Source organism: Streptomyces sp. NPDC058796, from assembly GCF_042745235.1.
Classification (GTDB): Bacteria; Actinomycetota; Actinomycetes; order Streptomycetales; family Streptomycetaceae; genus Streptomyces.
Genome location: NZ_JBHYOP010000019.1, coordinates 1 through 52,840, shown reverse-complemented (window position 1 = coordinate 52,840; position 52,840 = coordinate 1). Strand labels below are relative to the sequence as shown.

At 70.5% G+C, this 52,840-nt stretch carries 65 protein-coding genes; 23 read left to right on the top strand and 42 right to left on the bottom strand.

The annotated features are described in order from the left end of the window. Positions 1–7: 7 nt before the first annotated feature. The 29 genes from ACFW47_RS33155 to ACFW47_RS33015 form a co-directional block, all read right to left on the bottom strand. Complete coding sequence (locus tag ACFW47_RS33155) at positions 8–499, bottom strand: hypothetical protein (RefSeq protein ID WP_386308068.1); 492 nt, start codon at positions 497–499, stop codon at positions 8–10. 1 nt (position 500) lies between these two features. Then, positions 501–1,349, bottom strand: a complete 849-nt coding sequence (locus tag ACFW47_RS33150; RefSeq protein ID WP_386308067.1) for a histone-like nucleoid-structuring protein Lsr2 — start codon at positions 1,347–1,349, stop codon at positions 501–503. A gap of 9 nt (positions 1,350–1,358) precedes the next feature. Next, complete coding sequence (locus ACFW47_RS33145; RefSeq protein ID WP_386308066.1) at positions 1,359–1,892, bottom strand: WhiB family transcriptional regulator; 534 nt, start codon at positions 1,890–1,892, stop codon at positions 1,359–1,361. After that, entirely contained in the window at positions 1,889–2,347 is a 459-nt protein-coding gene (locus ACFW47_RS33140) for a hypothetical protein (protein ID WP_386308065.1), read from the bottom strand. The genes ACFW47_RS33145 and ACFW47_RS33140 overlap by 4 nt, the downstream gene beginning before the upstream one ends. Continuing rightward, a complete protein-coding gene (locus tag ACFW47_RS33135) occupies positions 2,344–3,024 on the bottom strand; it encodes a GGDEF domain-containing protein (RefSeq protein WP_386308064.1) in 681 nt (226 codons plus the stop codon). The genes ACFW47_RS33140 and ACFW47_RS33135 overlap by 4 nt, the downstream gene beginning before the upstream one ends. A gap of 89 nt (positions 3,025–3,113) precedes the next feature. Further along, complete coding sequence (locus ACFW47_RS33130; RefSeq protein ID WP_176156480.1) at positions 3,114–3,416, bottom strand: hypothetical protein; 303 nt, start codon at positions 3,414–3,416, stop codon at positions 3,114–3,116. A gap of 40 nt (positions 3,417–3,456) precedes the next feature. Beyond that, positions 3,457–3,837, bottom strand: coding sequence for a hypothetical protein (locus tag ACFW47_RS33125; RefSeq protein ID WP_386308063.1), 381 nt, complete (start codon positions 3,835–3,837; stop codon positions 3,457–3,459). A 115-nt stretch (positions 3,838–3,952) separates the two neighbouring features. Further along, complete coding sequence (locus tag ACFW47_RS33120; RefSeq protein WP_386308062.1) at positions 3,953–4,525, bottom strand: hypothetical protein; 573 nt, start codon at positions 4,523–4,525, stop codon at positions 3,953–3,955. 4 nt (positions 4,526–4,529) lie between these two features. Beyond that, complete coding sequence (locus tag ACFW47_RS33115) at positions 4,530–4,661, bottom strand: hypothetical protein (protein ID WP_386308061.1); 132 nt, start codon at positions 4,659–4,661, stop codon at positions 4,530–4,532. Beyond that, positions 4,658–4,915, bottom strand: a complete 258-nt coding sequence (locus ACFW47_RS33110) for a hypothetical protein (RefSeq protein ID WP_386308060.1) — start codon at positions 4,913–4,915, stop codon at positions 4,658–4,660. Before ACFW47_RS33110 ends, ACFW47_RS33115 begins: the two co-directional genes overlap by 4 nt. Next, positions 4,912–5,529, bottom strand: coding sequence for a hypothetical protein (locus tag ACFW47_RS33105; RefSeq protein ID WP_386308059.1), 618 nt, complete (start codon positions 5,527–5,529; stop codon positions 4,912–4,914). Before ACFW47_RS33105 ends, ACFW47_RS33110 begins: the two co-directional genes overlap by 4 nt. 121 nt (positions 5,530–5,650) lie before the next feature. After that, a complete protein-coding gene (locus ACFW47_RS33100; RefSeq protein ID WP_386308058.1) occupies positions 5,651–5,941 on the bottom strand; it encodes a hypothetical protein in 291 nt (96 codons plus the stop codon). Next, the gene (locus tag ACFW47_RS33095; RefSeq protein ID WP_386308057.1) at positions 5,938–6,183 is read right to left on the bottom strand and encodes a hypothetical protein; all 246 of its coding nucleotides are present in this window, start codon (positions 6,181–6,183) and stop codon (positions 5,938–5,940) included. Before ACFW47_RS33095 ends, ACFW47_RS33100 begins: the two co-directional genes overlap by 4 nt. 19 nt (positions 6,184–6,202) lie before the next feature. Continuing rightward, on the bottom strand, positions 6,203–6,631 hold the full coding sequence (locus ACFW47_RS33090; protein WP_307018457.1) for an RRQRL motif-containing zinc-binding protein: 429 nt from the start codon (positions 6,629–6,631) through the stop codon (positions 6,203–6,205). A gap of 292 nt (positions 6,632–6,923) precedes the next feature. Then, on the bottom strand, positions 6,924–7,733 hold the full coding sequence (locus tag ACFW47_RS33085) for a hypothetical protein (RefSeq protein ID WP_386308056.1): 810 nt from the start codon (positions 7,731–7,733) through the stop codon (positions 6,924–6,926). 117 nt (positions 7,734–7,850) lie between these two features. Beyond that, positions 7,851–8,396, bottom strand: a complete 546-nt coding sequence (locus tag ACFW47_RS33080) for a hypothetical protein (RefSeq protein WP_386308055.1) — start codon at positions 8,394–8,396, stop codon at positions 7,851–7,853. A 68-nt stretch (positions 8,397–8,464) separates the two neighbouring features. Beyond that, positions 8,465–8,653: a hypothetical protein gene (locus ACFW47_RS33075; protein WP_199579408.1), complete on the bottom strand. Its 189-nt coding sequence runs from the start codon at positions 8,651–8,653 to the stop codon at positions 8,465–8,467. A 76-nt stretch (positions 8,654–8,729) separates the two neighbouring features. After that, positions 8,730–10,847: a chromosome segregation protein ParM gene (locus ACFW47_RS33070; protein ID WP_386308054.1), complete on the bottom strand. Its 2,118-nt coding sequence runs from the start codon at positions 10,845–10,847 to the stop codon at positions 8,730–8,732. Positions 10,848–10,927: 80 nt separating this feature from the next. Further along, complete coding sequence (locus ACFW47_RS33065; protein WP_386308053.1) at positions 10,928–11,341, bottom strand: conjugal transfer protein TraB; 414 nt, start codon at positions 11,339–11,341, stop codon at positions 10,928–10,930. A gap of 15 nt (positions 11,342–11,356) precedes the next feature. Then, entirely contained in the window at positions 11,357–13,576 is a 2,220-nt protein-coding gene (locus ACFW47_RS33060; RefSeq protein WP_386308052.1) for an ATP/GTP-binding protein, read from the bottom strand. A 150-nt stretch (positions 13,577–13,726) separates the two neighbouring features. After that, positions 13,727–13,963 (bottom strand): hypothetical protein, encoded by a 237-nt coding sequence (locus ACFW47_RS33055; protein WP_386308051.1) that lies wholly within the window; start codon positions 13,961–13,963, stop codon positions 13,727–13,729. Next, complete coding sequence (locus tag ACFW47_RS33050) at positions 13,960–14,451, bottom strand: hypothetical protein (protein ID WP_386308050.1); 492 nt, start codon at positions 14,449–14,451, stop codon at positions 13,960–13,962. Before ACFW47_RS33050 ends, ACFW47_RS33055 begins: the two co-directional genes overlap by 4 nt. 123 nt (positions 14,452–14,574) lie before the next feature. Beyond that, positions 14,575–16,290 carry a DUF2637 domain-containing protein gene (locus tag ACFW47_RS33045; protein WP_386308049.1) on the bottom strand — a complete coding sequence of 572 codons (1,716 nt, stop codon included), beginning with the start codon at positions 16,288–16,290 and terminating at the stop codon, positions 14,575–14,577. Positions 16,291–16,531: 241 nt separating this feature from the next. After that, on the bottom strand, positions 16,532–16,891 hold the full coding sequence (locus tag ACFW47_RS33040) for a hypothetical protein (protein ID WP_386308048.1): 360 nt from the start codon (positions 16,889–16,891) through the stop codon (positions 16,532–16,534). A gap of 113 nt (positions 16,892–17,004) precedes the next feature. Then, positions 17,005–17,391, bottom strand: a complete 387-nt coding sequence (locus ACFW47_RS33035) for a hypothetical protein (protein ID WP_386308047.1) — start codon at positions 17,389–17,391, stop codon at positions 17,005–17,007. Between the two features lie 120 nt (positions 17,392–17,511). Continuing rightward, positions 17,512–17,826: a WhiB family transcriptional regulator gene (locus tag ACFW47_RS33030; RefSeq protein WP_386308046.1), complete on the bottom strand. Its 315-nt coding sequence runs from the start codon at positions 17,824–17,826 to the stop codon at positions 17,512–17,514. A gap of 160 nt (positions 17,827–17,986) precedes the next feature. Further along, positions 17,987–18,172: a hypothetical protein gene (locus tag ACFW47_RS33025; RefSeq protein WP_386308045.1), complete on the bottom strand. Its 186-nt coding sequence runs from the start codon at positions 18,170–18,172 to the stop codon at positions 17,987–17,989. Between the two features lie 82 nt (positions 18,173–18,254). Continuing rightward, positions 18,255–18,419, bottom strand: coding sequence for a hypothetical protein (locus ACFW47_RS33020; RefSeq protein WP_386308044.1), 165 nt, complete (start codon positions 18,417–18,419; stop codon positions 18,255–18,257). 733 nt (positions 18,420–19,152) lie between these two features. After that, the gene (locus ACFW47_RS33015) at positions 19,153–19,533 is read right to left on the bottom strand and encodes a hypothetical protein (protein WP_386308043.1); all 381 of its coding nucleotides are present in this window, start codon (positions 19,531–19,533) and stop codon (positions 19,153–19,155) included. A 188-nt stretch (positions 19,534–19,721) separates the two neighbouring features. Here ACFW47_RS33015 and ACFW47_RS33010 point away from each other — a divergent pair, with 188 nt between their 5' ends. The 9 genes from ACFW47_RS33010 to ACFW47_RS32970 all read left to right on the top strand — a co-directional run bounded on the left by ACFW47_RS33010 (position 19,722) and on the right by ACFW47_RS32970 (position 31,064). Further along, the gene (locus tag ACFW47_RS33010) at positions 19,722–20,054 is read left to right on the top strand and encodes a GntR family transcriptional regulator (protein ID WP_386308042.1); all 333 of its coding nucleotides are present in this window, start codon (positions 19,722–19,724) and stop codon (positions 20,052–20,054) included. 153 nt (positions 20,055–20,207) lie between these two features. Next, positions 20,208–21,641, top strand: a complete 1,434-nt coding sequence (locus tag ACFW47_RS33005; protein ID WP_386308041.1) for a helix-turn-helix domain-containing protein — start codon at positions 20,208–20,210, stop codon at positions 21,639–21,641. A 21-nt stretch (positions 21,642–21,662) separates the two neighbouring features. After that, positions 21,663–22,346 carry a RibD family protein gene (locus ACFW47_RS33000; protein ID WP_386308040.1) on the top strand — a complete coding sequence of 228 codons (684 nt, stop codon included), beginning with the start codon at positions 21,663–21,665 and terminating at the stop codon, positions 22,344–22,346. Then, positions 22,346–22,813 (top strand): deaminase, encoded by a 468-nt coding sequence (locus ACFW47_RS32995; protein WP_386308039.1) that lies wholly within the window; start codon positions 22,346–22,348, stop codon positions 22,811–22,813. Before ACFW47_RS33000 ends, ACFW47_RS32995 begins: the two co-directional genes overlap by 1 nt. 77 nt (positions 22,814–22,890) lie before the next feature. After that, complete coding sequence (locus tag ACFW47_RS32990) at positions 22,891–23,199, top strand: helix-turn-helix transcriptional regulator (protein WP_386308038.1); 309 nt, start codon at positions 22,891–22,893, stop codon at positions 23,197–23,199. Positions 23,200–24,146: 947 nt separating this feature from the next. After that, on the top strand, positions 24,147–26,786 hold the full coding sequence (locus tag ACFW47_RS32985) for a hypothetical protein (RefSeq protein ID WP_386308037.1): 2,640 nt from the start codon (positions 24,147–24,149) through the stop codon (positions 26,784–26,786). Continuing rightward, positions 26,783–27,619, top strand: coding sequence for a DciA family protein (locus tag ACFW47_RS32980; protein WP_386308036.1), 837 nt, complete (start codon positions 26,783–26,785; stop codon positions 27,617–27,619). Before ACFW47_RS32985 ends, ACFW47_RS32980 begins: the two co-directional genes overlap by 4 nt. 112 nt (positions 27,620–27,731) lie before the next feature. Further along, complete coding sequence (locus ACFW47_RS32975; protein ID WP_386308035.1) at positions 27,732–28,892, top strand: protein kinase; 1,161 nt, start codon at positions 27,732–27,734, stop codon at positions 28,890–28,892. A 345-nt stretch (positions 28,893–29,237) separates the two neighbouring features. Continuing rightward, positions 29,238–31,064, top strand: coding sequence for a hypothetical protein (locus ACFW47_RS32970; protein ID WP_386308034.1), 1,827 nt, complete (start codon positions 29,238–29,240; stop codon positions 31,062–31,064). Positions 31,065–31,145: 81 nt separating this feature from the next. On the opposite strand, the gene ACFW47_RS32965 is transcribed toward ACFW47_RS32970, so the two are convergent. The 4 genes from ACFW47_RS32965 to ACFW47_RS32950 all read right to left on the bottom strand — a co-directional run bounded on the left by ACFW47_RS32965 (position 31,146) and on the right by ACFW47_RS32950 (position 34,028). Beyond that, entirely contained in the window at positions 31,146–32,048 is a 903-nt protein-coding gene (locus tag ACFW47_RS32965; RefSeq protein ID WP_386308033.1) for a DUF4231 domain-containing protein, read from the bottom strand. A gap of 18 nt (positions 32,049–32,066) precedes the next feature. After that, positions 32,067–32,627 (bottom strand): hypothetical protein, encoded by a 561-nt coding sequence (locus ACFW47_RS32960; RefSeq protein ID WP_386308088.1) that lies wholly within the window; start codon positions 32,625–32,627, stop codon positions 32,067–32,069. Between the two features lie 116 nt (positions 32,628–32,743). Then, on the bottom strand, positions 32,744–33,184 hold the full coding sequence (locus ACFW47_RS32955; RefSeq protein ID WP_386308032.1) for a hypothetical protein: 441 nt from the start codon (positions 33,182–33,184) through the stop codon (positions 32,744–32,746). A 247-nt stretch (positions 33,185–33,431) separates the two neighbouring features. Continuing rightward, a complete protein-coding gene (locus ACFW47_RS32950) occupies positions 33,432–34,028 on the bottom strand; it encodes a CGNR zinc finger domain-containing protein (RefSeq protein WP_382024828.1) in 597 nt (198 codons plus the stop codon). Between the two features lie 38 nt (positions 34,029–34,066). On the opposite strand from ACFW47_RS32950, the gene ACFW47_RS32945 reads away from it, so the two are divergent. The 4 genes from ACFW47_RS32945 (at position 34,067) to ACFW47_RS32930 (ending at position 39,636) form a co-directional block, all read left to right on the top strand. After that, a complete protein-coding gene (locus tag ACFW47_RS32945) occupies positions 34,067–35,269 on the top strand; it encodes an MFS transporter (RefSeq protein WP_382024831.1) in 1,203 nt (400 codons plus the stop codon). A gap of 730 nt (positions 35,270–35,999) precedes the next feature. Next, entirely contained in the window at positions 36,000–38,213 is a 2,214-nt protein-coding gene (gene tap, locus ACFW47_RS32940) for a telomere-associated protein Tap (protein ID WP_386308031.1), read from the top strand. 3 nt (positions 38,214–38,216) lie between these two features. Next, positions 38,217–38,774: a telomere-protecting terminal protein Tpg gene (tpg, locus tag ACFW47_RS32935; RefSeq protein ID WP_386308030.1), complete on the top strand. Its 558-nt coding sequence runs from the start codon at positions 38,217–38,219 to the stop codon at positions 38,772–38,774. Positions 38,775–38,991: 217 nt separating this feature from the next. Further along, positions 38,992–39,636, top strand: a complete 645-nt coding sequence (locus ACFW47_RS32930) for a hypothetical protein (protein ID WP_386308029.1) — start codon at positions 38,992–38,994, stop codon at positions 39,634–39,636. 237 nt (positions 39,637–39,873) lie between these two features. Here ACFW47_RS32930 and ACFW47_RS32925 read toward each other — a convergent pair whose 3' ends face one another. Together ACFW47_RS32925 and ACFW47_RS32920 are read right to left on the bottom strand one after the other, a co-directional pair. Further along, on the bottom strand, positions 39,874–40,473 hold the full coding sequence (locus ACFW47_RS32925; RefSeq protein ID WP_386308028.1) for a hypothetical protein: 600 nt from the start codon (positions 40,471–40,473) through the stop codon (positions 39,874–39,876). 239 nt (positions 40,474–40,712) lie between these two features. After that, positions 40,713–41,537, bottom strand: coding sequence for a hypothetical protein (locus tag ACFW47_RS32920; protein ID WP_386308027.1), 825 nt, complete (start codon positions 41,535–41,537; stop codon positions 40,713–40,715). 563 nt (positions 41,538–42,100) lie between these two features. Here ACFW47_RS32920 and ACFW47_RS32915 point away from each other — a divergent pair. After that, entirely contained in the window at positions 42,101–42,304 is a 204-nt protein-coding gene (locus tag ACFW47_RS32915; protein ID WP_386308026.1) for a cold-shock protein, read from the top strand. Between the two features lie 251 nt (positions 42,305–42,555). Then, positions 42,556–42,798 (top strand): ANTAR domain-containing protein, encoded by a 243-nt coding sequence (locus tag ACFW47_RS32910; RefSeq protein WP_386308025.1) that lies wholly within the window; start codon positions 42,556–42,558, stop codon positions 42,796–42,798. A 26-nt stretch (positions 42,799–42,824) separates the two neighbouring features. On the opposite strand, the gene ACFW47_RS32905 is transcribed toward ACFW47_RS32910, so the two are convergent. Together ACFW47_RS32905 and ACFW47_RS32900 are read right to left on the bottom strand one after the other, a co-directional pair. After that, entirely contained in the window at positions 42,825–43,031 is a 207-nt protein-coding gene (locus tag ACFW47_RS32905) for a hypothetical protein (RefSeq protein ID WP_386308024.1), read from the bottom strand. A 24-nt stretch (positions 43,032–43,055) separates the two neighbouring features. After that, a complete protein-coding gene (locus ACFW47_RS32900; protein WP_386308023.1) occupies positions 43,056–43,289 on the bottom strand; it encodes a DUF5133 domain-containing protein in 234 nt (77 codons plus the stop codon). A 178-nt stretch (positions 43,290–43,467) separates the two neighbouring features. Between ACFW47_RS32900 and ACFW47_RS32895 the strand changes: the two genes are divergently transcribed. Continuing rightward, positions 43,468–44,028 carry a hypothetical protein gene (locus ACFW47_RS32895; RefSeq protein ID WP_386308022.1) on the top strand — a complete coding sequence of 187 codons (561 nt, stop codon included), beginning with the start codon at positions 43,468–43,470 and terminating at the stop codon, positions 44,026–44,028. Between the two features lie 8 nt (positions 44,029–44,036). Here the strand turns inward: ACFW47_RS32895 and ACFW47_RS32890 are convergent, their stop codons facing one another. Continuing rightward, positions 44,037–44,561 carry a DUF6233 domain-containing protein gene (locus ACFW47_RS32890; protein WP_386308087.1) on the bottom strand — a complete coding sequence of 175 codons (525 nt, stop codon included), beginning with the start codon at positions 44,559–44,561 and terminating at the stop codon, positions 44,037–44,039. A 109-nt stretch (positions 44,562–44,670) separates the two neighbouring features. Here ACFW47_RS32890 and ACFW47_RS32885 point away from each other — a divergent pair, with 109 nt between their 5' ends. Further along, entirely contained in the window at positions 44,671–45,579 is a 909-nt protein-coding gene (locus ACFW47_RS32885; protein WP_386308021.1) for a hypothetical protein, read from the top strand. A 47-nt stretch (positions 45,580–45,626) separates the two neighbouring features. Here ACFW47_RS32885 and ACFW47_RS32880 read toward each other — a convergent pair whose 3' ends face one another. Beyond that, positions 45,627–45,935, bottom strand: coding sequence for a DUF6300 family protein (locus ACFW47_RS32880; protein ID WP_205034070.1), 309 nt, complete (start codon positions 45,933–45,935; stop codon positions 45,627–45,629). Between the two features lie 133 nt (positions 45,936–46,068). Here ACFW47_RS32880 and tpg (ACFW47_RS32875) point away from each other — a divergent pair, with 133 nt between their 5' ends. The 3 genes from tpg (ACFW47_RS32875) (at position 46,069) to ACFW47_RS32865 (ending at position 47,826) form a co-directional block, all read left to right on the top strand. Next, the gene (gene tpg / locus ACFW47_RS32875; protein ID WP_386308020.1) at positions 46,069–46,662 is read left to right on the top strand and encodes a telomere-protecting terminal protein Tpg; all 594 of its coding nucleotides are present in this window, start codon (positions 46,069–46,071) and stop codon (positions 46,660–46,662) included. Between the two features lie 229 nt (positions 46,663–46,891). Beyond that, positions 46,892–47,563 carry a hypothetical protein gene (locus ACFW47_RS32870; protein ID WP_386308019.1) on the top strand — a complete coding sequence of 224 codons (672 nt, stop codon included), beginning with the start codon at positions 46,892–46,894 and terminating at the stop codon, positions 47,561–47,563. Beyond that, the gene (locus ACFW47_RS32865; RefSeq protein WP_386308018.1) at positions 47,560–47,826 is read left to right on the top strand and encodes a hypothetical protein; all 267 of its coding nucleotides are present in this window, start codon (positions 47,560–47,562) and stop codon (positions 47,824–47,826) included. Before ACFW47_RS32870 ends, ACFW47_RS32865 begins: the two co-directional genes overlap by 4 nt. Before the next feature lie 331 nt (positions 47,827–48,157). Here the strand turns inward: ACFW47_RS32865 and ACFW47_RS32860 are convergent, their stop codons facing one another. Further along, entirely contained in the window at positions 48,158–48,598 is a 441-nt protein-coding gene (locus tag ACFW47_RS32860) for a hypothetical protein (RefSeq protein ID WP_386308017.1), read from the bottom strand. A 351-nt stretch (positions 48,599–48,949) separates the two neighbouring features. Here ACFW47_RS32860 and ACFW47_RS32855 point away from each other — a divergent pair, with 351 nt between their 5' ends. The 3 genes from ACFW47_RS32855 (at position 48,950) to ACFW47_RS32845 (ending at position 50,559) form a co-directional block, all read left to right on the top strand. After that, complete coding sequence (locus ACFW47_RS32855; RefSeq protein ID WP_386308016.1) at positions 48,950–49,186, top strand: hypothetical protein; 237 nt, start codon at positions 48,950–48,952, stop codon at positions 49,184–49,186. Further along, positions 49,176–49,433 carry a hypothetical protein gene (locus ACFW47_RS32850; RefSeq protein WP_386308015.1) on the top strand — a complete coding sequence of 86 codons (258 nt, stop codon included), beginning with the start codon at positions 49,176–49,178 and terminating at the stop codon, positions 49,431–49,433. The genes ACFW47_RS32855 and ACFW47_RS32850 overlap by 11 nt, the downstream gene beginning before the upstream one ends. Positions 49,434–49,563: 130 nt before the next feature. After that, positions 49,564–50,559, top strand: coding sequence for an endonuclease domain-containing protein (locus ACFW47_RS32845; protein ID WP_386308014.1), 996 nt, complete (start codon positions 49,564–49,566; stop codon positions 50,557–50,559). A gap of 72 nt (positions 50,560–50,631) precedes the next feature. On the opposite strand, the gene ACFW47_RS32840 is transcribed toward ACFW47_RS32845, so the two are convergent. Beyond that, on the bottom strand, positions 50,632–51,027 hold the full coding sequence (locus ACFW47_RS32840; RefSeq protein WP_386308013.1) for a hypothetical protein: 396 nt from the start codon (positions 51,025–51,027) through the stop codon (positions 50,632–50,634). Next, positions 51,021–51,638 (bottom strand): replication/maintenance protein RepL, encoded by a 618-nt coding sequence (locus tag ACFW47_RS32835; protein WP_386308012.1) that lies wholly within the window; start codon positions 51,636–51,638, stop codon positions 51,021–51,023. The genes ACFW47_RS32840 and ACFW47_RS32835 overlap by 7 nt, the downstream gene beginning before the upstream one ends. Positions 51,639–52,840: the final 1,202 nt, after the last annotated feature.

The following is a 52,840-nucleotide window of genomic DNA, read 5'->3' as shown; positions in this document are numbered from 1 at the left end:
GGCTCCGCTACTGCTCGCCGCCGGCGGCCTGGCGCTGCTCGAAGGCTTCGAGCAGCTCGCCCAGGTCGTTCGGCTCGGGCGCGGCGCCGACCCACGTGCCGCCCTCGGTGAACACCTCCACGTCGGTGGTGTCGGCGTCGAACCAGCAGACGTACGGTCCGTAGCGCTCGATGACTGCCGTGGCGACGGCGGCCGGGTCGGACAGCTCCGGCGCGGTCTCCAGCACGGCGAGCGTGGTGACGACCAGCCACATCGGCTCGTCCGGCGTGCAGGGCAGCCGGAGGTGGCCGGTGACGCGGAGCTTGTCGCCGGGGACCAGGTCGTGGATGACCGCGTGCGCCAGCGCCGGGTCGGCGACGCTGCAGGGCAGAATCATCTCGTCCGTCCGCTCGTCCGTCGGAGAGACGGTGAGGCGGAAGCGGGCGGTCGACCCGTGCAGGTCGCCGGGCACGGTCTCTTCGTCCAGGAAGCCGTCCAGGACGATGGCGTCGGTGCCCATGTCAGCTGGCCTTCGCGGCCGGGGTCTGGTGGGCGGCGTCGTACGCCTCGAGTACGGCTTTGCGGATCATGCCCGCGTCGGCGACCTGGTGGCCGTTGGCGCGCGCCCAGGTGCGGATCGCGGCCAGCTCCTCCCGGGTGCGTCCGCTGCCGAGGCCGGGCCGGATGGGCGTCGGCGCGGTCGCCGCGGCGGGGGCGGGGTGAGCGCCGGCCTTCACGGCGCGCAGGTTCTCCTTCGCCTTCTCCAGCTCGGCCGTGAGCTGGGCGACGCGCTCTTCAGCCTCGCGCTGCGCGTCGTCGACGGCGCGCCGGGCGGTCAGCTCCGCCACATCGGTGCGGACCCGGGCGGCCTTGTTGCGGATGCTGGCGGTGGGGTGCGTCTCGGCCCACGCGAGCAGTTGCTCCACCGAGTCGTCGACCGCCGGGGCGGCGGCGTCGGTGGCGGCCGGGGTGGTGTCGTCGGTCTCGCCCGCGTCGGCCTTGCGCTGCTGGTCGGTCACGAGGGCGGTGATCTCGTCCTCGGACAGGCCGGTCGCCTCGGTGATCTCCGCCATGGAGTGGTCGGCGTAGAACATGGACAGCGCCGTCGCCTCGAACGCGTTGGGGCCCGTGGCCGCCGGGGTCTGCTGCATGTCGGGAGCTCCTTCGTGGCTGTTCAGGAGGGGGAGGAGGGCGGTGAGGGTGCCGTCGTCGCCGGGCAGGCCGACCGCGTCCAGGAGGAGGACCAGGTCCTCCTTGCTGGCGGCGTTGCGGGCCAGGGTGCGGGCCGCGGCGGCTTCCTGCTCGGTGCTGGTGGGGTGAAGGGGCAGGCCGTCGGAGGCTTCGAGAGCCTCCTTCCAGTCGGTGAACATCCCAAGCCTCTACGCGGCTTTGAGGCCGGCCATGAGCCGCGCCATGTTGCGCTGCTGCTGAGTGGGGGTGAGCGGTTTGGACATCGGCCCGTTGACCTCGCGGTCCAGGCGGACGATGCGGGCCTGGCTGATGGTCAGCGGCATGTGTCGGGCGGCGGCGGCCCGCTCGCGGCGGGCTTGGTCCTGGTCGGCGAGGACGTCGATCCAGTCGGGTCCGAGCCGGTCGACCATGCGCTTACGCAGGGCGGTTCGCTGGGCGGGGGTGGTGGCCGCGAAGATGCCGACCTTGGTGAGGTCCTTGTTGACCAGCGCCCACCGCAGGCAGTCCTTGACGATGGGGCAGCCGGAGCAGGCCCGGCGTGCCCTGGCCAGCCGCCGCTCCGTCGCTGCCCGGCTCTCGCCGCTGCGGTCACCGTTGGCGAAGTCGAACGTGGCCGGCTCCGTTTGGCAGCGGGTCGGGACGGGGCTGTGGGGGAAGGGAAAGCGCGGGTCAGGGCTGGCGAAGTGGCTGGGGTTGGGAGAGCCGGTACGCAGTCCGCTCATGACGTGCCCTCCGGGAGCAGTGCGTGCAGGTGCGGGGGGAGTTGGAGAAGGACGCGCTCGTAGACGGCGAGCGGGACGCGCCACGGGCCGAGCTGTCCGTCGCACGGGACGGGCAGGGCCAGCGGGTGGACGTCGTGCAGGTCCAGGTGGAAGCGGTCGGGCTGCGCCCACGGACTGCACGACTCGCCGGTGTCGGTGTGGGAGCCGGTGATGCGGACGATGCCGAGGACGGCGCGGGTGGGGAGCTCCAGGCCGCGGACGGTGCGGGCCACGAGCGGGTCGCGCAGCGCGGCCCGGTCGGTCTCGGCTCCGGCGTGCAGCAGGCGCCAGCCCGGCGCCCAGGCCCGGGGCCTGTTCTCCACGCGCTTGTCGCCGTGCAGGATGCAGGCCGCCCAGGGTTGCTTGATGGTGATGCCTCGGATGGAGTCCGGGGCGTAGAGCATTGGCCTTTTCACGCGGCGGCTCCCAGGGTGTGGGTGCCGGGCCGCCCGGTGCGCCGGCCGTTGATGGACGGCACGGTGGCGTGGGAGCGGTCGGCAAGGACGGCGCGGCCGGTGTGCTTGCCCGCGTACATCGCGGCGTCAGCGGCCCGCTGGAGCACGGACAGGTCCGTCGTGCCGAGGACGTCGGGGGAGGCGGCGCCGATCGAGGCGGCTACGTCGACCAGGGCGCCGCCGTCGACCTCAACGGGCTGCGCGAGCAGCTGCGTGAGCTGGGCGAGACGGAGCTCGCGGCGGGCGGGTCCGATCCGGACCGCGAAGGCGAACTCGTCCCCTCCGAGCCTGCCGACCGCCCCGCGGCTTCCTGCCCAGGCGGTGAGCCGCTGCGCGGTGGCGGCCAGGACGCGGTCGCCGGCGGCGTGCCCGCCGGGTCCGTCATTGATCTGCTTGAAGTGGTCCAGGTCCACGATCCCGACCAGGGCGTGGTCGCCGTACCGGTCGGTGATCTGCCGGGCCTTGGCGGTGAAGCCGTCGCGTCCGAGCAGACCCGTCAGCGGGTCCTTGCGGGCGGCGGACAGCTTGCGGTGCAGGCTGACCGCGTGGACGGTCCAGCCGGTCAGCGGCACGGCGAGCGTGGTGATGAACAGGGCGCGTTGCCCGATCGGGGCCTGTACGCGCACGGTGGAGGCCATACTGGTTGCTCCCTCTCGTCTTGTACGGGATGGGTGGCCCGGGGCGGCCGACTGGTTTTGCGGCCTTTGGCGGCCGTCCCGGGGCGGACCTACAGTTCGAAGGGCTCGTGGCTGAGCCAGCTGTAGGGGTCGTTCCAAGGGCCGGCCTTTGCGGCCTGCCAGTCGAGCGCCCAGTCGGGCCGAAGCCCCCGCGCTCCCCAGCCGCCGGCCTGCCTGCCGGGAACCTCGTGTCCGGCCTGCTGCGCGGCGAGCGCTGCGTCGTACACCTCGTGCGCGATGCGCAGGGCCTCGTTCTTGGACGACGCCTCGCCGGTGAAGACGTGTACGCCCTTCAGCTGGCGGTTGGTGGTGTGGTGTATCGGGACGTCAACCTCGAAGTACCGAAGCGGCATGACGGCCCATCTCCCTCCATTGCTGGTCGTGACCCGGCGCTCAGTGGCCGGTCGCGTGGGCGGCGGTGATGCGGACGGTGTCCGCGAGCAGCACGGTCAGCTCGTGGCCGTGGCCGACGGCGTCCTCCAGGCGCTCGATGAGCTCCGGGGGCAGGCCGCGGTTGCGGGCGCCGGTCAGGACGCCCTCCAGGTAGAGGACGTCGGCCAGGACGCGGCTGCGGACGTCCAGGACGCAGGGCTGCACGGTGAGGACGTCGTCGTTCTTCGCGGTCGCCAGGGCCGCGTGGTCGGCGGCCTCGGTGTACGCGGTCTCGGTCTGCTCGGTGAGCAGCGCGTCGACCTGTGTGGTGTCGCCGTAGGCGCGGCGCCAGCCGAAGCGGGCGGCGGCGGCTTCCATGAGGGAGCGGCGGGCGAGGGGCACGGTGACCTCCGGGGAGGGCCGGTCGTCCGGTCTCGGCTGACCGGACGGACACCGCACTGCCCCGCCGTCGCCCGCCCGGGGGGCGGTGCGGCGGGGCCGTACGGAGAGCGTCCGGTCAGCGCTGGGGACGGCGCAGGATCGTGAACTCGGTGCCGGTGCCGTAGGTGCGCGGCTTAGCGGTCAGGAACTCCGGCTGCTCGTCCGCGAGGCGCTGCAGTTCCTCCTCGATCCACTCGGTGGAGCGCTGGAGGGCGAGGCGGTCCAGGTGGAAGCTGGTGAGGTAGACCGTGGAGTCGTAGTCGGAGCGGCGCTCCGAGTCCAGCCTGCGCCGCACGATCTGGCGGGCGGTGTCGTCGTCGGGGCGGGTGGGCAGGTCGCGGGGCAGCGCCCGGCACTGGGCGGCGTGGGCGTTGGCGATCTCCCCGCCCGCCTGCTCGGAGTAGATGGGGTTGTCGCGGTCCTTGTAGCGGGCGCGGTACGAGCAGCCCAGGCAGGCGACCGCGTAGTAGGTGCCGTTGACCCCGGCGTCGGCGGTGTAGACGAGGACGACGGCACCGGCCAGTCCGAGGAAGCGCTGGGTGACGATCACGCCCTCGGGCTTCCAGGTCTCGCCGATCTCCGGCCACGGCTCGGGGGTGTGCTCCGGTTCGGTGGCGGTGCGGGTGCGGGAGAAGAGGGTGAGTGCCATGGGGTTACTGCTCCTTCTGGTCGGCCTGGGCGTGGATGCGGGCGATGGTTCGGCGGGCGGCGGCGATCACGAACGGGGCGGCGAGCGCGCCGGCGAGGCTGGCGTAGGTGGCGAAGAAGATGGCGGGGGTGCTCACCGGCTGTCGCCTCCCGTCGCCTGCCGGTCGGCGAGGGCCAAGAACTCCACGGCCAGGTCCGGCGCGGACAGGATGGTGCGCAGGATCGAGGCGAAGCCGTCGCGCTCGATGGGGTTGAGGTGGTCCCACACGGCGTGGGCGTCACTGTGAGCACCGACGGCCTTGAGGTACTCGTCCTCGGTGGTGGCGGTGTGCTCGATGCCGCACCGCCCGCACCGGAAGACGGCCTGGTCCCAGCCGCACGCGGGCGTCACCGGCGGTCGCCCTTGCGCAAGGTGATCCAGGTGGTGACCAGGGCGGCGGCCACGCCGATGGCGCGGTGCGCCGCCTGGTCCAGCTCCATCAGCGCGGTACCGGGACCGGAGACGTCCTGGACGGCCTCGGGGTACTCGGTGCCCTCACCGCCGGCCTTGCGGACGACCGTGGCGTGCTTGATGTAGCCGGCCTTCCCGGCCTTCTCCGCGAGCCAGAGCAGCGGTTCGCGCCTGTCCAGGATTCCGTGGGTGATCGCGTTGATCGCGGCGCCGGTGAGCAGGGCGCTGGCGGGGACGCGGTAGCCGAGGGTGCGGGTGACGGCGAGGGTGGAGGCGAGCTGCACGGCCGAATAGGAGGCGACGTGTCGGCTCACCGAGCGGCGGCCGTACCCGCTGGCGGTGCAGGTGCGGCCCTCCTTGCCGTGCCGCCAGGGGTTCTCTTCCACCGGGCTGCCGTCGTTCTTGTAGACCAGGTGGGAGCCGTGCATGCCCTTGGTCGAAGCGTCGTGCGAGTTCTGCACGAACTGGTCCCCCAGTGCGTGGACTCCGTCGAAGACGGCGGTCAGGGCGGCGACCAGGGCCAGGCCCTCGATGGCGCGGAGGCGATCGGTCATGCTGGGTGTGCTCCTCATCTCGGATTCGGGGTGGGGTGCGGGGCGGCCGGCCTCTGCCGATGCTGCGGACGCCCCGTGGTGCCTTCGCCCCCGGCCGGTCTCCGGCCGGGGGCGTGGTGCTTTAGAACGGCGGCTCGTTCCAGGCCGGGATGGGCAGGAGCCGGATGCGCAGCTCGCGCCGGTCGGACCAGCAGCCGCACGCCTCCATCTCGGGGAAGGCGCCGCCGGTCCACCAGCCGCCCTCGCCGTGGCAGCGCGGGCAGCCCGGCCGGGGCCGGGCGGTGATCTCGATGTGGTGCCGGTCGGCATGGAGCTTGAGGTGGCCGGCCCTGAGCGCGGCGGCGGCCGTCGCCGCGGCGAGCGGGACGGCGGCGGCCAGCAGCAGGGCGCCGCGCAGGTGGCGGGCGGTCACTTCAGCGGGATGGCGCGGCAGGTGGCGGCGTGGGTGTTGGCGTCCGGCCGGATGCAGAACAGGAAGTCCCCCTGGACCAACTGCGAGGAGTCTCCGCAGCCGTGGCAGTTCCAGCGGTTCTTGTCGGAGTGCTCGCCGGGGCCGGTGACGTCCACGTAGCTGCCGCCGACCGTGATGAACCGGATCAGCAGGTCCTTGGGGCGGTCCGGCTCGGTGAAGGCGGCGAGAGTGGCGGTGCTCATGGGCTGGTGTCCTCTCGGATCAGGCGGCCAGCAGGTGCTTGGCCGGGGGAGCGACGTAGGAGGCGGGGTCGGCGGGCGTGCCGTCGAAGCACTCCAAGCAGGACCCCAAGGTCTTCAGAGGGAGACAGTGGAAATAGCGCCGGCCACAGGGGCCGGGACACGTCTGGCGAGCAGCCATCGCCTTGTCGAGCGCGGCTTCCTTCGCGAGCGTCATCGCGAGCTTCGGCTTCGCCAGGTCGATCCGGTACAGCCACGCCCACCGCTTCCCGCCGCGGCATTCGATCCGTGCGACGGGTTCGTGTCCGCCGGGGCGCAGTCCCATCTCCCGCAACTGGCGGCGGGTTGCGAGGTTTTCGCGTCCGGCCTGCTTCCAGCGGAAGACCGGTAAGGAGCCGTCGCCGGGGTCGTACGGGTCGACGTCGACCAGGTCCTCGTCCTGGTCGGCCATCACCTGCTCCAGGTACCGGGAAGTCGACGCTGGGGGAGCGGGTAGCGGGGGCCGGGACGCTGCGGGCGGGGCCGTCCGATCCGGCGGCGCGGGCGGGGGATGAGCACGAGTGATCTCCTCCAGCGGTTGGGTGGGTATCACCGCGCCCCGCTGACGTCGGTGCGTCGGCGGGGCGCGGGAGTTGGTGGCCGGGCGGCCTGTCCAGCCCTCGCCCGCCCGGGGTACGGGCGGGCGAGGGCCAGGCAGGGCGTCAGGTCTCAGCGGGGTGCTGCGGGTGCGGAGCAGTGCCGTGTCAGCGCTGGAGGGGGTGGACGTTGTCGGGTTCGTCGTCCAGGTCGTCGTGGACGGGGACGGGCTGCGGCGGGACGTGGACCTCGGGGCGGATGTCGATGTGGGGCTGGAAGGCGGTGTGGATGACCGGTCGCAGGCTCAGGCCGCGCAGGGCGAAGACGGAGGCGATGGTCCAGGCGAGGACGGCGATCCCGGTGGCGACGGTGCGGCCGTCGGCGGGGGAGGCGGACCACACCATGCCGACGCTTGCCGCTCCCCAGAGGCTGTAGGTGATGCGGGCGCCGGTGCTGTGGAAGAAGCCGCCGACCAGGCCGAACAGGCCGACCGCCTGCCAGAAGGCGTAGACGGCGGATCCGCTGACGGCGAGACCGCCGGTGTGCTGGGCGATGTAGGAGCGGATCGGGGTGTCGATCACTGCCCAGAAGCTGTTGGAGGTCTCGGTCGCCAACTGCGTCTCCGGGGTCGCGGTGGCGATCCGGTGGGCCACGGCGGAGACGATGTCGCCGGCGGCGTCCAGCACGATGATGAACGCGCAGACGCTGGCCAGGCTGAGCACCGCCTTGATCCAGTTGGCCATCCCGTGCCAGCCCGCGAACCGCGCGTGCCGGACGTCCTCCCACCGCTCGTACAGGAAGCCGCCCTGCTTCCAGGACGCGTCCCACGCTTCGCGCAGCCCGGCGAAACGCTTCGGAGGGCGGGGCCAGTCCTTCTCGTCGGGCGGCGGGGGCGTCTGGCTGAACAGGTCGAGGAAGCTCGGGTTGTCCTGACCGTTGATGGGCTGGCCGTTGACGGGCTTGTCGTCGGACTGCATGGCGGGGCGACTCCCTGGCTCGGGTTGGTGTGATGGGCGGTGGTGCGCAGGCCGGGCGGCCTGGCCCGCACCCGACCGCGAGGGTTCGGGTGCGAGGCAGGTGGTCCGGAGCAGGGGTTAGAGGCCGCGGGCGTCGGCGAGGCCGGCGGCCTGGTCGACCATGCGGAGCGGGGTGCGGGCCGATCCGTGCGCGTCGTTGAAGGACGGCACGGAGTCGACGTCGTCGCCGAACTTGCGGCGGATCGCGTCCAGGAGCACGGCGGCCGCGTCGGCTTCCAGGCCGCTGTCGCCGCGGGCCTCGGCTCGGATGGCCCCGAGCATGCAGCGGGCGCCGTCCTCGTCGACCAGGGCGTCCTTGCACCAGCCGCCGGTGAGCAACCGATGATGGGCGCGCTGCAGAAGGGCCGCGACCGGGGTCGGGTAGGACTCCGGGGGCGGCTGGAGCGTCGGGGTCAGCGGAACGGTGACGACGTCGGCCAGGTCCACGGGGTCGGTCTCGATGTGCGCCGTGTTGACCTCGTAGGCGACCTTCGCTTCGTCCAGCCTCACGCTCATCGCCGCTTTGATGAACGTCAGGCGTTCCTCGAGGGACAGCGCCGTCGGCGGCGCAGGCGGCGCGGTGGTCATGGTGGCCTGGTCTATGGCGGGGTGGGTCTGAGGCATCGGTGCTCCCTGGAGGCGTCGAAGGCGCGGGCGGGGTGGCGCCTTCGACGCCGGCGGCCGGGGCGGTTTCAGATGCTGGAGATCCAGCCGGTGACGGTGCCGATCGCGTCGGTGATGAGCGGTGCGGCGCCGGTGGAGGCGAGGAAGAAGCCGAACAGGCCGCAGGCCAGGGCCGGTCCGAGGCGTACGGAGCCGCCCCGGATGAGGACGAAGACGACGATGCCGAGCAGGACGACGGCGGAGATCGATACGGCCACGGGCGGTGTGTCCTTCCAGGTGTGAGCAGGGCCCGGCCGGTGCGGCCGGGCCCTGCGGGTTGGGGTGCGGGGTGGGTCAGACGCCGGAGAGGTTCTTGATGGCCTCCAGCGCCTGGCGGGGAGAGGTGACGGCTTCGCGGCGCGTGGCGGACTTTCCGCCGCCGCGGCGCGGGCCGCCACCGCCGCCCTTCTTGGGAGCGCCGTCGTCCTCGCCGTCCTCGCCGTCGCCCGGCTCGTCACCGAACTCGCCGGGCCGGGGCGGCTCGGTCCAGTCGAACCACAGGCCCCGCGCTTCGAGCTCGCGGATCTCGTAGTCGGTCAGGGTGGCGACGGTGTCGGGGAAGAACTCGTCGATACCGGCCTTGAAGTCCATGAACAGCGTGCGCAGGACGTCCGGCTGCGTTCCTTCCACGATCCAGCCCGCGCCGCCGGTGTTGGAGTCGGCCGGCGGCTCGGGCTCGCCGCGCATCACGCGCTCGATCCGGCCGGCCTCGGCCGGGGAGAAGGAGCGGGGGAGCGGGTCGGGGATGTGCTCGGGCGGGATGCCCAGGGCCTTGAACATGTCGCCGACCTTCTTCGGCGCGACCTTGAGGACGACCGGGATGCAGTTCTCGCGCAGGTTCTCGCACAGCAGCTGCGTGAACCCGTCCTGGACGTAGATGGACTGGCCGGCCACCTTGATGCCGACCGCGTACTTGCGGCCCTTGACCGAGACCAGCTCCGCGAGGTCCATGATCTCCGCGCCGTAGTCGCCGTTGCGGGCGGCGGAGAGGAACTCATCGAGGTAGGCGGAGAGCATCCGGTAGGGGCAGCCCGGCCGGGTGGGGTCCCATTCGTGGACCTGGCCGTCTTCCCACGGCATCTCGCCGCGGATCTCCATGAGCGCGTTCAGGACCCGCAGGAGGCGGATCATGTAGAGCGCGCCGACGCCGTAGCGGGCGGTGTGCTTGCCCAGCGCGGCGGTCTTCTCGTCCGGGGCTTCGGTGGCCAGCATGACCACGGCGCCGAACAGGGCGTCGGCCGCGACGTGCAGGCCCATCAGCTGGGTCTTGCCGCCGCCGGAGGGGGCGACGAACAGGCCGTGGGCTGCGCCCCGGTCGGTGTAGACGCGGTTGCGGGCGGGCTGGCCGTTGCCGAGGTAGCCGGTCACCCACCGGCCGTCCTTGTCGGGGGTGAGCAGCTCCCTCGTGGCGGGGAAGACCTGTGCGAGCGGCGAGCTGTCCCACAGGGAGACCAGGACCTGGCTGCCGTCGACGGTGACGAACAGCCGGCCTTCGTCGTACTTGGTCTTCAGCGCGGCCGCCAGGGCGTGCTGGTTGACGCGCGGCTCGCCCATCTCGTCGGGGACCTGGGCGATGTAGTGGGTGACCTTGCGCTCCTTGTCGCGGACCTTCTTGACGAACTCCGAGCCGGGGACCGGGCCGCTCGCGATGCGGTCGGCCCACCACTCGTGGGTGGTGGGGGTCTTGCGGCGCCGGTCGTTCGCGTCGGGGGTGACGTGGACCTCCCGCCAGGCGGGGCCGCCCTCGCGCCCGTACTGCCGGACGACCTCCTTGATGGTCACGTCGGTGACGTCGACGCTGAACGCGGCGGCGACGTCGTCCTCCCTGAGACCGGAGATGGCCCGGCCGGCCTCGGAGGCGCGCAGCAGCAGCGTGAGGTCGTTGGGCATGCCGTCGTGCGGGGTGGCCTTGACGACGATGGTGCGGCCGGGCATGCCGCGGTTCTCCCACAGCCAGCGGACCTGCCGGGTGAAGGCGTCGGCGCCGTCGTCCGGCTGCGCCGGGGACGGCTCGGGGGCGGGCTGGAGCTGCGGGGCGGGGGCCGGGGCGGCGAGCGCGGGCCGGTGACGGCGGCGGGTGTGCCGGGAGAACGGCATCACCAGCAGGCCGGCCGCCGCCCACCCGGCGGCGAGCAGGGCGTCCAGGCAGTAGGGGCCCCAGCCGATGGTGTTCTTGGCGGCGACGTCGACGGCGGCGGCGAGCACCAGCGGCGACCAGCGCAGGAACTTGCGTCCCGCACCGGACTCGTCGCTCTTGTACGCCAGGACCCAACCGCCGACGCCGGCGGCGCCCGCCAGCTGCACGACCGTGTTGACGGGGCTGTCGGGGGCGATGTTCGGGGCCGCGGCGAGGACCGGGGCGGCCAGGGTGTAGAGGGTGCGCTCCAGGGCGACGCTGCGCGGCACGGACACGGGGTTCTCCTTCGGGAGTGATGATGGGCGGCCCGCCGTCGGTGGCGGGCCGCCCATCAGGGGTTTTCGAAGAGGCGGGGTCAGCGGGCGAAGAACCCCGGCTTGGGGGTGCGTTCCTTGCGGCCGGAGCGGACGGTGTCCAGGCCCTCGTACAGCCGCGCGTGTGTACGCCGCGCGTCCGTGGCCAGGCCGGACACCTCCTGCGCCGTGGCGTGGAGCTTCTGGACCTCCACGGCGGCGCCGCCCAGGGCGACGGCGACCTGGTTGGTCATCTCGATGAACTTGCGGTCCAGTTCGGCGTTGGCGATGTCGACGGCCAGGCCCTCTGCGCGCTGGGCGTTCTGCCGCATGCCGCGCAGCAGCTGCTCGAGCTCGTTGCCTGCCAGCTCCATCGCGGTGCCCAGGGTCTTGAGCTTCTGCTGGACGGCCTTGTACCGGTTGTCGCCGTCCGTCCGGGCGGCGGCGCCGCCGGTGGTGGGCGCGAGGTCGCTCATCGGCAGACCTCCTTCCTAGTCGTGGTGGGCGGCGGAGGAGGCGTGGGTCAGGCCCGCGTCGTCCATGGCCTGGACGTCCTCGCCGTAGACACGGCCGACCGACATGGCGGCGATCCGTGCGGCCTCCGAGGCGATCTCGCACTCGGTGGCGCACCGTTCGGCGAGCTGCTTCATGCGGTCCGCGGCGTCGGCCAGGTCCGTGATCTGGTCGACGACCTCGGTGGCGATGTTGTGGTCGCCGACCAGGTCGGCCGCCATGTCCCGCAGGGCGTCGGCGACCTTGCGCAGCGCGACGGCCAGGTCCTGGGCTCGGTCCTTGTCGAGTGCGGCGGCGATCGCGATGTTCACGATCTCCATCAGATACTCGCCGAAGGTGATGTCGGTGCGGTGCTTGGCCGCCATGCCGGTCTGGCCCGAGGTGGGCCTGCTGACCTCCGATGCCACGGGGTCCTCCTGTGCGGTGGGTCGGCTGGTTCCGGGGCGCTGGGTGTGGGGCTCCGGGGCCCGGGGGAGGCTCGCCGTGCTCGTGACGGTGGCTCCGAAGGGGTCGGACGGGTCGTCGACGATGACCGCGTCCGGGATCTCTTCCTCAGCCTGTTCGGGCTTCGGGGAGCGGGTGGGGCCACCGGGGCGGTCCACCGTGACCTTCAGGTCTTCGGGCCGAAGCCGGGAGGGCTCCTCCGCCTCGGGCGGGGTGGTGTCCTCTTCGGGCTTGGTGAAGAAGTCCTTGATCTTTTCCTTGAAGGAGCGGCTGTCGGCGCTGTCGTCCGTTCCGGGGCCGTCCTTCGCGTCCTTGTCGCCGGGGCTGTCAGACGGCTTCTCGCCGCCTTTCGTGCCGTCGTCCGGCTCCTTGGTCGCGGAGTCGTCCTTCGGGCCGTCAGAGGCCGTTTCAGGGCCGCTCTTGGGCATTCTCTTGGTCGTTGCCTCGGAGTCCTTGGCGTCCTTGTCGCCGGTGGAGTCCTTGGTCTTGTCGTCCTTCGCGGGCTTGTCCTTCTCGGCTCCGCGGCGTTTGTCCCAGCGGCGCTGCGCTTCCTCCGTCACGGCCGCACCGAGGGTGGTGCGGTCGTCGGCAGCCTTGGCGGCCTCCCGCTTCGCCTTCCTCGCGGCCTTCCGCTCGGCTTTCGCCCTGCGGCGTTCCTCGCGCGCCGCCTGGTTGGCGGCGCGGTCCTGGTCGCGGTCCTTGCTGCGGTCGGCGAGGTTGGCGGCCTGGTTGGCGCTGCGCCGCTGCTGCCGGGCGGCCTGCCGGGCGGCGGCGCGCTCCTGGCGGCCGCGGGCCCGTTCGGCCCGGGGGCTCGAGGCCGGCGAGTTCTGCGTCCTGCCGCCGTCGCCCTTCGAGCCGCCCTTGCCGGAGCCCGAGTTGCCCGAGCCGTTCTTGCCCGAGCCACCTGAACTGCCCTTGCCTGTGCCGGACTTGCCCGCGCCGGAGCCTCCAGAGCCGTTCTGGCGGCCTTTGGAGCCCCCGGACGACTCATTGCCCTTGGAACCGCCTCCACGGCCGCCAGCGGACCGATCAGAGCCCTTCCCGGTGCCCTTGGGGGAGTTGCCGCTCCCGGAGCCGCGACCGGTGCCGCCGGACCCGTTCGTTCCCGAGCCCCGGCCGCCGCCGGTACCGCCCCGGCCTGAGCCGCCGGAGTTGCCGCCGCCTCCGCGTGAGCCGCCCCCGCCGCCGGCCTTCGAGCGGCCGCCCTTGTCGGCGCCCATGCCGGAGCTGGAGGACCGCGCCGCGTCGGCCTTGCCGCGCGCCGCCGCCTTGTCGGCCTTCGATTTCATCTGTGCGGCGTGGAGCTTGGCGTTCTGCTCCATCATCGCGGTTTCCTGAGCGGTGCGGGCTTCCAGAAGCGCAGCCTTACGCGCTATTTCAGCCTCACGGAAGGGCGCTTCCCCGGCGTGCCGGTCCCGCGCCACTTCCAGCCGGTATTCCAGCCAGTCACCGAGGCGATCGGCGAGAGAACGAGGCTGCTCGTATTCGCCTTCCTCGTATTCTCCGTCGTCGGGATCCGGCGCGTCGGGCATTCCCGTTTCCCGCAAAGCGGTTTCCGGGGAAATAGGTCCGCGAATAGCCGGGAGTTCCATTGTCGTCTCCGCCGGAGCCTCCGGAGGGACGACATCGCCCGAGTCACTGTCGGGCGGTTCGCGATAAAAGAGATCCCCGCCGTCGGGAGCGTCCGGCATTCCACCGGAATCGCCGCCCCGGCTGGGGAGGCTGATCACGTTGCTGTCGGTGTCGTCGGACACGCGACCCCTCCTCCTGGGCTTGACAGTCGGCACCGGCCTCGCGTACACGCGTGCGCGCCACGCGCGGTACGCGTCACGCGCGGCACGCGTTGGAACCGCCGAAGGGCCGTCCCCGGAATCGGAGACGGCCCTTCGTGTGGGACGCGGGAGCTAGCGGCCGTGACGGCTGTAGACGTTGCTCAGGGCGAGCGCGACCTCACGGATGAAGTCCGTGTTCCCTGCGCGATACGCCTGCGTGCCTCGGATATTCACAACCCGAAGCCAGTAGTAGAAGCTGCCGAGGTCTTCGCCGTGCTGAGCGATCAGTTCTTTCTTGATTTTCCGCTCGTGTTCCGCACGGTTGAAGTCCTTCCGCTCTGCTCTCGTGAGCGGGCGACCGGCACTCACGCCGACTCCCTGCGGTCCAGGTTGTAAATCGACGTGGGACCACCATAGCCCATATTCGGGCTCTGCGCACCCTGCTGCCCCGTGTTTTCCGGCGCGGCCTGGAGCGGCGGGTTGTTCTTACGCGCCTTGAGCTGGGCCTTTTCATTTCGGTTTTTCCTGACCTCTTCCACCTTTTCGTCGTGGGCGTGGCGCCTATGGGCGCTCTTTTCCAGCCCGGAACTAATGCTCTTGAGGTCGTTGAGAACGTCGTTCAGGGACTTTTCCACCGGGAAGGAGCGCAGGAATGCCTGGCCCCACTTGTCTCCCTCCACGCGGGTCTTGCGGCAGTGCAGGCGGGTCTCGCGCTGGAGGATCTCCAGCTTGGCCTGCATGTCCAGCACGACCCTGTTGAAGTCCGCGAGGTAGTGCGCGTAGGCGGCGGGGTTCTGCGCGATCTCGCGCAGCGCCGCGTTCGGGTCGTCGAAGAAGGGCTTGTCTTCGGTGCTCACGGGGTCCTCCGTGGGGGTCGGATCTGCTGTACTCGGGGGGCTGTTGACTGCTTCCGGCAGTCGCAGCGGGGGCCAGCCCGAATCCCGCGGGCTGGCCCTCACTGGTGTGTGCCGGACGGTGGATCAGGGGCGGTAGCCGCCGGCGAGCAGCGCGACGGCCTCCTGGCGGTACTTGGAGGCGGTGTCCGTGGACGACACGTCGAACTCGCGCTGGACGTCGGCGATGGAGATCCGCTCGCACAGTTCGTGCTGGATGTCGTCGTACGCCAGGCCGTCGGGGAGGAGGCCGGCCGCGAGGGCCAGGCGGGCGACCTTGCGGACCGCGCGCTGCCTCGAGGTCAGCTTCGCCTCGTCCTCGATTTCGACCGCGCGCCGCTCGACTTCGGCAGCGGCGAGCCGGGCTTCGGCAGCGGCGTACTCGGTTTCGGCTTCACGCTTGCGGGCCGCCTGCGTGTTCGCGTCGGCGGTCGCCTTGCGCTCGTTCTCCTCCGCCGCGAGCCGGTCGGCTTCGGCGGCGCGGCGGCGGGTTTCGGCAGCGGCCCGCTCCGTTTCGGCGGCGACCCGATCGGCTTCGGCAGCACGCTGCCGGGCCTCCGCGATCTCCGCCGTCTCGATGGCCTGAGCCTCCGCCGCGGCGACCCGGTCGGCCTCCGCCGCGAGCCTCCGCTTCTCCGCCGCCTGGCGCTCCAGCTCCGCCGCGCGGACGTCCGCGGCGGCCTTGGCCTCGCGCTCCTGGGCCTCCTTGCGCTCCGCCTCCGCCTCGCGGGCGCGGGCCTCCTTGATGACGGCCGTCTCCAGTGCGGCCTCCTCCAGCTCAGCGGCCCGCTCTGCGGCGCTGACCTGGGCTCGGGCGTGCGCGCGGGCCTGGCCGGTCTCGCCCTCCACCCGGGCGCGGACGGCCTCGAGCTGGCCCTCCGCCTCCAGCCGGTCGGCTTCGGCCTTCTTGCGCGCGAGCTCCCGGCGCGTCTCCGCGTCCAGGCGCCGGCGCTCCGCCTCCTCCGCGCGGGCCTCAGCGGCACGTTCCTGCTGCTCAGGCATCGCGAGGGCCTGCGCGACGGTGTAGCCGTGGGCGGCCATCTTCATCGGCAGCAGTTCGTCCTCGGTGGCCTTGCCGAGGTCGCCGTCGTACTTGCGCTTGAGCCACTGCTCGTAGCCGATGAGCTCCTGCTGGCGCCGGATCATCTCCGGGTAGGAGGTGACGTTGTGCAGCCGCATCCGGCGGTAGAAGACCGGGGTGGCGATGGGGGAGAGGATCCAGCGGTGCAGCGGGATCCGGTCGGTGACCGTTCCCGCCTCCAGCCTGGCCTTTTGGATGATCAGGCGGCGGGCGGCCTCGACGCCGATCACGAACAGGATCGGCATGACGCCGTGGCTGGCGGCCTGGACCGGGTCGGTGCCGATGTGGCCCTGTGAGCTGGCGTTGAACCAGATCGTCGCGCCGGTCATGGCGTGCGCGGCCATCCGCAGGAGCGGCCACGGGGTGCCCTTGCGGATCAGGTACAGGTCCAGCGCGAGGAACGCGATGATGCTGGCGTCGACGCCGACCGGGAACCAGGGGGCCAGTTCCTTGCTGAATCCCCAGCTCAGGGCGACCTTGGCCAGGGTGCTGTAGGACATCGCGAAGCCGATGACGCCGACCAGCGTTCCGCCGATCGCGGCGACGAGGGACAGGGCAGTCATCAGCCGGTCGCGGGTGGGCTTGATCGTCTTCCGCTTGTCCGGGCTCGAAACGCCCCGAGCCGTACCCGAAACCTTCTCGGGTGCGCCCGAAGCGCGGCCCGGCGGGTGCGAAGCGGGGGTGTCGGGAGCCGCGGTCTGCGGCATGTCAGTGATCGTCATGGGGGCCTCCGGAAGGGGTCGTTCAGGGTGGGGTCGAAACGGCGGCCGGTGCTCCCGAAACGCGGGGGGTGCGTTCCCGAAACGGCGGTCGGTGCGGACGGTTGATCACGAAACTGGCACCGGCTCTACCCGCTCCAGGCGCACGAAAAGGCCGGCCTCCCGAGGAGTGGGCGGCCGATGCGGGGGAGCGCTGCCGGGCGGACCCGAAACTGTCTGCCGCTCCCGCCGGGCGGGAACGAAATCAGCTCTCGGGGAACTGCGCGCCGTGCCGGCGGAGGTCGTCGGTGGAGATGCCGAAGTGGCGGCACCGCTCGATCAGCGGCTGGAGCGCGGCGCCCGCGGTGAGCGCCTGGGGCGAACCGACGCCGTGCTGCTCCTGGACGGCGAGCAGTTCGTTGAGGGCGGTCGCGGTGCGGGCGGCGTGCTGCTCGAAGCGGCCCTCGCCCACCCACTCCTCCGCGATGACGTGGAGGGTGATGCGCCAGCTGCCGTTGTAGTCGTCGGGGTCGATCGGCGGGATGTCGCTGCCGAAGATCGCGAACGCGGCGGCCTTGGCGGCGGCTTCCGTGCCGGGCTGGAGCGGGGTCATCGTCGTGGCCATGTGGGCCTCCCTCGACTGTGGTCCGGGCTGTCCGGCTCCCCGTCACCGCCCGTCCCGGCCGCCGTGGTGCAGCGGCCGGTGCGAGCGGATCAGGCAGCCACCAGAACGGATCGTCAGCGGACCCAGCGGCCGTTCTTGATGACCTGGCGTCCGTCCTTGAGAGTCAGATCGGTGATGAACGCGGACAGCGTGGTGCCGTCCAGTGCGCGGCGGGTGTAGTCGGTCGCCCACACGTCTTCGCCGTCCCGGCGGCCCATCAGGTGCACCCGAGTCTCGTAGGCGGGCTCCAGGGCAGCGGCGGCATTCTCGGCGCGGGACTCGCTGGGCAGGACGATCGAACCGCAGGAGTCGTTGATGCCGATCAGGAAGAGGTCGTGCAGCGCGAAACCGCGCACGTCGAGGATGCTCAAGATCGGCTCGGTCGAGCCGTGGGTGTGGACATTGTTCGGGTGGGTCTTGACCCAGCGGCCGCCACCGAACTTGCTCATGTCGAAGGCCATCAAGATCTCCCGTCGTCGCAGGGGCGTGGTCCGGGCTGTCCGGCTCCCCGTCACCGCCCGACCCGGCCGTCGCGGTGGCAGCGGGCCGGGACGGGCGGATCAGGCAGCCGCCAGAACGGATCAGGAGGCGTTGCGGGCCCGCTGGCGGGCGGCACGGCGCTTCATGGAGCGGCGTTCGTCCTCGCTGAGGCCTCCCCAGACGCCGGCGTCCTCGCCGTGCTCCATCGCCCACTGGAGGCAGGTCTCCATCACGGGGCAGCGGCGGCAGACGGCCTTGGCTTCCTCGATCTGGAGCAGCGCCGGGCCGGTGTTGCCGATGGGGAAGAACAGCTCGGGGTCCTCCCGCGTGCAGGCGCCGTCCTCGCGCCAGTTGGTGTTGACCGGCAGGTCGACGGAGGGGGCGAAGCTGGTGCGTACGATGGACTCGCGATTCATCAGGGCCTCCCAGAAGGTCCAGAGCAAGAAGTCAGCCCCGGGGCGGCCACCCCGGGGCTGTCGCGTGTTGTGGCGGCCGGACGGCCGGAGCGGGCGGGAGCTCCCGGCGCTCTCCGCCGGCCCCGCCCAGGGAGGGCGGGGACGACGGGCAGGGCCGGAGTCAGCGCTGCTGCTTCTGTCGTGCGGTGTAGGCGTCCTGGAGACGGGCGAACCGCTCGTGGATCGGCACCCCGTCCGCACACGGCGTCTCGCCCTGGCAGGCCGGGCAGTCGGCGGTGTGCTCGGTGGAGTCCTGGAACGCGCGCATGTAGCGGACGAACAGGTCGTCGGTCGGTCGGGCGCTCATCGGCGGTTGGCCTCCGACCGCTGGTTCTGCTCCCTGTTCTTCTGCGAGAGCGCCTCGCGTTCGGCGTCGGTGAGGCTGGTGATCACGCCGCCACCTCCCAACCGGCCAGTGCCGGCGCGGCGGTGGCAACGAGGACCAGGGCGACGTTGACGCGGGCGATGTCCTCGGGCTCGTAACCCTTGGAGTCGTCCTCGCGCTCGATGTCGTCGATGATCCCGGCCCGCGGCTGCGGCGCGGTGCGTGTCATGCTGTGTCGCATCAGGTCCTCCGAGTCAGGTCCTGGACAGCCCCGGGGGTCCGATCCCTGGGGCTGTCGCGTTTGGTAGAGCCGGTGTCCACCGCGCTCTCCACCGCCCACCGACCGACCCGAGGGCCAAGCGGCGGGCGACTGGGCAGCGCGGGGCTGCGAAGTGCTTGGTGTTGCGGTGCGCGGCCTTCTGCCTTCCGCGCTGACCACCTTTCGACCGGGAGGTGGAGTGCCCGCGACCACTGGCTCACCCGCCGGGTCGTGCGATGTTCCGCTTACCGGCTGGGGGCTGTCGTCGCGCTACCGCCACAAGGTGCTGCGGGGGAGGGTGATCGCTCGGCCCACGCGACAGCCGAAACAGACCGTGGTCTGCCTTGCTGCCGCTCCGTGGCACGAAGAAGGGTCGCTCTCACTTCCCCGCCTCGTACCGCCGTTCACGGTGACCGGGATTCTGGCTCCGGTCGTGCCCTTCTGACGCGTCAGTCACCAGTCCCGCAAGGACTGAGGCCCGGTTCACCCTTACGCGCAACACCCGGCCAGTTGCCTGGTCAGGGGCGGCAGTCGTCACACCGGCTTTCGCGTCTTCGGTTCTCAAGGAACGGTCACTCCCCGGTCCAGCCACGTGGTGCTGGTGCGGCTTTTCCGGGCGCTGGGCGGTCGGTGAATCTGGCCGCTTCGACCGCCGCCACTCGAGGTGGCGACGATGGGAGCCGTCAGAGCCGAAGGGCAGTGGTCAGGCCGCGAGCGGCAGGGGCGCCGCGGCGGTCGGCGGCGTGATGCGCAGCTGCGTGGCGTAGGGGAGGAGCACGTCGACCAGGCGCTCGCGCACCAGCTCGGTGGCGGTCGGGTCGGTGGCGACGATGTCGCGGGCGGCGAGCATTCGGTTCTCGCGGGCCTCGATCGCGGCAACAGCGGCGGTGATGTCCAGGCCGTCCAGCCGCTCGTGGGGCAGGGAGCCGGCCTCGTACATCTCCAGCGGCGTGCCGAAGGCGACGTCCAGGTCCAGGCTGGCGAAGTCGGGGAGCGGCACCTCCACCGCCTCCAGGAGCGCGAGCGTCTCAGTGTCGAAGCACTCGGTGGCGAGGCCGGCGGTGGGGCGGCTGGTGGTGTTCATGGGGTGGAGCTCCCTTCGATGTTCGGGCTCTGCGTGATCCCGGGATGTGGCAGGTGGGGCTCTTTGCCGCCCTGCTCACCTTGTCGGCATACCTAACTTAGCTGATACAGTTCGGGGCGTGTCAAGTGGTTCGTTGATGAAGCTATGGAAGCTAGCTATGTCGAGGGGGTCGACCTACGATGTCGCTCATGAGCAACGAGGCCGTGCAGCCATACCAGCGAATCGTTCAGGATGTACGGGACAAGATCCGCTCGGGCCGATGGACAGCCGGTACGAAGTTGCCGAGCACTCGGGAGCTGGCCGACGAGTACGGCGTTGCGCCGGGCACCGTCCAGCGTGCACTGACTGAACTGCGGACAGCCGGACTGGTCTACTCCCACCAAGGGCGCGGATCGTTCGTCACCGAGACCGCCAGCGACACCACCGAGGACGCGACAGCTCGCGCTCTCAAGAGACTTGAGGAGCAGGTCGCCGACCTTTCCGCACGTCTCGAAAAGATCGAGAAGGGGCGCAGCGACTGACGTCCTTACCTGCGTCACGTTCTGCATGTTCGCCCCTCCGGGTCGGGTTCAACTTCGTTAGCAAAGTTGTAGGCCCAGCCACAGAGCGAGTTCTAGATCGACCGTGTATCCAGCCGCCGGATACACCGAGTGAAGACATGAAGGGGGCACCAAGTGGGCCAGCGGCCGAAGGTGTTGACGCCTGATCAGTCACCCGTGCACCGCTTCGGCTACACGCTCCGGGAGTTCCGAGAAGCGCGGCGCTACTCCCTGCGCGGTCTAGCCGAGAAGGCGTTCATGTCGCACTCCAAGCTGCAGAAATGGGAGAACGGCGAGCGGCCGCCGAAAGACAGGGCAGAGGTCGAACTGGTCGACTCGTTGCTCCGGGCCGGCGGCGTCCTGGTCGACCTCTGGGAGCGCATCAATCCGTCTGTATCCGCCCCGGGGCGTGTATCCGTTTCGGCACCCCATGTATCCGAAGCGTCGATCGGGCTGGCCATAGCTGGTGCCCAGCAGGCAGCGTCTGATCATGAGGGGACCTTTGTCCCCGCTCGTCTACGGGATGGATCGGTGGTATTCGTGGCGCTCGATCGACGTGACCTGCTACGTGGTGGGGTCGGCATCGGTGCTGCGGCTGCGTTCGGCGTGAGCACGCCGGCAGTCGCGGACGCAGAAGTCGTACCGGGCCTGAAGCTGCCCGCACGGTCCGCAGCCGCCTACAGCGCCACGCCCATCGAGCACTTCAAGCGCGCTCGCCGACTGCTGATCGACAACGACAACCTGCTCGGACCGTCGACCGCCATCAAAGTCGTGCGCGAGAACATCGAGCGCATCAAGACCCTGCGCCGCGACACCCAGGGCGTCGACCGGCAAGCCCTGATGGAGCTCCAGACCCAGTACGCAGAATTCGCCTCCTGGCTCTACCAGGACCTCGGTGACTTCGACCGCGCGGAGTTCTGGCTCGACCGCGCCTTCCAGTGGAGCCACACCGTCGGCGACAGTGACCTGACCTCCTACGTCATGGCTCGCAAAGCCCAGCTCGCCGGAGAGAAGCGCGACCTGGTGGACGTCGTCGACCTGGCTGAGGCGGCACAACGCATGGCCCGGCCGCGCAGCCGTCTCGCCGCGGTGGCCCGGACTTACGAGTCCTACGGCCACGCGCTGCGAGGCGAGTCTTCCGACAGCGAGCGCGCCATCGATGACGTCCGCAACGCTCTCGACCGGGTGTCGAGTGACGCGACTCCCTGGGGCGTGTGGCTGAACGAGCAGTACGTCGATGTCCACCGCGCGCAGGGGCTGGAGGTTCTGGGGAAGCACACTGAAGCCGCGGAGATCTTCACCAACGCCATCAAGACTCTGCCGGAGGGCTACCACCGGGACCGAGGCGTATATATGGCGCGCGCGGCGGTCGCTCACGCCGGTGCAGGTGCACCCGAGGAAGCCGCCGCAGTCGGCCTCCAAGCCCTGACGGTCGCCAACGACACCGGATCCGGCCGGATCATGCGCGAGCTCATCCGCCTCGATCAGGCGCTGATCCCGTGGCAGCGCCAGCCGGAGGTGTCCGCCTTCCGTGAAAACTTCGACGCCGTCCTCGCCCACGAAGCCTGAGAGAAACGGATCACTACTTCCATGACCACACGCCCGTACGTCATCCTCTCCGCCGCCATGTCGGTCGACGGCTACCTGGACGACGCCAGCCCCGAGCGGCTGCGCCTGTCCAACGCGGCCGACTTCGACCGTGTCGACCAGGTCCGTGCGGAGTCCGACGCCATCCTCATCGGCGCGACGACCATGCGGAAGGACAACCCGCGCCTCCTGGTCAACAGCGAGGAGCGCCGGGCTCAGCGCGTCGCCGAGGGCAAGCCGGCCTATCCGCTCAAGGTCACGGTCACTCGGACCGGTGACCTCTCCGCCGACCTCAACTTCTGGCACCACGGCGGCGAGAAGCTGGTCGTCACCGTCGATGACGCGGTGGAGAAGGTGCGCGCCACGCTCGGTGACCTCGCCGACGTCATCAGCGTCGGGCCGGAGTTCGACTGGGGTCTGGTCCTCGACGAACTCGGGCGACGTGGCATCGGCCGGCTCATGGTGGAGGGCGGCGGCACGATCCACACCCAACTCATGGCCGCGGACCTGGCCGACGAGGTGCACCTGGCCATCGCGCCGCTGCTGGTGGGTCAGCCGGAGGCGGCGCGCTTCCTGGGCACCGCCGACTACCCCGGCGGATCGACTGCCCGGATGAAGGTGCTTGAGGTCCGCGCGATCGACGACGTGGTCTTCGTCCGCTACGCCCCGAAGGAGCGCACCGCCTGATGTACGCACCCGACCGAGGCCAGGACCTGCGCTGGATACAGCGTGCGATCGACCTCGCCGCGCTGTGCCCTCCGGCCGCCGGCGCCTACTCGGTCGGGGCGGTCATCGTCGGCGAGGACGGCACCGAGCTGGCGTCAGGCTACTCCCGCGCGACCGGTCCCCGCGAACACGCGGAGGAAGTCGCCCTCGCCCAACTCTCCCAGGACGACACGCGACTGGCGGAGGCCACTATCTACAGCACGCTGGAGCCCTGCTCCCAGCGCAGCGCCTCCCGGACGCCGTGCACACAGCGGATCCTCGAGGCTGGCATCCCGCGCGTCGTCATTGCCTGGCGCGAACCGAGCCTGTTCGTCGACGACTGCGTCGGCTACGAGCAGCTAGTGGAAGCCGGGGTGACGGTCGTAGAACTGCCCGAGCTGACGGCTGCCGCGAAGGCTGCCAACGCCCACCTGGGGGACTTCGCATGATGGCGCGGGTATCCGGGCCCCGCCGGAGATCAAATAGTGTATGTTTCAGAGATCGATCGATCTTGAGAGGCTGCGCTATGACCGACCCGGACCGCTTGAAGCAGGTCGATGCCCTGCTGGACGGCCTGGATGACGTCCTCCCGCCGCCGCGCGTGCGCGCGCAGCTGCGTCTCGCTGCGAACCTCACGCAGCAGGACGTCGCGGACGCGGTAGGCGTGAAGCGCCTCGCCGTTGTGCGGTGGGAGCTGGGGAAGAGCAACCCCCGGCGCCCGCAGCGCGATGCCTACATTCACCTGCTCAAGCGACTCGCGGAGCGTTTCCCCGAGGTCGCGAAGGCGGATGAGGGCATGCCGACGCCAGCCTCGGAATCAAGGGGGTCGGGGTGACGTAGCCGCCACCGGCCGCGCGCGCCGGAAGAGGGTTGCCCACCCTCCGTCTCGGCCTCGCGCGACCCGTCTACCGTCTGGATCCCTCCAGCGCGGGTGTTCAGATCCCGGTGCCAGCCGGTTCTGAACTGCAGCTCATTGAGCTGCTCATCTCATAGCGGCCCTCACGGGCCAAATCGCAGGACCCCTGCCAGGGGGTTTCTGCACTTGCGTTACACGGGGCCCCTGCCAGGGGGCTCCGCCACCGTTCCGCGGCCCCGCCAAGGGCTTTGGAACATCCGTTCGAATCACGCAAAGGAGAGAGGACTCGCCTCTGGTTCTTCGTCCGGCCGCCCGCTCCTCCCGGAGGGGGCTCAACCCAACTCATCCGCACATCTGGCCAGGCCCAGCCCGGAGGGGCTCGGGTCGGTCCAGCTATATGGAGAGCAGGTGTTTCTCATAGTGCCCGAAGTGGTGTCCCCCTGTCAGCTCGACCCTGTCCGTTTCACCCCAGTTCAGGCGCGGCGGTCGCCCCGTGTGACGGGATCGGCGTACAGTTCGCCCACCTTTGCGCGGTTCGTACCGGAAGTTGGATTTCCGGTAGGAAGCTACAAGAGCAGCGGTTTCGGAGCGGCCTCCAAGGTCTCGGTCGCGGCATCGGCTGCTCTGCTCATGCACCCCCTGGCGGAGGTCTTCAACAACTCCGTCGACGGTGGCGCCCGTAGGGGCGGCTTCCCGTGTGGCGGGACGGTTTCCAAGATTGTTGCCCGCCGGGCGGGAGCGCCGGAGGTGATCGGGGCTCTGCGTCCTCTGTCCACAGGCCGCCCGGTGCAGGGTCTGCGGGTGGATGACGAATCGCGTGTTCCGGCTCCTCAGGGGGGTGTCCGCTTTGGCGTGTACACCGGCCCGATGACGAAGATGACCTCGGTCCTCGCGGAGTCCGCCGCTGTGGTCACGGCGGTGGGCCGATGAGCACGGTCGCGGCGTCGGCCGCCGTGCTGGACCACCCCCTTTGGGCAGTCTTCGACGACTCCGTCGACGAGCTCCGGCTTCCCGGGCAGCGGAACGTGCTGCGCTCGGTGCCGGCCTCCGGGCAGATGGGCGACGGCGACCTGGACGACCCGCTGCGCCTCGGTCGCGCGATGCGGCTGCGGCTGCGTGACGCGGTCCAGGCGCTGCTGGCGGACCCGTCGATCGCCGGGCTGAAGGACGCTCCGAAGCTGGCCGCAGTGGTGTTGTACGCGAAGTCGCGGGCGCCCAAGGGCGAGAAGAACGACAACCAGACCTCGATCTGGGGTTCGGAGCTGGGCCGCTGGCTGGGCATGAAGGAGTCCACGGTCCACCACAAGGTGCTGCCCGTGCTGCGTGGCACGGACGCGCTGCACACGCAGGTGGTGCGGAACGCGAAGGGGCACCCGACCGGGTTGGACTGCCTGGTCATGCCGCTGTGGAACGCACGTAAGAGTGGCGGGGCCGCGCACCCGCTGGCGTTGACGAAGGCGGAGCTGGCGACGCTTCTGCGTCTGTGTGAGGCGTTGTTCGGGCCCGGCTGGACACCGGAGGACAAGGAGCCGACGCCGCCGGGGCTGCTGGCTGGCCGCAGGGGCAAGGGGGCGGCGACCGACCGGCTCGGGCTGCTGCTGATGGTGCTGAACACGCGGGCGTCGGGCTGGCTGCAGCTGTGCGGCGGCTCGGTGAAGAAGCGTGAGGGGCGTGGGGCGGCGACGCTGGCCCGGCTGCTGGGCTGCTCGCCCTCGGGTGCCCGGAAGGTGCTGGCGCGGCTGACGGAGGCCGGTGTCGTCGCGCGGCAGCGGAAGACGACGTCGACGCGGATGAACGGCCGGGGCAAGGTCATGCTGCTGCCGGTCGCCCGCGCGTACGGCCGCACCCTGGCCCCTGTGGAGGCTGTTTCGGGGGCCGTGTCGGTGTTTTCAGCGCGTCCCGATGGTGCGTGCGGAGATCATGGTCCGGCCGGTGCTGCTGGTGCCCTTGGTACGTCTGGGATCGGGGGTGCTGAGGAGGCCGGGGATGGGGCGGATCAGGAGCGTCCCGATGGTGCAGAGCTCCACGCAGATCACGCTTCTGTGGTTACTCCCGTAGTTCCTCCGCAGCTTGATTGTGGTTTTTCCGGCGAAGGCCGTGGGGGTGAAGGCCGTCGGCCGGAGCGCGTGTGCGTGCGCGAGGACCAGGCCGTCGACAGCGAGACCGGCATCGCCGGGACCGGGTCGTCGGTGGCCGGGGACGGCCCGCTTCGCGGGGAACAGCCGAAGGAGTCCGCGGTCGATGAGCGTGATGGGCAGCGTGCTGCCGGGGCTGGTGCCGGTGGCCGGCCGAAGGCCGTGGGGTGGGAAAAGGCGCAGCGGCAGAGGCGGGTGGGCCTTCCGGCTGATCTTCGTCTGCGGGTGGCTCTGGGGCCGGTCTCGTGGCTGTGGGAGCGGCTGTCCGGCTGGCAGCAGGACCAGGTGGAAGCGGCGGCCAAGGCGGAGCTGGCGCAGCTGGCGGGCCTGGGCGTGGCGCCGGAGGGTGCGCCGCGGCTGCTGGCCGACCGGCTCACCGACCGCCTGGAGGAGACCGGCGGCGAGGCCCGGGTCGACAAGCCGTTCCCGTGGCTGATCCGGCGGGGTCTGCCCCAGCGGCAGGCGTGCTCGCACCGCAAGTGCGACGACGGAGTTCGGCTGGACACCGGGGAGGACTGCGAGAACTGCGGCAACGTCATCCACCTCCGCCGGGCTCGCCGTGCGCGGATCGGCGCGGACATCGACCGGGAGCTGCCCGGCCTGTCCGACAGCGAGCGGCGGCGTGTCCTCGAGGAGCGGCTGCGTGAGCACGCTGCTGCCGAGGCGGAGGACCTCGTGTGGCGGCAGGAGCAGGCCCGCGCGGAGAAGGCCCGGCGCGCTGCGGTCCGTGCGGCAGCGGCGGAGCGGGCGGAGCGCGAGCGCCAGGAGGCGGCGGCCGCCGAAGCGGTGCGTCAGGCCCTGCCGTGCGAGGACTGCGGGCGGGACCAGGCGGCCGGGCTGTGCGAGGCGTGCGACCACCGCCGTCAGACCGAGACCCTGATCGGTGAGGCCGGTCTCCTCGCGGCGGCCGGCTCCGCCGACCTGACCGACCCGGGCAACGTCGCGGCCGCCACTGCCGGGGCCCGGACGGCCATCGGCAGCAGCATCGCCGCCGCATGGCAGGAGTTCTTGCAGATCACCGACGTCGCCATGCTGGAGGCCAACCCGGAGGTAGCGAAGGACGCGTACGCGTTCACCGCGTTCCAGACCGCGCAGCAGGCCGTCCAGGAGTTCCAGGACACCGCGCTGGCGATGCTGGGCCGGACCGAGGAGGCCGAAGCCGAGGCCCGGCGGGCGTACAAGGCGGAGCAGGGCCGCCCGTGGTTCCAGTACAACCCGACTGGCGCGGACGCCGTCGCCGCCGCGACGAAGGCCGCCGACGCGGCCCGGGAGCGTGTGGCCGAGTACCTGCTGGCGACGCGGCTGGAGCAGGTGCGCGGGCAGGCCGCCGCCCGCACCGAGCTGGCTGCGGCTGCGCCGTGGACGGACCGGCTGCCGGAGCTCGCCGCGCGCTCGCTGGACGGCGAGGCTGCCGGGGCGGTGATCGCGTGAGTGCCGAGCCGAGCGGGGTCGACCTCGCGCGCCAGGCCCTGGTCGCGGCGAGGGAGGCGGCGAAGAAGAACGGCGCCACCCAGACGAAGAAGGCGAAGCGGCGCACCGGCACCGTCGTACGGCGTGACGGCCGTGAGCCGCTCGGGCTCGGTGCGGCGATCGGCATGATGATGACCGAGCGCGGCATGGTCGCCCCGGCCGCCGGCGGCAGCGTCCTCGCCCAGTTCGACGACATCCTCGCTGCGGCCGCGCCCGAGCTCGCCGGGCACGTCCAGGCCGTGGGCTTCGACGCGGACACCGGCCGCCTGGACGTCGCCCCCGACGCGCCCGCGTACGGCACGCAGCTGCGCTGGAGTGCACCGAAGCTGATCGCGGCGGCCAACGAGAAGGTGTCCGGCGCGAACGTCCGCACCGTTCACGTCCTGGCGCCCGCGCCCGCGAAGGCCGGCCCCGCCCCGGCGGCCGCCGCCCCGGCCCCGCAGCCGACTGCGCCCGCCGTGCCGGTGGAACGCCGGATGCCCCCGGAGGGCTACCGCCGTGCGATCGAGGCGCACCGCCAGGCCGCCCGGCCGTCTCTGGCCGACCCCGCTATCGCGGAGGCGGCGGAGCGGCAGACCGCCGCGATGCGGGCACTCAGCCGTCGGGCGTTCCCCGAACCCGACGTCGTCGCGGACGATGCGCCGGCCCCGATGGACCAGGCCCGCGCCCAGCGCCGCCGCCAGGCCGCGGCGACCGAGGCCGCCGCGCTGCGCCGGGCTCGGCAAGAGCGTGTGGCGCGGGAAGCCGGGACGCCAGCCATCGGCCCGCCAGCTGCTTTGCGAACCACGGCCTGAGCCGAAACGCGGTAGATCAGCACTCCCCTGTCCCAGGTGGTTGTCCCGGCGTAGCGTGACGGGTACACGCCTGGTACACCGTGCGTCGCGGTGCGTACCGAGAGGGGGAGTCGTGCAGGCAGGGACCGTGCTGGACGGCCGCTACCAGCTGATCGAGGCGATCGGTGCGGGCGGTTTCGGGCAGGTCTGGAAGGCGCACGACCCCAAGGTCGACCGACTGGTGGCCGTCAAGGTCCTCACTGGCGACGGCAGCGCGGACAGCAGCCAGCAGTCGGCCCGCTTTGCCCGCGAAGCTGCGGTCGCTGGCAGCCTGTCCCATCCGCACATCGTCACCGTCCACGACTTCGGCTCCGCAATGCACGACGGACGGTTGCACGCCTATCTGGTGATGGAGCTGCTTCGCGGCAAGCCCCTCAGCGCCGTATTGAAGGACGGCCGGCTGCCTCTGCCCGATGCCGTGCGCACGGCCATCTGCATCGCCGACGCCCTGGGCACCGCACACGGCGCAGGCCTGACCCACCGGGACATCAAGCCGTCCAACATCATCCTCCGTCCCAACGGCCAGGCGACGGTGGTCGACTTCGGCATCACCAAGAGCAGCGACGAACGGCACGACATCACCACCAGCGGCGTCCTGATCGGCACCCCGGCCTACATGGCACCCGAGTGCTTCAACGGCACGTTCGACCACCGCTCCGACCTGTACTCGCTCGGGTGCGTGCTCTACGAGATGCTCACCGGGCACCAGCCCTTCACCGGGAACTCCTGGCACCTGATCAACCAGCACCTCAACGAACAGCCGCCTCCCCTGATCACGCGACGGCTCTCCACTCCGCCTGCCCTGGTCAGCCTTGTTGAACGGCTCCTGGCCAAGAATCCTGATGAGCGCCCTGCCGACGCCTTCCAGGTGATGCTGGCCCTCCGCGAAATCGACCGGCGGTACTTCGACGAGGGCCTGCCGAACCGTGGGCTGGACAGATATGTCCGCTCCGCCGTCAGCCCCCGCATCGCAGCCTTCGGCGCGGTCACGCACATTCTTCTGGCAGACCGAGCGCCCTGCCCGGTCTGTGCCCCTGAGCCTGGCGCGGGCGGCGCAGAGGGGTGTGAGTCCTGCCAGGGAACCGGTGAGGCTTCCGCAGAAACAACCCACAGGATCCGGATCCCCCCGGGGGTAAAAGCGGGGCAGCGCCTACGCCTGAAAGGACTGGGCTGGCCGGGAAGGAACGGCGGCGAGGCGGGGGACCTCTTCGTCGTTGTACGGATCGAGGGATGACGCCCAACCGACCTGGCATCGAGCCGCGGGGCGTCGGTCGCACGGGACAGCATGAGGGCCAGCGAGCGGGCGCGTTCGGCTGAATCCCGCCTGGAGCATGGGCAGTTCGCACCCTGCCGCCCGCAGGGACGGGTGGCTACGCTGCCGGGTATGCCGAAGCATCGTCAGTGGCCCGGCCCGAAGCGGCAGTCCTACGTTGCTGCACTGGAGCTCCCGTCGTACGACCGGCCGCCGGCCTCAGACATCACCGTCGTGCGTCGCGACGGCACTCAGGAGACTCGGCCGGCCCTGGCTGGCGAACCTCACTGGTGAAAATCTGAGGTGGGGCGGCAAGAGGGGGAGCGCGTGGCTACAGACAGACGGCGAATCCAGACAGCGGTGCTGGGCGGTCCGGACTCGGACGAGCCGCTCATGCTGCCAATGGAGGCCATCGAGTTGGATGCCTTCCTACGGCATTATGAGGGACACACCTTCTGGTGCGGCACGCTGCTCGGAGGATGCGGCGGGCAGCTGACCACGAAGCTCTACACCGACAAGGTCTGCCATTTCGCGCACTACGCGGATCCGGACGGTCTGCCGCACGCCTGCGGCCGCCATGCCCGCGGCGTGAACAGCGCCGATCACCTGTACGTGAAATCGGCGGCCGCAGCTTGGCTCGACGCCAGCGGCGAGGACGCTCACTTCGACTACGCCCGTCCCGAAGGCGCGCCACTCGGCTCCGTCGTCGACGTCCATTGGTCACGTGGCGCCCTGCGCGTACACCTGGACCACGCAGTGCCTCCGGCATGGGACACCGGCCTCGAGCCCGTGCTCGCCCAGACTGTTCCCGTCGACCGCGACATCCTGATCCGCCGCTGGTACGTGCACCGGATCCGGCTCGACAGCGACGGCACCGCGCGGCGGGTTCGTATCGGCACCGAGGCCTTCGCCCGGGACACCGAATGGTTCACGCTGGACGACTGCTACATGACCGAGCGCGGCCTGACGACCCCGGCTGTGGAACGCATCATCCGCTCCCGTACCGCCACCCCGCCATCACGCTGGCCTGCGACGAAGCCCAAGAAGCAACCGGACGCCGACACTCGCGCAAAGGTGCTGCTGCGCCAGCTGGCCAACGCACGCAAAGTCGACGCCGTCGTCATCGTGACCCGGGTTTGCAACGACATAGCCGACCTGAGCGGCGTGAGCGCGGTAAGGCGAGCCGAACTCGACGACGCCGTACGGGAGGCGCACCTGTGGCTTCAGGGACAAGCCGACGTCCGGCGCGAGCTGTTCCAGCGTCTGGACCAGGCCGTGGCCGAAGCACACGTCACGGAGGCCCGCGAACTGCTGACCCGCGTCAACGCGACTCAAGCGCACGAGCGCACCGACGACGAGAACCGCATCGCCGGTGTCGCCGCCTCCTTCATCGCCGCTCGCACCCGGGCACGGGAAGCGGCAGAGGCACAACGCGAGAAGCGACAGACGCCGGACTGGGTCGCGCGAGTCGCTGCGGACACGGTACGCCGCGTTCTTTATGACCTTCGATATCGCAACCGGCGCCACATGTCGAAGGCGACGCTGCACAGGCACGCGCAGAACCTTGCCGAGAACGCCGCCAAGGCAGGCAAGCACCTCTCCGCATCCCACCGCCACGAAGTCGAAGGATGGGTGCGACGCTCCGAAAACGCCCGCAAGGGTGTCGTCCCCGCGGCTCAGGCGCACCCCACCGACCAGAGCACGACACCGGCGAAACCGGACACCGCCCCGAGCGGTGCTGCGAACAAACCTGCGGCGCATACGGTCCCGGTGTGGGTGTGGAAAGACCACTACGGAGTTCTGCGAGCCGCCGACCACCAGACCCGTCCCGAAGCCACCGTCCGGCACGTCCCGCTTCCCAGAGACGCCGGCCCGCTGCAACGCCTCTACGGCAACCTCACCCGCATGATCACCGAGCGGCAGAACGCCAGCGGCCCCGTGCACGCCAACCGGAGCACACTGACGGTGCGCCTCTGGGAGACACCCGACGGGCACCTGACCGCAAGCCTCACCCGGCGTAAGGGCGCCACCATCGCGTCCTTGACTCTGCCCGCCGAACTGGAGCCGCTGCGCGAGTTGCACGCCAAGGTCGTCGCCCAGATGGAAGCCCGCGGGATTCCCCGCCAGCCGTGGACGAAGCACAACAAGCGATGAACGCGGCCCCGCCGCCCGTTGGTGGCGGGGTGGCACGACCACCTCGAGAGCGCGGCCGCTGACGCGAGTCGCTGTGCGGCCTCAGGCGGCTGGTGGCTGGCCGGACGGGGCGGCCTGGTCGGCAGGCTGGTCCAGCTGCTGCTGGCGGCGCCGCTGCTCGTTCCGGTGTTCTTCGACCCGCTGGGTGAACAGCTTCAGGGCCTGCTGCTCCTGGTCCGCGCCGAAGTCGCTGTAGGGGCCGACGCCAAGGGTGAAGGCATTGGCCTCCTCTTCGATGGCGTCAGCGGTCTGGAGCAGGAAGTAGCTGCGCTCGCGGTACTTGTAATAGCCGGTGAAAGCGGCTGCCACTGTGACGGTGAAACCGATGGACACGATCGTGATGTTCTGCCACGTGTACTGGTTACGCGTGTCCAGAGCCGCGACGACCGTCGTAGACGCGGAACCAATCATGATGAGGTTCTGCAGCGTGTTGTGGACGCGCCGGTACTTGCGGCTATCGGTCCGGTGCTGCTCGATGACGCCGGCGACGTCCTCCCGGTAGAGGCTGCGCCGTTCCTTCACGGTCGGGTGGTAGAGCGCGCTCAAGAACCGCAGAGAGTCACGGTTGGTCTCCAAAGCCTCCTCAAGTTCGCCCAGGGTGACGCTCCCCTGTCTCCTCCCTGCCATGAAAGCTGCTGACCCGGACAGCAGCAGCAGCGCGCCACAGACGATATCGACGCGGACGAACTCAGAAGGGGAGCCCCAGAACAGCGCCGTCCAGAGCGCACCAGTCAGGAAGGAAGCAGCTGCGATGAGCAGCATCACGAACTGGTGGAACCTTCTGCGTCTGCGGCGGGTCACGCCCCGTTCCATGTTCCTCACGATCTGCCGGAGATTGCGCAGTGTGGTCCGTTCGTTGTCGGCGGTCTCCTGCTGTTCGGCGCTGAGCACCTCTTCTGCATTGCTCATACGGCGGGGTGCGTCGTCATCGAGACTGCGGGGCACGGATTGTCCTTCCTCCCCTCAGCGGGCGAACGCTTCGGTCAGGCTGATGCGGTAGCCGTCCTCTTCCATCAGCACGACGGTGACGCCGAACGGGTCGGGGTGGTCCAGCTCGATCGGAGTGAAGGAGAAGTTCACTGCGGCCTGGATCGGCGGCACCAGTTCGCCGCCGGGCTGCGGCGCGGGGGCCGGCCTCCAGTCCGGGGCGACCGACGCCCAGCCCTCGGAGCTGCGGGACAGGAGCTGCTCGCTGTAGGGGAACTGGTGCAGGACGTGCCCGTCGCGGGTGGCGACCACCATGTTCAGGCACGGCGCCGGGCCGACGATCGGCAGCTCGCAGGCGGTGGCGACGTCGTGCGTCTCCCACGCGAGGACGACCTCGTCCGCGCCGGCCGCCGCGGCGATGTTCGCCAGTTCCGCGATCCCGGTGACCGCGTCCTGGCCGACCTTGAGCGGGCGGACCCAGATCAGCCCGACCAGCTCGCCGCGCACCAGCGGCATCATCAGCGGGCGCGGCACGACCCCTTCGCCTAACGAGGCGGTGTACGTCTCCTTCGCGACGCCGACCAAGCCGTTCCACATCCGTGCTTCCACGGGAGCCCCCTGCCGTCCAGTGATCCGATCACCGCACCCTGCCACGGGGCTGAGGCCGTGTCAGCGGGATGATCAGCCAGCGTGCGGCGGGGGAGGAGCCGGATTCAGGCGGTGGCCGGCTGCGGGGCCCGGGTGCCGCTGTGCTGGGCGTCGAACTCGCTCAGGGCCGCGCCCAGGCGGGCGGCGGCCTCCGGCTGGGTGTACCTGTCCCCGGCGAGCCAGCGCAGGTACGGCTCCGCTCCCTGGAGCAGCCCGGAGCGGGGGTAGAGGGTCACGAGGGAACGGTGGGTGCCGCGCTCGAGGTGATGGCTCCAGGAGTCGACGTCGACCTGGTCCTCGGGCGCAGCGACGTGGCCGTCGACGAAGCCGCCCTCGGGGGTGGTGCAGCAGTTCCAGCCGTAGTCGCTGACGCACCGCGCACAGGCGAGAGTGCCGCGCATGTCCGGGTAGCGACGCTGCCACTCACCATCGAGGGCGATGACGTCCCCGGCGAGCGGGATGTTGTTGGCGCACAGGCAGCACCTGATACGGAACGGGACGGACACGACGGATCTCCACTCACCCTGCGGGCCGGACGTACGTGCTCAGCCTGACAGCCGGCACCGGTTCTGCAGCGTCGCCGTGCCGTCGTACCCGTGCCGACCAGCGAGGTTCCTGCACCACCCGGTGCAACGTCAGCCTGCACCGAACCGTGTTGCAGCTCTGACCTGGCCGAGCAGCTGACCCGTCGCAGTGAAGGTTGAGTGATTCTCATCGAAGGTTGAGCGATGTTGCGCTGGACCTTGGCGCCCTCTATTTGGCTTCGCTCGGCTGCTCGGCAGAGCGGGAGCGTCGATGGGCTGTGACTCGTTCGCGGGTCGCGCATCGGCGGGAGCAGTAGCGACGCTCCGGACCGCTGCCCTGGGTGATGAAGACGTTCTGGCAGGTGGGGGATGCGCAGATCCTGCCGGGCGGACGTTGCCGGTCCCAGACGAGAACGGTCAGGGCCATGCAGGACGAGGCGAGGAGCCACTCGTCCCAGGGGGCATTGTCCTCGCGGTCGAGGTGAGGGTGCCAGGGAGTGCTGCCGCTGTGTGAGGTCAGGCGGAGCGGTCCGGTGTGGTCCGTCAAGAGCTGGTTGAGGGCGGCCGCGGCGTCATCGGCGTGCTCGGCGGCGAAGACTGGCCGCAGCAGGGAGGCAGCTGCCTGCATCTCTGCGATATCGCGGGTGGTGAGGTCGACGGGGTCGGTCTCGCCGTATGCGCGGAGCACGTCGGCGACATTAGCTGGGTCGGGGCAGTCGTCAGCCAGGGCGTTGATCAGGGCGGCGGTGCGCCGGGCTGTGGTCAGCACGGAGTGCCGGGTGGACCAATCGTCGCTGTGGAATGACACCTGTGGAATGTAACGCATCTTGCGAAGTTTTGAGTTACCTCCGTAACGTCCTGCCGATGAGAAAGCGTTACTCACTCCGCATCTATCTCGTCGGTGCAGTGGCAGCCCGTGCCGGGGACGAGATGTCAGGACCGGCGCTGATGCTGGCAGCATTTGCTTTGACCGGATCGACCATCGCCGCGTCGTCGCTGCTCGCGGGCATCACGATCTCTGCCGCGGTAGGGGGGCCGATGCTCGGGGCGCTCCTCGACAGAGCAGATCGGCCGGGACGCCTGCTGGCTGGGGCCCTCGTCACATATGCGGTGGGGCTGGGGATGATTCTTGGGGGACTCGGCCGGTGGCCGTTCGCTGTCACGATCTTGATCGCAATGGTGACAGGGCTGCTGGGGCCGGCCCTGTCAGGCGGATGGACGGCCCAACTTCCGCGTGTGGTGGTGGGTGACCACCTGCCTCGGGCGAATGCGCTCGATGCCATGACGTTCAGTGTGGCGAGTCTGGCTGGTCCGGCTCTCGCTGGCGGCGCGGCAGAGGCGCTGGGCGCCCCGATGGCCGTGGTGGTCTCTGTGGTGCTCATCGCCTCGGCGCTGCCCGCCGCGTGGATGCTGCCCGCCCGTCCGGGTCGAGTGCTGGGAGTGCAGGCGACTTCGGTGATCGGCGACCTTGTTGCCGGAGTTCGGGTCATCGTCGGAAGACCGTCCTTGGCCCGAGCCACTCTCACCTCGAGCGTCTCCTGCATCGCCCAGGGAATGCTGATGGCGTGCATCCCGCTCCTCGGCGAACGTGTTCTGGGCGGGGCCAGCCGCGGCGCGGTGCTGCTCTCCTGCGTCGCGATCTCAGCTTTGGTGGCCAACGTTGTACTCGCTCGGTTTCCGCGTTCAGTTGCCCCCGACATGATCATCTGGACCAGTGCCCTTGTCCAGGCTGCCGCGCTGGCGTTGGCCGCGTGGGGTCAGCCAGTCGTACTCATCGTGGCCGTACTCATAGCGGGGATCGGTGAGGGACCCCAGCTGGCCGCCTTGTTCGCAGTCCGCCACCGGGAGGCCCCAGATCACCTGCGAGGTCAGATCTTCACCACCGGCGCCAGCCTGAAGATCACCGGATTCGCCCTGGGGTCAGCAGTTGCCGGGCCAGTCGCGGCTTGGTCTCTTCCAGGCGCTTTGGCACTCGCAGCGAGCGTGGCGGTCTTCGCGGCACTGGTCTTCTTCGTGGTCCCGTCGGCAACCGCCAACTCGTCCGAGGACAGCACGATGTCGACTTGAGCGGTTCTCAGCGAAGGTTGAGTGAGTGCTCGTGGCTGGTCCGGCCCTTCCTGTTCCGGTAGGACCGCTTGGTGCGGCAGGCAGCTGAGCACGTCAGGCGTATCTGATTCCTGCCCGGCTTCAGGGGGCTGGCGCATTCGGCACAGGTTGTCGGCTGTTGCCTGGGCGGGATGCTGAATCGTCGACGGCGGTAGGCGGCCTGGCAGCAGCGTTCCGAGCACCAGCGTCGTCGGCCGGGTCCCAGCGGAGCGTCGCAGAAACCGTCAGCCGGTCTCGCTCCAGCCACGACTCGTAGCCCACGTGATCGCCGGTGGTCACCGCGTAGTACCAGCCGGGGAAACTGCGGTCGCCCTCGTTCCACCGGAACCCGCGTACCGGCGGCACAGTCTCGAACCTGACGTTCCATCCGGCACCCAACGCGGTGCGGCGGCGCTGTCCGCCATCCAAGAAGTCCAGGTCAAAGGCGCTGAGCACGGGGTCGCCGTACGCGCGTATCGGTTCCCCCACCGTCTCCCCAGACAGCCAGCCCTAAACGATCACTCAACCTTCGGTGAGAAAACCTAGCGGTCACCAACCTTCGGTGACAACGCTCAACCTTCGCTGCGAGAGATCAGCAGCCGTTGCGCTGCTTACCCGCCCCCATGCTGCACTCCGCATTGTGCGATTCATGAGCGATCCGATGTGCGAACCAATGAGCGATCCGCTATGATGTCTATTGGAGGTGACCTCTGTGTCCACTGAGAACGAGCTGTTCAGCGCCGTGGATGCGCTGCTGGAGCAAGTCGCGCAGGATGACCTGCCGGTCCCTGCGGAGCGCAAGCGTCTGCGGGAGGCGGCGGGCCTGAGCCAGGCGCAGATCGCCAAGGCGCTGGACGCCCGCCGGGAGGCGGTGGGGAACTGGGAGACCGGCAAGACCGAGCCGCGGCCGCCGAAGCGCGCCGCGTACGCCCGGCTGCTGGAGGGCCTCGCCGCCCGCTTCCCCGCTCCGCCCGCAGACGCGCCCGCAGCGCCCCCGGCGCCGGTGGTCCCGGAGGCGTTCACCGGCCCCGCGCCCCTTCCCGCCCCAGCGGCCGAAACGCCGGCGTCCCCGGCCCCGGCTACTGCCGTACGACCGGCGCCCGCCGCGAAGCCCGCCGCGTCGTCGCGGCGCCCGGGTGCGAAGAAGGCGGTGGCAAAGAAAACCACGGCGTCGGCGGCCGCCGACGACCCGCGCTTCGAGAACGGTCCGCTCGCCGTGATCGACGCCGACGCCGACGGGCAGGTGTCGGCGTACTGCGTCGGTGGCCTGGTCCTGGACGTGCCCGCCAAGACGATCCCGGCGCTGGTCGACTGGACCCTCGCGGAGGCGAAGCTCGGGCAGGCCCGGCTGCACCGCAACGGCCGCGACGCTGACCCGATCCTTGTCCTGACCGCGTCCGCGCTGGAGCGCTTCGGCCTACCGGTCGCCCTGTCGGAGGAGAAACGGCGCGCGGGCCGACTCCCGTCCGGCCACAAGGTGGTCAAGCAGATCGACCGGGCCGGGCTCAAGATGAGCCAGCGCGGCTTCGGGCCGTGGGCCCGCATCTACCGCGACCCCGAGGGCTCCCGGCGCCGTTGCGTCCAGCTGTGCATTCTGCCGTGGAACGCGTTGGACGCCCGCGAGTGGGACAAGAAGGATGACCCGCAGCTGCCGACGATGCACCCGGCCGAACTCGTCCAGTACCTCGGTCTGTACGCGGCCCGGGTGATCACGCCGCGCGGCTCCACCGCGACGACCGGCCTGGAGCTGATGACCGCGCTGCGCCCGCCGACCCGCGCGCAGAAGGACGAGGCCACCGGGGAGTTCAAGCCCGCGTTCAACGACGACGCGATCACCGCCAAGTACGACGTCGTGCCGTGCGAGGTGCCGGACGAGCACCCGATCCTGAAGGACGCGGGGTTCGCCCGGCACCACATCCGCACCCCGGCAGAGATGCTGATGGAGGAGCCGTACGACTGGTGCCGGCCGCTGACCGATGAGGAGTGCGCCAACCCGTACCTGGTCGTCGTCGACATCAACATGTCGTTCGCCGCGGCCGCGAACGGGCTCACGGTCGGGCTGAACGGGCCGACTCACCTGACCGGCAACCCGGCCTTCGACCCGGCGCTGCCCGGCTCGTGGCTGGTCGACCTCTCCCACGTGGACCTGTCCCGCGTCCAGGTCAACGGCCGCACGGTCGACGCCTCCCGGCTCCCGAGCCCCTTCACCCCGACGGGCGAGCACCCCGAGGGCCCGGCCTGGTACGCCACGCCCACCGTCCAGTACGCGGTGGAGCTCGGCTTCGACGTCGCCCCGATCGAGGCGTACGTGCGCACCCAGACCGGCCGCTACCTCGACTCCTGGTACAAGCGGCTGCGCGACGCCTACGTGGACACGATGGCGGACATGGGCGTCACCACCGACCTCCAGGGCCAGGAGTTCCTCGAGGCGATGGCGCGCCGCAAGCAGGTCGACCCGACGATGGCGCTGCTGGAGACCGCGATCAAGGCGACGGCGAAGGGCGCGATCGGCAAGCTGCGCCAGCGCTCCCGGGGCCAGGTGCCGTACTACGAGCCCTACCCGGCGCTGGACCGGTGGACGTGGCGCCCCGACATCCGGGCCGCCGTGCTCGCGAACCAGCGCACCGGCCTGCACCGCAAGCTGATGAAGACGGCGGCGGCCGCCGACCTCTACCCGGTCGCGATCGGCACCGACGCCATCGTCTATCCCTCGCCCGGCCCGTCGCCGCTGGACGTCTTGCCGTACACGCCCGAGGGCAAGCCGGCGCCGGGCACGTTCCGGCTCGGCGTCTCGCCGGGGATGGTCAAGCACCAGGGCACCCAGACCGTCCTGTGGGCGGAATCCCAGTTCGAGGAACGCGGCGGCGTCTTCAACATCTCCAACCTCATCAAGACCGCCGACCCGACGGCCGGAGAAGGGGAGTAACCCATGGTCGACTCGCTCGGGGACAGCCTGGACCGCGCGCTGGAGGGGGCGTTCACCCGCCCCGCTCCCAAGAGCGCCCAGGCCCAGATGAAGTACCTGGTCAAGCAGCTCAAGGGCACCAAGGCCGCCGCCCATGTGCTCGGGATCTCCCAGCGCACCGTGGAGCGGTACGTCTCGGGCAAGCTCAAGCGGCCCCGCCAGGAGCTGCGCGGCCGCCTGGAGCGCGAGGTGAAGAAGAGGTGGCAGCCGCAGATCCGCGCGAAGGCGAGGCAGAAGGCGGCGACCACAGACGGCCTAGTCGTCTCCACCCGCGCCCGCTTCGGGTTCACCGCCGCCGCAGGCACAACCGATGACGCCCGGATCCGCGACGTCACTCAGGCCCTGCCGCCCGAGTTCGCGGACCAGCTGTTCACCGCGCGGGAGCGGGGCGCCACCGAGCAGCAGCTCCAGCAGATCGCGGCCGACGGTCTCGCCCGGATGTACTTCCGCGCCAACAACAGCCGCGCGCACGGCCTGGGCGTGGAGTTCACCGACGTGGAACGGCTCGACATCGAGCTGTAGGCCGGCTTCCGCACGAGCGCCGCGCCCCCCGGCATTTGAGCCGAAGCACGATAGGCGTCACAAAGGCACGCTTGTTGTCACCAAGATCGAAGGGCGGGCACATCCCGTCCCGTCCCCTTACTCGTGCAGGGACCGGTTGTCGGAGGCTGCGGATAGCGTGACCAGGTACGGCTGCGCCCTCCGCGCGGCGGTATCGAAGTTGGAGAGGACTGCGAACATGGCAAGCGCGAGCAGCATTCTGCGGGCAGCGTGGGTGCCCGATGATGACCCCGAGCGGGATTGGGAGATCGCAGCCGATCTGGCTGTGAAGTGGGTACGGCGAGAATGCGCTGAGCAGAGCGCCGACGGCGTGCTCGTACTCAACGCCTTCGGCGTAGAACAGCAGATCCCGTCCCTCCGACGTTTCGCGGCGGAACACACTGTCACCACCCCGCGTGCCTCCCGCGACCGTGTCGGCCGTGGCAAGGGCCCAGTTCTGGCGTACGTTCCGGACGAGAGGACCCTCGACTTCGCGGCGAGCCTGGCCCGGGGGTCCTCCCTGGCCATCGTGGAGAGCATCCACGGCTTTCCGCTCGAAGGCTGGGCGCGCCAACTCGGCGCCATCGACCTCACCCGGCCCCATGAGCAGCCCGAGCAGCTCAACTCCGAGCTGACGGAAGCGATCGACCGACTGGTCTTCTACAAGAACAACGGCTTCGGTGACCAGTTCGGCAAGCAGCAAGCCAGGCGCATCCTGCAGGATCTGCGCGCCGCAGGGCTGCTGGAGCGGGACATCATCCTGGGCGCTATGGCAGCCAAAGGCGCCTCCGATCGTGCGGTGCGGAACCTCGGCAAGCTGATAGACACGCTGGACCGCCGCTGACCTTCCGAACGATCCGATTCGTACGCCTCACCAGCTGCAACGTGTCCGGTGACAGCACGCCTGCCTTGCCCCTCGCCGATGACAGGTAGCGTGCAAATCCAGTGACAACTGCCTTGCTGCGCCCGACACAAAAGCACAGGTCGGCGCCTCTCACCGGTGACATCTATCGTGCTTCGGCTCAGCATTGCAGCTGCCGGGGGGCGCGGCGCTTCGCATCCTACGGAAGGGCCGCCACGGTCAGGTCGTACGCGCGGCCCGGCGACGTGCCCACCAGGACAGCCGTGGCGCGGTGGCTGCGTTGACGGCCCGGCCGAACGCCTCCAGCGCGGCCTCCAGGCGCGCGGTGTTCTCCACGTCCGACAGGGCGTTCAGCAGCTGCTCGGTGGCGGTGACGACGGCCGGGTCGGAGGAGCGCATGAGCGGGGCGGCGGCGGTGGCAGCCCGGGTGAGCGGCTCGCGCACGGCGGCCACGGTCTGCTTGCTCGCCACCCGCTCCCGGCTCAGCAGCTCGGCCGCGCGCCCGAAGCCCACGAGCCCGCTCTGCGGGTCGGTGCCGCCGGCGATCCGGGCGCGGGCGGCACCACCGGCAAAGGCGAGCACGGCCAGCAGGAACGTCCGGCCGCGTTCGGCCGGCCCCTCCCACAGCAGCCGGTTGGTGGTGGCCGTGCTCTGCAGTTCCATCACCGCCACCGTCATCGCATCTGCCTGCACGCGCAGGGCGCCGATCTCGGCCTGCTGCTCCTGGCGGTTGCGGGAGCGGTTGGTCAGCCATGCCGCGAGGACGGCAATGAACGCCCCCGAGACGAGCGTGCTGGCCAACTCGATCAACTTGTCCATCCCCACAGGCTGACCGCGCGCTGGCCCCGTCGTCCGGGCGGTTGCGCACCTGACGCACAACCCGCACCCTCCCGTTGCCGATCAAGTGCAGAGGCAGCGGCCGGGGCGCCGTGAGGCCCCGCCCTGCGCTGCTGCGCCGGTGCGGGGCCTCACACGCGTATCCGCGGGGGGTCGGATGTTCATGCACGCGCTGACGTGTCCAACGGTGCCGTCCGGCCAAGGGTCACGGTCCGGCTCTCCTACTCCCCGTCGTCGTCCTTCTGCTGCCGGCGTTCCGCCTGCTCCTTACGCTCCTTGGCCTCGATCGCGTACGCCAGCGCCCTGCGGTGCTCGTTGACGCTGCCGCCTTCACCGCGGCGCTGGGCGATGTCCCCGGCCAGGTAGTCGGCGAACAGACGCACGGGCTTGTGACTGCTGCCCTCGGCGAACTCCAGCAGGTGCAGCAGCGCCTCCAGCTCGCTCCTGCGTACGGGCACGTTGACGATGTCGTCGGCACCGGAGGTCAGCGCCTGGGCGGTGCGGTCGTAGTAGGCCCCGCAGCGGGCTTCGTCGAAGCGCAGCTCGTAGCTCGGATTGCCGTAGTAGAGGCGCCTGTGCACTTGCAGCCGTTCGCACAGGCCGGAGAGGTCCTCAAGGGGCTGACGGTAGAAGGGGCGGTCGTCGCTGCCCGCGGAGTGCGGGTCGAGCTGCACGGCGGAGAGGAAGGCCGCCACTCGGTCGGGCTCGGGGATCAGGCCGGCGCCCAGCCACCGTGCACCGTCGTAGAAGGAGCCGCCGGCGCCCGCCCGGCCCTTGGGCAGGATCCACAGACACCAGCCGGACGTCCCGGACCAGTGCAGCCCAGCCTCAGCGTCCGGAAGGAACCGACGGACGAAGCTCTCGTTGAGGTTGACGCTGCCCTCTACGTCGTTGTGGTGCTTCTCCCGGTCCTCGTCATCGTCGTACCGGCCCCAAGCAGTGACAGAGCTGACGGGCGTCCCCTCAGCCAGCAGCTTCTCGGCGACAGCTGTCATGTAGTGGCCGATGACGTTCTTCAGCGCGCCGGCCAGTTCGGTCTCTGCCATGCGGTCTTCCCTCCCTCGCAGGCCGTCGGTGAGCCCGCCCCCGCCTCAGCAGATGGCGTCACCCCGGTCGGCCGACACTGTGACGCCTCCTTTCTAGCGGCGCCGGGCACCTGACCGGGCAGTTTCCGGCCGCGCAGCGCACGGCGGCTGACCTCGGCCTACGCGTCATGGAGAGGCCCGCCAGCGGGCCGGATCCTCGTCGAGCGAGCACCAGGCGGGCGGCGGTGCGTGGTGTTTCGCTCGTTCGGCGGCGTAACAGCCTGGTGCCCGGTGCGTTGGGCAGCACGCGCGGGTCCCGCTCGCCCCACGACGGGGCCCGCGTCGTGGGCGGCTCCGACTCCGCGCTCGGCGTCGGGGCCGTCTTCGTCCGCAGCCCGTTGGCCGCAGGTGCGCATGCGGTGGCCTGCAGAAGTCAGCTGGCTATGGTCGCTTCGAATCTGGGTGTGTCGTCGGTCGGATAAGCGGGACAGTGCGGGGTACAACGATTGCGGCTCCTGCTGCCAGGAGTCGGAGCATGCCCGGATGGCTGGGCTGTTCCCACGCATGAACGAAGGATCGACAGTATGGCCAGCGGCACCGTGAAGTGGTTCAACAGCGAGAAGGGCTACGGCTTCATCGCGCAGGACGACGGGGGTGCGGACATTTTCGCGCACTACTCCGAAATCAAGGGGAGCGGGTTCCGCGAGCTGACGGAGGGCGAGCACGTCACCTTCGAGGTGGGACAGGGCCAGAAGGGGCCGCAGGCGCAGAACATCGTCCGGCGCTGACCGGGCGAAGCGATGACCACCAGGCGGCTGCCGTCCCGGGCAGCCGCCTTCCGCATTCGCGCCGCCCCGGCTCGGGCAACGGGTGCGCGCGTCAGGCGGGCGAAGAGGAACGTAGCGCGCATAAGACGCTGACCGTGGGTAGATTCGTAGGCACTGTGACGACCCAGCCGCGCAAGCATGACGCGCCGTGGCCGCCCGATCGACAAGCGGGAGACGAGAGCGCCACGGAGCTTCAGCAGCTGCGCACAGAAGTGGCGCAGCTACGTGAGGCGCTGACGTACCGGCCGGTCATAGACCAGGCCCGCGGCATGGTGATGGCGATCGGCCGCTGCACTTCCGGCGAGGCGTGGGAGGTCCTGGTGGCCGTCTCGCAGCACAACAACGTCAAGCTGCGCACCGTGGCCGAGCAGCTGGTCGCCACCACCGCCGGCCACCCGCTGCCCCCACCGATACGCCGCGCCCTCGGACAGATCCTGCGCCGCCGCCGCGGGTGACGGCGGCCAGCAGCCCGGCCTGCCCTCTACGCCGCGTCGGCGTCGGCGTCGCTGTCCTCGCCGCTGCCCGGGAGGCCGAAGTCGAGGGTGTCGGCCGCCTCGAGCCGGGTCTGCTCGGCGACGCGCGCCGCGTCGGCGACGACATCGCCGCGTTCGGCTATCAGCAGGTCGTAGATCGGCGCGGCGCTGGTGACGGTGGCGTCCACGTGGGGTGTCCGTTTCCTCGAGGTCATGGGGCAGCGGGGAAGGCTAGCGGATCAGCCGGCGTTCAGCACCGAGTCGTCCAGAGGGCGGGCACCGGGCAGCTGGTGACGGGCGGCGATCAGGGCCGCGTCGATATCCCGGGTGCCGGTGGAAACGCACAGCGTGTAGGCGACGTCGTCCATGCGCTGGCGCACTTGCGCGCTGTCCGTGTCGGCGGCGCCCACGGCCGCGAGGGCCTCGTACTGGTCGATCAGATCCCGCAGCACCGCGGGGTGGGCCATCAGCATCACAGAACCGTCCTTCCGCACCGGCACACATTTGGCTCAGGGCCGTGCACCCGGATACCCCGGTTTCCCGCCTCGCACTCCCGGCCCGCCACGCAACCGCCCAGGGGCTGGCTTTTGCCGGCAGTCGAGTATGGGCGAAGCCGCCTGGCGGCTGCTCCAGCCCGCCTACGATGCGGTGGTGCGGAACACGAAGGCTTTCAAAGAAGCCGTTGCCCAGACGCTCACCGAGCTGGCCCGCCGGGGCGTGACGTTCGCGCCGGCGACCGTTGAGGACACCATCGAGAAGAACATGACCATGGTGGCCGCGCGGCTCGGCATCCAGGTGCGGTCCGCCTGGCGCTACTTCGACGCGGCCGCCATGGCCGAAGGCCTCGCCCGCAGCCGGTCCTCCTACGAGGAGAGCAGCGGCGAGAAGGGCGTGGGGCAGGCCCCGATGCCGCCGGTCGACAACCCGGAGCTCGCCCTGGTCCTCGCCGGGGTGCCGGACTCCCTGGCCCAGTCCGGCGGCGACCTGTACGCGGTCATCATCAACGTCGCCGTCAACGCCTGGATGGCCGGCCACATCCACGGCGAGGACGGCTGCACCGGCTGCGACGGCAGCCGCGGCCCGGCCGGACACGACTGGGAAGCCAGGATGCGCACCATCACCGAGCTCCAGCCGAACATCACCAAGTGGTTCGACCGCGACGTGTGGACCCGCGCCGTCAACGACGCCGGCTACACCGTCACCCCCCGCTGACCTACGGCTCAGGCGTCGTCGAAACCGTGGTCGAAGCCCTTGAGAACAGGGTCAAGCTCGGCAGCGGCGCCGCACAGCGAACACAGCCGCACCCCCGGCTGCTCGGCCGTGTCCAGCGCCCGGTCCAGCGCTAGCACCGGCGCTCCGGCCGGCGCCTCTTCGCAGTCGACGGCGTGCACGACACCGCCCCGGCCGGGGCCGCGGCCGCCGGCCTTCGCCAGCACCCAGCCAGTGGGCCGCCGCGGCCCCAACGCCTCCTCAACAGGCGAGGGCGGCTTCAGGTACTCGGTGGGCACGGCGTCGTACGAGACGCCGTCCACGGGCCGCACGTGATCAGGGGCGCGCACCCAAACCCGGTACTCGGCAGGCTCCACCGTATCGCCAGGGCCGTTGCGGTAGGCCGGGAGCCCGACCTCGTACCTCCAGCCGTCGGGCACCTGGCGCCGGGACCACAGGCGCGCGACGACCTCCTGGTCCCCGGGCAGCAGCACCCGGATGGGCACCGGCACCGGATCGAGGGCGGAGGACGTCATCACGCCTCCCACCGTACGGACGGACGCAGGGACGCTGGCACCCGGCGCGGCCTGTGCAGACGCGGACCTCCCGGAAGGGGCTGCTGACCTGGTGCATAAGCTCTCGGACATGAGTGAGGAGAGCCTGCACGAGATTCTCGGCGACATCGAGCGGTCGGTCCGTGACTTCACCGGGGCCGAAGCCGTCCTCGCGGAAGCCGAGCAGCGGCGCGACCGCACCCGGCAGGCCGTGCTGGAGCAGGTCGAGCGGCTGCGTGCTGAAGTGGATGCCGTCCACGCCCCGGAGCTGATCGGGGTGCTCAGGCACCTGTACTGGCAGCAGCCTGGGGTCCACGGGCGGCCCCTGGCGGAGGCTGCCGGCCTCCAGCTCCACGACATGCTCGCGGCGATCGGCCCGGCGCCGTCGGGGATCTTCTGTGCCGACTGCGGCACGGAGCTGCTGCGCACCAGCCGCTCGTGGAAACCCCCGGCTCGCTACGGGCCGCCACTGTGCCCCCACTGCCTGTCCCTGGAACGCGACGCACGATCGCGGAAGTGGCGAGTCGAAAGCCTGCGGTCCCGCATCGTCGCTGAGGCCCGGGTGCAGGCGCGAGCCATGGACTGGCGCGCCGCTGCCGAGCTGGTGCTGGCCTTCCCGCCGCTGTCCCAGAAGGTCAGCCGCGGCAGCGCCGTAGACCAGCAGGAAGGCGTCTGGCGCGGCTGGGAGAACGCCCGGGTGATCCGCAACCGTCTGATCGCTTCCGCCGCCGCCGGCGACGACACCGTGGGCGTCGCCGTCGACGAGGCGCAGCTGCTCGTGGAGACCGCGCTGCGGGTCGCCGACTGGGACACGGCCCGCACCCGCGACATCGTCGACCCGATCACCCACGAACCGGCGCTCGCCCTGCTCACCCGTCTGAACCGTGAGGTATGCGCCACCGCTCAGGCCGCTCGGGAGCGCGCGGACGCCGCTTACCCGGACGGCTACGAGCCGACCGAGGACGAAGAGTCCGCGGCGTGGCGCGGCACCGGCGGATAACGAGTGGGATCGGCCATCACCTTGCCGCCACGACCGTCAGGCGGCGTTCAGGGCTGATCGGGCGGGGCGTCCAGCATGTACCAGCCGTGGGCGGCCATGCACTCCTTGGTCCACTCCATCAGCAGGTGCGCGCCCTCCTGGACGCGGCTCTCGTCATGGCCGCCGCCGTCGGCGAACCACTGGGCGAACAGGCCGGCTGCCGGGCGGTCGGGGTCGCCGGTGTCGCAGGCCGGGCACAACTCCAGGTGGATCGGCCGACCGTGTGCGTCGTTCTGCGGCGCCACGCCGCTCATGATGAGGTCGCCGCCGCAGCGTGAACACTGCGGCAGTCGGTCGGCGAACTTGAGCAGTTCCATGGCCAGCCCCCTTGCTCTGGACGTGGCCCCCACCCAAGACCCGCTGACCTGCGCCGTCAACCCCTTCGATGGGCGACGGGGGCCGCCCGGCCGTCGGCCACTGTCCACAGGTCTGCGGCTGTGAGCTGTCCTCATGACTGAGGAAGAGAAGGCGGCGCAGGCGGCCAGGACGCGCGCCAAGCTCATGGAGGGTTTCGCTCGCGCGGAGCGTGCCCTGTTCACCCGGCCCGCGCCGAAATCGCCGCGAGCCCAGATGAAATTCCTTCGCACGCGGGAGAAGGGCTCCACCAAGAGCCTGGCGGAGCGACTGGGCGTCTCCCGCAAGACGGTGCAGCGGTACCTCTCGGGCGCCTCCACCAAGCCGAACAAGCGCCTGAAGGAGGCGCTGGTGCAGGAGACTGAGTCGGAGTGGCAACCACAGGTCAGGGCGCAGGCCAGGCAGCGCGCGGCGTCCTCGGGCGGGCTGGTCATCTCCTGCCGGGCGTACTTCGGCCTCGGTCCGGAGGGCACCTCGGACGCGGGCCGGGTACGGGACATCACGGTCGCCGTCACCCCCTCCCACGCGGCCGCCATCATCGCCGCCCAGGAGGAAGGTGCGACGCAGAGCGATCTGCATGACGCGGTCGCGGAGGCCATCGCGGACGCCTATTTCCGTCAAGGCGGTGGCGGCCGTGCGGGCCTAGAGGTGAAATTCGCGGACGTGGAGTGGCTCAACATCCGCTTTTAGCAGCACAGAATTCCCGGTTGCGATAAACCTGTCCGTGGCCGCCGCGTCCGACGCGCGGCGGTCGGATATCCCGTCCTTTCTCCGTGACGATTGAGAGGCCCGTGTGAGCACCCCTACGCCCCGCTCCGACCGCCGTCCCCGCGTTCCCGCGCCCGGTGCGGCCGCGCCCCGCCAGCCGGTTGACCACGCGAAGGTCGGCCGCCGTGCGGTCCGCCGGCGCGCCACCGGCATGACCGCCACCGAGGCCGCGGCCGCGCTCGAGGACGCCCGGCTGCAGCAGCACATCGACCGGGACCGCGAGGACCTGGCCGACGACGAACGTGGCCCGGCCGAAGTCGCTGAGTGGGAGCGCATCGCGCAGCTGCTCGCCACTACCGGCGGCGTCTACGACCCGAAGGGCGACGCCGTCGTCCAGGACGAGCTCGCCGCCGACCAGCGAGCCGCGGAAGCCGAGCAGCGGCGCCTCCAGGAGCAGCAGCAGCTCGCCGCCCGCGCCGACGAACTCGCCGCGCTCGCCCGAGCCGGCCGACTCGACCGGACCGTGGAGACCCGGCCGGGAGACGAGTCCGCCCGCGAGCTCCTGGTCCACCGGGGCGACTACCACCCCGTGGTCGGCAGCTGGCTGGCGCAGGCCTTCGCCGACCGCTCCGGCCACTACGCCGACCCGGCCACGCGCACGGCCGCCGCCGACTCGCTGCCCGACCGGGTGAGGGCCCACGCCGCCCTGCTCGCCGTGCTCGCCCGCACCGGCGCCCCGGCCGGCACCGGCGAGCTGGAGTTCGCCGGCCGTCTCGCCCAGGCCGACCCGGACGCCACGACCGCGCTCGCCGCCTGGCTCAACCGCGTCCTCGCGCCCGCCAAGCTGACGGAAGCGGGCGCGGGCCAGGACGGCGCGCGGTGAGCGCGGCCGACCACGTGGTGGTCACGTGGGTGCAGTCGACCGGCTGCGGTACCCGATACGAGGATCTGACGGCCGACGGCCAGGTCCACGTCGACTACGCGCCTCCGCTCGGGGAGCCGTACTTCGAGGGCGACGACGATCCGGACTACAACCCGATCTGCTCGTGCCCGCGCGTTCCGAAGCAGTTCTGTCTGGAGTGCGCAGGCTGCGCCGCCTGTGGACAGTGCACCGGTCCGCACGTCTGGCCGCCCCTACGGAGCTGACCACCGACGACACCCCGGTCCAGCGCTCCCGTGGGGCCGTGGGCCGTCGACGCCTGTCACGCTCACGGTGCGTCACGCCGGGGGTGTCACGCGCCCTACGCCGACTGTCACGCCCGCCGGTGCACCACGCGATAGCACCCGCCGAATGTCTGTATTGAACACTTTTTGAGCGCCTGGGGTGCCCCGAATCCCTGCTCCAGGCCCCCGCGGAATCGGCGTGACAGCGTGACACTCGGGCCCGGAGGCCTGGACGGGTCATCACGCTCCGTTCACGCCGATGTCCCGTGCCACTGAGTCTTGACCGTTTGCCACCGAACTCTGACCGACGTCGTCAGCCAGCTCGGAGGGCCTCGTTACGCAGGGCGCGCAGCAGGGTCAACGCGTCCTGGTTGTCCGCGTCGGTGAAGGCGTGGATCGCGAGCAGGATGGATCCGCCGATTCTTTTGGCGGTGACGAGGTCGTCGCCGGCGAGGGCGGCCTGGTGGTGCAGGGAGTCGGTCAGGAGGAAGACGATGCGTGCCATGGGGTCGCCGTTGAGCTCCGCGACGCGCTGGCCGGTCTCGTCGTGGGTCATGGTGGCCTCGATGCCGAACGCGGCAAGCAGGATGCGGTGAAGCGTGTGCTGTCCGTACGCGGCGAGCAGGGCCGCCACCAACGGGCGCTCGTGCGCGCCACCCGCCAGGACCTCCAGGGCGCCGTCGTTGTTCTGGACGACGGCCTCCAGCGCGGCCAGGGCCCGGAGATGGTCGTCGTTGGTCAGCTCGTCATCCATGGCACCGCAGAGTAGGTCGATGCCCGGAGTGCGCGGTGATGCTCGGCGCGAAACCACCCACCAGTGTCTTGGCGGTGGGCTGCCACCGGTCAAAGGCCGGTGGCAAACGGTCAAGATTCAGCGGCACAGGACATCAGTGAAGCTCGGAGGGCCAGCGCCTGAACAGTCAGGGGTGAACAGTCCGACCTGTGTCATCAGCCCCTTGTTTCCCCAGGTCGTCGTGCCCATCTGTGTCACTGTTCAGCTGTGTCATCTGTGTCATCGGGCGGGGTTATGCCCGTACCGTCCCGGAGCGCCCCGCCCCGGCGATACCGTGGTGACACACGCCAGATGACAGCCCAGGAGCCCCGGATGAGCGAGCAGCCGGCCCCCGCGCCCGACCCCGACCGCCAGCCCCTCGATGAGAACGCCGCCGCGTCCGTCCGCGCGTACGCGGCCGACCAGCGTGCGCGAGTCGACGTCCTCGCCTCGGTGCTGGAGGACATCGCGGAGCACGGCTACCCGTCCCCGGAGACGGGCGTGCTGTGGGAGGAAGCCCGCGACGCCCACCTGGAGCGCCTTGCCGGTGAGCAGCCCCGTGTCGCCTGAGCACGCGCCGCGCCGGTCCCAGGTCGTCCTGGTGGAGCCCGCACTGAGCCAGCTGGCGAAGCTCACGGCGGCCGAGACGCACCGCCTGGACCGCGCGATCGTCGCGATCAGCGTCAACCCCGCACTGGGCACCCCGGTGCCCGACACCCTGCTGCGCGACTACGTCGACGACGTCGACGGCGTTCGCGTCATCTACTACGTCACGGCCCTTCGGCAGATCACGATCGTCGCGTACGTTGAGGCGTAGAAGCCTCTCGCGAGCGCCCATGCAGCGCCCCGGGCCACCACTTGGTCCGGGGCGCTGCTGTGTGCAGTGAGGGGCGGTTGGTGGTGATGTCTGGGTGGTTGGGTGCGGGCGGCCGGGATGCCGGAGAGCGATGACATTCCAAGGTCGGCGCCCAGGAGTCGACCTTGTTGCCAGGACTGACCGATGCTCCCCGGCAGGGCACTACGGTGCGGGCATGACGCTCACCTCGCCTTGGCCGGCGGGCCTGCATTTATCGACCGGCTCGGAGTCGGCAGGCGTCTCAATGGCTGCCTCCATGACGCCTCTGCTGGTCGAACGAGTCCTTGCAGCCCAACGGCTCGTCGATCGGAAGTACTGGGGCCGCTGCCGAGGAAGTGGTAAGTACCCCTGCCGGAACGGGACCCTTGATGGGGTCCCTGCCTGCCTACGGCATCTGTCGCCAGAGGAACGGGCGGCTGTAGACGAGCTTCTGAAGGAAGCCCGGCGTCTAGTCGACCGATGGCTTCCTCACCTGGCGCCTGCATGCTGGTTTTGGCCGCTTCCTACAGGCCTTGATCGGTCGGGAAACACCGAGGATCTGCTCTTCGCGTGGCAGCAGGCTCGGTGTGCGATCTGCAGCAGCCCGGGACGGCGGGGGCGGGGGACCGGTTCCGACCTGCTCGTGTTGGACCACGATCACAGGAACGGTCTCGCGCGGGGCTTCTTATGCCACAAATGCAACAAGCGGGAAGGTCTGCAGCGGCCTGGAGAAGACGGCCGCTACGGCAACTACCGATCTCGCCCGCCAGCGGTCCTGCTCGGGTTGTCCACGCCGTACAGCCAAGCGGTGCGGCTGCGGGTGCCGGCACCACGGCATGAATCAACGCCAGCTTTCGAGCCTGGCTTGCCTCGGGCGCTGTGGAAGATCCGCAAGCTGGCGCCTCAGCTGGAGGAGCAGCTGCGTTTGGCAGCCGAGGATCCCAAGAGGCACAAGTACACGGGCGAAGAGATCTGGCGAACACTCCAGATCTTGGTGCCAGTGCTCTTGGCTGCCGTGGAGCGGGCCGATCGGGATCTCCTCCACACCGAGCTACCGGAGCTTGTCAGCTGGCTGAAGCAGTTTCCGCCTTCACCAGCACCACAGTGAAGCGGCGCCACACCGTGGGGTGCGGCGCCGCTGATGTCGTGTCACCCGGCCGGGCGGGCGGCCGGGCGCCGGTCAAGCGCTGCGACGTGTGGGCACGGCGGACAGATGGCGCTGCGGGACGGGGGGAGCCGGGGCGGCCAGGGCACCGGCCTTGATGGCCTCGGTCGCCTCGCGCAGCGCCTCCTCCATCTCCTCCTGGGAGTCGTACCCGGCGAAGTACGGGTGGATGAAGTAGCTGCGGTAGCGGCCCTCGGGCCGCAGGACGATGTTCCGCTCGACCAGGTGGCTCATCGCGATGGACGTGCGGTTCTTGCTGAGCCCCACGCGCGCCCGCAGTTCGGCTTGTGAGGCGTTCACCTCGCCGCCGGGGCGCTGGACCTCCATCATCGCGCTCAGCAGGTCGTAGTCGGCCTTGGAGAGCTCCAGGCGGTGCAGCTGCGCGAACCCGAGGTGAGCTTGGATCAGCATGCCTGCTCCTCCACGTCGTTGTCTCCGAACGCCAGCTGCCGCGTCCGCGGGGCCGGCGCGGCCGGGGCCGTGAACTCCGGGAAGCTCTCGCTCGCCGCCTTCTCCAGCGCCACTACATCTTCCCGCATCTCCGGGAAGTGCTTCCTGAGCGCGGCCCTGGCGTCCTGGCGCAGCTGCTCCAGGGCCTCCTGCTGGAGGTCACCATTGCCCTTGAAGCAGATCAGCGGGTTGACCACGATCAGCGAGTTGGCGCGGCGCTGGATCATATGCCAGTTCTCCAGGCTGCCCAGCGCCCGGGTGACGTTCGCACGCTCGACTCCGAGGTGCCGAGCGACCTTGATGTGGGTGATCTTCAGGCGGCCCTCGACCTGGCGGCCCATGCAGAACAGCAGGACCGCCGACTGCACGGGCGACATCCCGTACCGGGCGATCAGCACGGCCAGGACGTCGGCGAGGAACGCGTTGCTGACCATGCTGTAGCCGCTGCGCCCCCACGCGTCATGGGGAGCCCGGTATGTGTAGTCGACCTTCGCGGACCGCACGGGCCGGCCGGGCTTCGGCGGCGTACGGTCCAGCGCCTGGGCGAAGCTGTCCGCCAGCGGCGACGTCACGGGCTCACCGCGATCCGCCGACCGCCGGCCCCTACTGGTGGAGCGACTCGCGTCCCCGGGCACCCTGGCTCCTGCTGCTCGTTCTCATGTGGTGCCCAGGACCCTAGCCGAGATTGTCCCCGTCCAGAGGGACCTTTGTCCCTGTCGGCGTGGCCCCCTGGTGTCGACGCCGACACACGCCCCTTTACGGGCTGACGGCCGAATGCGGGCCTGACCAGGCCGAACGCATTTTGTACCTCTCCCCGGGGCCAAATCGGGTGCGGCTGTGTCGGAGGAGGCACAAAACCGCAGGTCGATGTGTCAGGGCTAACACATTGCCTCTCGCAAACCCGCAGGTCAGAGCAGCTTTCTGCGCGGTGCCCTTTTATCAGTAAGACGCGCACGCGCGCGCGAGGACCGCCACGACCCTCCCTGCGCTCACCGCCCCGCCCGCTGCCGACGGCTCCGACCACCAATACCCCGCCGTGCGGATCTCTCATCAGCACCCGCACCCGAACGCCACCCGGGCCATTTCTGCTAATCTCCAGCGAACGCACCCATTCGCAGCTCTCGACGTTTCTCGCTCCGGCATTTCGGGGGCATTCATTCACCAATCGCGCGCTCTTCCTCCATGGTTCACCCAATGCGGGTAGGAAGTAATCCGCGCATCACTTTTCCTGGTCAGGGGTGGTGCGGAACCATTCCAGTCTTAAGCTAGCTGCTATCTTTGAAGCACACTCCCGGATCGCTCACCCCCACCCCTCCCGATCTCTGTTCGAGTCGTCACTCGCCCGACTACCTGTCACCCCTCCCCCCTCTGCTGCTGCTCGGGCCGCAGGCCCGTGGGTGGGCCGCGCGGAGCGTGGCGCGCCCCCTGGCACGGCGGGTGACGTGGGGTCAGGCGGTGGGGTGGTGGGTGGCTGGAGCGCAGCGGAGGCCACCGGTCGGCCGGAGGCCGGCCCCGGGCCGCAACGCGGCCCGGCTGCCCTGCTCTTGGCGGTGCGCGCGGAGCGCGTGCCGCCTGGCGGTGAGCGGAGCGAGCCGCATCCGCTCACGCGGAGCGGGAGCGGCCGGGGAGCGAAGCGACCCGGCTCGCTGTGACGGGCGCAGCCCGGAGGGACCCGCTCCGCGCGGTCGGAGGGCATCATGGTGATCGCCCTCGACACCGCGACCGATCCCGCCGACGCGGTCGACGCCACATTCGCCACCGACAACAAGGCCGC

Excerpts from the sequence above, each read along its gene's own strand:
- ACFW47_RS33155 (WP_386308068.1), bottom strand. The coding sequence starts at position 499 with ATGGGCACCGACGCCATCGTCCTGGACGGCTTCCTGGACGAAGAGACC.
- ACFW47_RS33150 (WP_386308067.1), bottom strand. The coding sequence starts at position 1,349 with ATGTTCACCGACTGGAAGGAGGCTCTCGAAGCCTCCGACGGCCTGCCC.
- ACFW47_RS33145 (WP_386308066.1), bottom strand. The coding sequence starts at position 1,892 with ATGAGCGGACTGCGTACCGGCTCTCCCAACCCCAGCCACTTCGCCAGC.
- ACFW47_RS33135 (WP_386308064.1), bottom strand. The coding sequence starts at position 3,024 with ATGGCCTCCACCGTGCGCGTACAGGCCCCGATCGGGCAACGCGCCCTG.
- ACFW47_RS33130 (WP_176156480.1), bottom strand. The coding sequence starts at position 3,416 with ATGCCGCTTCGGTACTTCGAGGTTGACGTCCCGATACACCACACCACC.
- ACFW47_RS33120 (WP_386308062.1), bottom strand. The coding sequence starts at position 4,525 with ATGGCACTCACCCTCTTCTCCCGCACCCGCACCGCCACCGAACCGGAG.
- ACFW47_RS33105 (WP_386308059.1), bottom strand. The coding sequence starts at position 5,529 with ATGACCGATCGCCTCCGCGCCATCGAGGGCCTGGCCCTGGTCGCCGCC.
- ACFW47_RS33095 (WP_386308057.1), bottom strand. The coding sequence starts at position 6,183 with ATGAGCACCGCCACTCTCGCCGCCTTCACCGAGCCGGACCGCCCCAAG.
- ACFW47_RS33090 (WP_307018457.1), bottom strand. The coding sequence starts at position 6,631 with ATGGCCGACCAGGACGAGGACCTGGTCGACGTCGACCCGTACGACCCC.
- ACFW47_RS33085 (WP_386308056.1), bottom strand. The coding sequence starts at position 7,733 with ATGCAGTCCGACGACAAGCCCGTCAACGGCCAGCCCATCAACGGTCAG.
- ACFW47_RS33080 (WP_386308055.1), bottom strand. The coding sequence starts at position 8,396 with ATGCCTCAGACCCACCCCGCCATAGACCAGGCCACCATGACCACCGCG.
- ACFW47_RS33065 (WP_386308053.1), bottom strand. The coding sequence starts at position 11,341 with ATGAGCGACCTCGCGCCCACCACCGGCGGCGCCGCCGCCCGGACGGAC.
- ACFW47_RS33045 (WP_386308049.1), bottom strand. The coding sequence starts at position 16,290 with ATGACGATCACTGACATGCCGCAGACCGCGGCTCCCGACACCCCCGCT.
- ACFW47_RS33040 (WP_386308048.1), bottom strand. The coding sequence starts at position 16,891 with ATGGCCACGACGATGACCCCGCTCCAGCCCGGCACGGAAGCCGCCGCC.
- ACFW47_RS33035 (WP_386308047.1), bottom strand. The coding sequence starts at position 17,391 with ATGGCCTTCGACATGAGCAAGTTCGGTGGCGGCCGCTGGGTCAAGACC.
- ACFW47_RS33030 (WP_386308046.1), bottom strand. The coding sequence starts at position 17,826 with ATGAATCGCGAGTCCATCGTACGCACCAGCTTCGCCCCCTCCGTCGAC.
- ACFW47_RS33025 (WP_386308045.1), bottom strand. The coding sequence starts at position 18,172 with ATGAGCGCCCGACCGACCGACGACCTGTTCGTCCGCTACATGCGCGCG.
- ACFW47_RS33020 (WP_386308044.1), bottom strand. The coding sequence starts at position 18,419 with ATGACACGCACCGCGCCGCAGCCGCGGGCCGGGATCATCGACGACATC.
- ACFW47_RS33015 (WP_386308043.1), bottom strand. The coding sequence starts at position 19,533 with ATGAACACCACCAGCCGCCCCACCGCCGGCCTCGCCACCGAGTGCTTC.
- ACFW47_RS33010 (WP_386308042.1), top strand. The coding sequence starts at position 19,722 with ATGAGCAACGAGGCCGTGCAGCCATACCAGCGAATCGTTCAGGATGTA.
- ACFW47_RS33000 (WP_386308040.1), top strand. The coding sequence starts at position 21,663 with ATGACCACACGCCCGTACGTCATCCTCTCCGCCGCCATGTCGGTCGAC.
- ACFW47_RS32995 (WP_386308039.1), top strand. The coding sequence starts at position 22,346 with ATGTACGCACCCGACCGAGGCCAGGACCTGCGCTGGATACAGCGTGCG.
- ACFW47_RS32990 (WP_386308038.1), top strand. The coding sequence starts at position 22,891 with ATGACCGACCCGGACCGCTTGAAGCAGGTCGATGCCCTGCTGGACGGC.
- ACFW47_RS32985 (WP_386308037.1), top strand. The coding sequence starts at position 24,147 with ATGAGCACGGTCGCGGCGTCGGCCGCCGTGCTGGACCACCCCCTTTGG.
- ACFW47_RS32960 (WP_386308088.1), bottom strand. The coding sequence starts at position 32,627 with ATGTGGAACGGCTTGGTCGGCGTCGCGAAGGAGACGTACACCGCCTCG.
- ACFW47_RS32950 (WP_382024828.1), bottom strand. The coding sequence starts at position 34,028 with ATGCGTTACATTCCACAGGTGTCATTCCACAGCGACGATTGGTCCACC.
- ACFW47_RS32945 (WP_382024831.1), top strand. The coding sequence starts at position 34,067 with ATGAGAAAGCGTTACTCACTCCGCATCTATCTCGTCGGTGCAGTGGCA.
- tpg (WP_386308030.1), top strand. The coding sequence starts at position 38,217 with ATGGTCGACTCGCTCGGGGACAGCCTGGACCGCGCGCTGGAGGGGGCG.
- ACFW47_RS32930 (WP_386308029.1), top strand. The coding sequence starts at position 38,992 with ATGGCAAGCGCGAGCAGCATTCTGCGGGCAGCGTGGGTGCCCGATGAT.
- ACFW47_RS32925 (WP_386308028.1), bottom strand. The coding sequence starts at position 40,473 with ATGGACAAGTTGATCGAGTTGGCCAGCACGCTCGTCTCGGGGGCGTTC.
- ACFW47_RS32920 (WP_386308027.1), bottom strand. The coding sequence starts at position 41,537 with ATGGCAGAGACCGAACTGGCCGGCGCGCTGAAGAACGTCATCGGCCAC.
- ACFW47_RS32915 (WP_386308026.1), top strand. The coding sequence starts at position 42,101 with ATGGCCAGCGGCACCGTGAAGTGGTTCAACAGCGAGAAGGGCTACGGC.
- ACFW47_RS32905 (WP_386308024.1), bottom strand. The coding sequence starts at position 43,031 with ATGACCTCGAGGAAACGGACACCCCACGTGGACGCCACCGTCACCAGC.
- ACFW47_RS32900 (WP_386308023.1), bottom strand. The coding sequence starts at position 43,289 with ATGCTGATGGCCCACCCCGCGGTGCTGCGGGATCTGATCGACCAGTAC.
- ACFW47_RS32890 (WP_386308087.1), bottom strand. The coding sequence starts at position 44,561 with ATGACGTCCTCCGCCCTCGATCCGGTGCCGGTGCCCATCCGGGTGCTG.
- ACFW47_RS32885 (WP_386308021.1), top strand. The coding sequence starts at position 44,671 with ATGAGTGAGGAGAGCCTGCACGAGATTCTCGGCGACATCGAGCGGTCG.
- ACFW47_RS32880 (WP_205034070.1), bottom strand. The coding sequence starts at position 45,935 with ATGGAACTGCTCAAGTTCGCCGACCGACTGCCGCAGTGTTCACGCTGC.
- tpg (WP_386308020.1), top strand. The coding sequence starts at position 46,069 with ATGACTGAGGAAGAGAAGGCGGCGCAGGCGGCCAGGACGCGCGCCAAG.
- ACFW47_RS32870 (WP_386308019.1), top strand. The coding sequence starts at position 46,892 with ATGACCGCCACCGAGGCCGCGGCCGCGCTCGAGGACGCCCGGCTGCAG.
- ACFW47_RS32860 (WP_386308017.1), bottom strand. The coding sequence starts at position 48,598 with ATGGATGACGAGCTGACCAACGACGACCATCTCCGGGCCCTGGCCGCG.
- ACFW47_RS32855 (WP_386308016.1), top strand. The coding sequence starts at position 48,950 with ATGAGCGAGCAGCCGGCCCCCGCGCCCGACCCCGACCGCCAGCCCCTC.
- ACFW47_RS32845 (WP_386308014.1), top strand. The coding sequence starts at position 49,564 with ATGACATTCCAAGGTCGGCGCCCAGGAGTCGACCTTGTTGCCAGGACT.
- ACFW47_RS32840 (WP_386308013.1), bottom strand. The coding sequence starts at position 51,027 with ATGCTGATCCAAGCTCACCTCGGGTTCGCGCAGCTGCACCGCCTGGAG.